Source organism: Streptomyces sp. YKOK-I1, assembly GCF_054660435.1.
Genome location: NZ_BAAGDR010000001.1, coordinates 1939895 through 1993300 on the forward strand (window position 1 = coordinate 1939895; position 53406 = coordinate 1993300).

Sequence of the window (53406 nt, forward strand, 5' to 3'; positions counted from 1 at the left end):
GCGGGCGCGCGAGCGCCGGGGCGACGCCTTCGACCTCAAGTCCTGGCACATGGCGGCCCTTTCGCAGGGGTCGCTGGGGCTCGACGACCTGGTGGACGAGCTGGCGCGGCTCTGAGCCGACGTGTGGGCGGGCCCCGGGAAATTCACTGTTCCCGGGGCCCGCTCGTACGGCAGCCTCGTCTCCCATGACCATCAGCCGGACCCTGTTCCTCTCTCCGCGCGTCACCGCGACCGGCCACGCCCTCGCGGACGCGGCACGGCGGCGCGGGGCGCACGTGGAGACGCTGTGCGACTGGCGGGTGCCCGAGGGGTACCGCCGGGAGCCGGGTGCCTCGCTGTACGCCGGTCCGCTGTTCGCGGACGCGGTCGCGGGCGGGCTGGGGATCGGGCTGCTGGAGGCGCCGGAGGACTGGCTGGCCCGGCTGCCGTACGAACTCACCCTGCGGGACGTGGAGTTCACCACGATCGCCGAGGCGTGGCGGCTGCGGCGCCCGGCGTTCGTGAAGCCGCCGAATGACAAGAGCTTCCCGGCCCGGGTCTACCCCGACGGAAGTGGGCTGCCGGGGCCGGACGCGGTCGACGGCACGGAACCGGTGCTGGTCAGCGACATCGTGGCGTTCACCGTGGAGTACCGGCTGTTCCTGCTGGACGGCGAGGTGCGCACGGGCAGCCGGTACGCGACCCGGGGCGCCCTGGACGTCGCCCCGCTGGCCGAGGACCCGCGCCGCGCCGAGGTGCTCGCGTTCGCCGGGCTGCTGGCCGGGACGGGGCTGCCGAGCGCGATCGTGGTGGACGTGGGCCTGATCGACGGGGCGGGCTGGGCGGTGGTGGAGGCCAACGCCGCCTGGGCCAGCGGGCATTACGCGTGCGACGCGGAGGCCGCGCTGGACGTGGTGCTGCGGGCGGCCCGCCCCGAGGGGGAGTTCGGGGCGGCGGACCGCCGTTTCCTGCGGCCCGTCCCGGACGTCGTACGCGACTGAGCGCCGGGTCGGCGGTCAGCAGCCGCAGTCCTCCGCGTCGACGGGGGCCGTGAGCGGGTCGGCGTCGCGGTGCTCGCGGCCCTCCCAGGTCTCGTAGGCGAAGCCCTCGCGCACCCAGTACTCGAAGCCGCCGAGCATCTCCTTGACCTGGTAGCCGAGTTCGGCGAGCGCGAGGGCGGCGCGGGTGGCGCCGTTGCAGCCGGGGCCCCAGCAGTACGTCACCACGGGCACGTCCCGGTCGAGGAGTCGCCCGGCCTGTTCGGCGATGAGGGCGGTGGGCAGGTGGACGGCGCCGGGGATGTGGCCCTGGTCCCAGGCCTCGGTGGAGCGGGAGTCGAGGACGACGAACCCGTGCTCGCCCCCGGCGGCGAGCACGGCGGCGACGTCGGAGACGTCGGCGTGGAAGACGAGGCTCGCGCGGAAGTAGGCGGCGGCCTCGGCCGGGGCGGCGGGGGCGACGCGCAGGACGGGGTTCGCGGTGCTGGTCGTGACGGTCATCGCAGGGCCTCTCTGTGGCGGGTTCCCGATGACCTGAAATCTACGGCCGGTGATCACCTTCCTGAAGGGGGATTCCCCGGCGTGCAGGCCGCGCCGCCGGGGAATCCCCCGTCCTGTGTGAGCGCGACCCGGCATTCCCCGGGCGGTGCGGTCAGTGCCCGGGGGAGGCGGCTCGGCCCCGCTGCCGCACCTGCGAACCGGACCTCCCCTTCACGACCTCCAGCTGGGCGTGGACGCGTCGGCGCAGGTCGGCGACATGGCTGACGATGCCGACGCTGCGGTCGCGTTCCCGCAGGGAGTCCAGGACGTCGAGGACCTCGTCGAGGGTCTGGTCGTCGAGGCTGCCGAAGCCCTCGTCGATGAAGAGGGTGTCCAGCCGGACCCCGCCCGCCTCGTCGGTCACCACGTCGGCGAGGCCGAGCGCGAGGGCGAGCGAGGCGAAGAAGGTCTCGCCGCCGGAGAGCGTGGCGGTGTCCCGCTCCCGTCCGGTCCAGGCGTCGACGACATGCAGTCCGAGCCCGCTGCGGCCCCGTCCGGCCCGGTCGTCGGAGTGGACGAGGGTGTAGCGCCCGGCGGACATCTGCCGCAGCCGCGCGGTCGCGGCGGCGGCCACCTGTTCCAGCCGGGCCGCGAGGACGTACGCCTCCAGGCGCATCTTGCGTTCATTGTCGGCCGAGGTGCCCGCGGTCAGTCCGGCCATGCGGGCCACCCGGTCGTACTCCTCGCGCAGCGGCGCGAGCCGCCGTACCCCCTCGGCCGAACGGGCCGAGAGGCGGTCCAGGTCCGTGCAGCGCCGGGCGGCGGCGTCGCGCGCGGAGGCGGCGTCGCGCAGGCGCCGGGCGGCGGTGGCCGCCGTGTCCTGCGCCGATGCGAGGTCGGCGGGCGGCTGCTGGGCGGCGGCCGCGGTGTCGGTCTCGGCGAGGACCGCGCGGACCGCGGCCTCCTCGGACTGCCAGGCGTCCAGCCGCCGTTGCAGCTCGCGGTGGGCGCCGGTGTCGAGCAGGGCGTCGGCGGCGGCCTGCGGGGTGTCGAATCCGGCCCGGAACGCGGCGTCGGCGAGCCGGGCGTCGGCGTCCTTGAGCCGCTGGGCGCTGTCCTCGGCGGCCCGCGCCGCGTCCGCGGCCTCGGTGAGCAGCGCGGCCCGCCGCTCCAGCTCGGCGGCACGGGCGGCCACGGTGCCGGCCGCGCCCCGCGCCTGCGTCAACTCCGCTTCCAGTGAGGCGCGTTCACTGTCCAGGGCGTCCCGGCGGGCGACCCGCGCGGCGGCGCGTACGGCGGCCTCCTGCTGGGCGGAGACCCTCCGGTCCCGTTCCCGCTCGGCCTGCCGCAGCCGCTCCTGCGTGGGGTGCAGCGCCGAGGCACCGCTCCGGGCCCGGGCGTACTCCTGCTCCACCTCGTCGGCGAGGGAGGCGAGTTGTGCGGTGGGCGCATCACCGGCCTCACCCTCGGCGGCGGCCAGCTCCCGCTGGAGCAGCCCGAGGCGCTGTTCGGCCTCGGCCCGCTCCTCGTCGGCCCGCTGGACCACGGCCAGCGCCCGGTCCTCGGTCTCCCGGCCGACGTGCCCGGCGTCCTTGCGGGCGGGTGCCGGATGGTCGACGGCGCCGCAGACCGCGCAGGGCTCGCCGGCACTGAGCCGTGCGGCGAGTTCGGCGGCGATGCCGTTCAGCCGCCGCTCCTTGACGTCCAGCCAGCCGGCGCGCGCCTGCTGGGCCGTCTCGGTCGCGGCCAGCATCTGGCGGTGCGCCTCGTCCGTCTCCCGCGCGAGCCGGTCCCGCATACGGGCGGCGGCGAGGCGCCTGCGGGCGGGTTCCCGCTGCACTGCGAGCCGTTCGGCCCGGGTGGCGGCCTCCTGGGCGGACTCCACGGCGCCCAGCAGGCCGGTACGGGTCTCGTCCCAGCCTGCCAGCCAGGCCTCCGCCTCCTGGAGGACGTCCGCGTCGGCCCGCTCCTGGCGGTCCAACCCGGCGCGCTCCGTGAGGAGTTCGGTCAGCCGCCGCTCGGCGCGGCGGGCCGCCTCCAGACCGCCCAGCTCCTCGGCCGCTCGCCGGGCGGCGGCGGCGAGTCCGGCGCCGCCCGCGTCGGCCAGCCCGCCGGGGTGTCCGCCGTCGACGGCGGTGCGCACCAGCTCACGCGCGCGGGCCTCCGCCCGGGCGGCCCTGTGGCGGTCCGACTCGGCGGACTCCCGCAGCCCCAGCGCGGGCGCGACCGCCTCGGCCTTGCGGCCCCGCTCCATCCGGGCCCGGTCCTCGTGGTGCGCCCCGGCACGCTCCTCCAGCCGCCCGGCCCGTTCCCGCGCCTCGGCGAACCGCCGCTGCAACCGGTGCCGTTCGCGTACGTCCGTCAGCGCGCGCTCGGCGCCCGCCTGGGCGGACTCGGCGGCGGCCAGACGGCAGTGGGCGATGGTCAGCTGCTCACGGGCGGTGCTGCGGGCCACCGCGGCGGCGGTGACGACGGCCTCGGCGAGACCCGGCTCGCCCGGCTGGAGCTCCGGCAGCTCCATCGCTCCCCCGGCGGCCTGCTGCATCCGGTGGGCGTCGGCGACCAGCCCGGCGTCGCCCTCCCGTACCCGTGCCTCCGCCTCCCGGCGCCGCTCGGCGAGCCGTTTCTCCACCTCGGCGAACCTGCGGGTGTCGAAGAGACGGCCCAGCAGCCGCCCGCGCGCCTCGGCGTCGGCGCGCAGGAAGCGCGCGAAGTCGCCCTGGGGCAGCAGCACGACCTGACAGAACTGTTCCCGGCTCATGCCGAGCAGCTGGGTGATCTCCTCGCCGATCTCCTGGTGGGAGCGGCTGAGGTCCTTCCAGACGGCGCCGACGGGGTCGTACTCGCGCAGCCAGGTCTGGGCCTTCTCGACGGTCGTGCCGGTGCCGCGCTTCTTGGCGCGCTCGTGGGGCGGCTGCCGGGTGATCTCCAACCGGCGTCCGGCGACGGTGAGTTCGAGGGCGACCTCGGTGCGGGTGCCGGGGGCGGCGTGGTCGCTGCGCAGGGTGAGGCCCTGGCCCTGGACGGACTGGCGGGCGCCCGGGACGGAGCCGTAGAGCGCGTAGCAGACGGCGTCGAGGACGGAGGTCTTGCCCGCGCCGGTCGGCCCGTGCAGCAGGAAGAGCCCGGCGGCGGACAGATCGTCGAAGTCCACGCTCTGCGCGTCGCCGAAGGGCCCGAAGGCCGTCAGGTCGAGCCGGTGCAGCCTCATCGGGCCACCTCCCGTACGACGTCGTCCGTGCGGACCGCGTCGAAGGCGTCCCGCAGCACACCCCGTTCCCGGGCGTCCGGCCCGGCGCGGCGCACATGGGCGACGAAGTCCTCGGCGATCTCCTGGTCGCTGCGGCCGGCGAGGCGGCGGGCGTAGGTCGCGTCCGGGTCGTCCGGGCCGCGTTCGGGGGCGAAGACCAGGCTGAGGGTGTGCGGGAACCGCTCGGTGAGCCGGGCCATGGGCTCGGCGGGGCGGACGGCGTCGGTGAGCGTGGCCTCCACCCATGCCTCCTCGTGCCGGGCGAGCGCGGGGTCGGCGAGCAGCTCCTCCAGGGTGCCGGAGATCCGGGCCAGCGCGCGCGGCACCGGGCAGTCGATCCGCTCGGCGGTGAGGGCGCCGTCCGCGCCGAGGTCGACCAGCCACATGGTCTTGCGGTGGTCGGTCTCGGAGAAGGAGTACGGCAGCGGGGAGCCGGAGTAGCGGACGCGCTCCGTGAGGGTCTGGGAGCCGTGCAGATGCCCGAGTGCCACGTAGTCGACGCCGTCGAAGACACCGGCGGGCACGGAGGCGACCCCGCCGACGGTGATGTCCCGTTCACTGTCGCTGGGTTCGCCGCCGGTGACGAAGGCATGGGCGAGGACGACGGAACGGGTGCCGGGCGCGCGGGTCGCGAGGTCGGCGCGGACCCGGTCCATGGCGGCGGCGAGCACGCTCTCGTGCCCGGCCTTCTCCACGCCGAACTCCTCCTTCACCAGGGCGGGTTCGAGATAGGGCAGGCCGTAGAAGGCGACGTCGCCCTGGGCGTCGGCGAGCACCACGGGGGTGCCGGCGGCCGCGGGGTCGGTGCGCAGGTGGATGCCCGCCCGGCCGATCAGCGCGGCCCCCACGCCGAGCCGGCGGGCCGAGTCGTGGTTGCCGGAGATCATCACGGTCGGCACCCCGAGGTCCGCGAGACGGTGCAGGGCCTCGTCGAACAGCTCGACCGCGGCGAGCGGCGGCACCGCGCGGTCGTACACGTCCCCCGACACGAGCACCGCGTCGACCTCGCGCTCGCGCACGGTCGCGACGAGCCGCGCGATGAACGCGGACTGGGCCTGGAGCATGTTCACGCGGTGGAACGACCGGCCGAGGTGCCAGTCGGACGTGTGCAGCAATCTCAAGAAACCGCTCCGACGTACAGAAACCGACCGTGAACACCGACCACGCTAACGCCTCCGGCACCTGATCTCTCACCGACCTCCACCTTTCACCCCAAAACCGTTGGACAACTCGTCCACGCCTCGGGATCGTTGACGGAATGGATCAGGAGCAGATCTGGGACGCGGACGCCGCCGGACGCTACGACACCCCCGGCACGGGGATGTTCGCGCCCGAGGTGCTCGGACCGACCGTGGAGCGGCTGGCCGCGCTGGCGGAGGGCGGGGCGGCGCTGGAGTTCGCGATCGGCACGGGTCGGGTGGCCGTACCGCTCGCCGCCCGCGGCGTACCCGTGACCGGCATCGAGCTGTCCCGTCCGATGATCGGGCAGCTGCGGACGAAGGCGGACGAAACGGCGATCCCCGTGATCGTCGGCGACATGGCGGCCACCCGGGCGCCGGGCCCGTACACGCTCGTCTATCTGGTCTTCAACACGATCTCCAATCTGCTCACCCAGGCCGAGCAGGTCGCCTGCTTCCGCAACGCCGCCCGGCATCTGGCGCCCGGCGGACGGTTCGTGATCGAGCTGTGGGTGCCCGAGCTGCGCAAGCTGCCCCCGGGGGCACCGGCGACGGTCTGGCACTCCGAGCCCGGGTACATCGGTCTGGACACCTACGACGTCCTGCGCCAGCACGTCGTCTCGCACCACTTCCGGTTCGACGAGGAGGGCCGCGAGGCCCGGCTGGACCGCAGCCCGCACCGCTACATCTGGCCGGCCGAGCTCGACCTCATGGCGCAACTGGCCGGGTTCGGGCTGGAGAGCCGGCACGCGGACTGGTCGGGAGCCGAGTTCACCGCCGCGTCGCGGTCCCATGTGTCGGTGTACCGGCTGCCCGAGTAGTCCGGCCCGTCAGGCGTCCCCGTACGCCTCGCCGCCCAGCTCCAGCAGTGCCGTCCCGGACGTCGCGTCCGCGAGCCAGGCGCGAAAGGCGTCCACGTCGGCGTCGGGGAGGCCGATCTCGAGGGTGACCGCCTCGCCGTAGCGGACGTCCCGGACCTCGCGGCCGGTGGCGCGCAGATCGTTCTGGACCTTGCCCGCGCGCTGGTGGTCGACGGTGACGGTGGCGAGGCGGAAGCGGCGGCGGGTGAGGGTGCCGAGGGTGTCGAGCGCCTCGCCGACCGCGCCGCCGTAGGCCCGGATCAGTCCGCCGGCGCCGAGCTTGACGCCACCGTAGTAGCGGGTGACGACGGCGACGACGTACCGCATGTCGCGGCGCAGCAGCATCTGGAGCATCGGGACGCCCGCGGTGCCGCCGGGTTCGCCGTCGTCACTGGCCTTCTGCACGGCGGCGTCGGCGCCGATCACGTAGGCCCAGCAGTTGTGGGTGGCGTCGGCGTGCTCCTTGCGCACGGACGCGATGAACGCCTGCGCCTCCTGCTCGGTCGCCGCCGGGGCGAGGGCGCACAGGAAGCGGGAGCGGTTGACCTCGGTCTCGTGCACGCCCTGCCGGGCCACCGTGCGGTACTCGTCCTGCATCCGGCCACCCTATGCGCCGGCCGGGCACGCGCTCAGCCGGCCTTCTTCCCCCGGGGCACGATCATCGAGGTCAGCAGCGCGGTGCCGGGGCTCAGCGCGCGCCAGTCGGGTCCGTGCCAGGCCAGCACGGCGATCGCCGAGGTGGGGAACTTCAGCCGCACCTCGTCCAGCGCATGGTCGAGGTCGTCCCCGGCGAGCTCCAGGACCAGCTCCTCCAGGCCCGGGTTGTGGGCGACGAGCAGCAGCGTCCCGATCCCGGCCGGGGTCTCCCGCACGACGTCCAGCAGCTCCGGCACCTCGGCCGCGTACAGGCGCGGGTCGTGGCGGACCGGGGGCGGGGCGTCCCACTCCGCGGCGGCGAGCTGCCAGGTCTGGCGGGCGCGCACGGCGGTGGAGACCAGCGCGAGGTCGGGCACACAGCCGGTCTCGGCGAGGGCGCGCCCGGCGGCGGGGGCGTCACGGCGGCCGCGGGCGGCCAGGGGCCGCTCATGGTCGGGGACGCCGTCCGGCCAGTCCGACTTGGCGTGCCGCAGCACCACCAGCCTGCGCGGTGGTCCGTCCTGTGCGCTCATAGCGGGGCTCCCAGATCGCGGGTGAGGTCGAGGCCGAGGAGGCGGTCGGCGTAGGCGTACGTCTCGAAGCGGGCGCCGTGCGGCAGCTCCGGCCCGGCGTCCTCCACCCACCGCAGCACCGTCAGCACCCCGGGTACGTCCAGGTCGTCCTCCCAGGCGGCTCGGAGCCGTCCGCGCACCGCGTCCGGGACCGGCCGCGAGGGCCGCCTCGCCCAGTCGGCGACGGCTCTCCGCCAGCGTACGAGGGTCTCGCCGGCCTCGCCCAGCGCCGCCGCGTCCAGAGCGACGGGCTCGGTGCGGGGCCGGGACAGCAGCGCGAGGCGCAGCACGGCCGGATCGTCCGGGACGGCGCCCTCGACCCCGGCCACGGCAATCCGCACCCCGTCCGGCTCCGGCCCGCCCTCCCCGACCACGTGCAGGATCTGCGCCTCACCCACCCCGGAGCCCAGGCCCTGGCCGTCCTCGAAGGGGTGCATGCCGAGCGCGGTGGCGCCGGACCGCAGCTCCGCCTGCTCGCGCTCGCCGGTGAGCAGCGCCCACACGGGCGTCCCGCCGAGCTCCAGCGCCCGCACCAGCACATCGGCGGTGAGCAGGACCCGCAGCGATCCCGCCCCGTACCCGGAGGCATGCGCCTGGACCCGGGTCAGACCACGGCGGACGGGGGCGGCGACGACGGCTTCGCCGGTTCGGGCGTCGGTGATGCGCAGCACGAGGCGAGCCTAGGGGGACGGCCCGGGGTTCGCTGGCAGGGGGGGTGGAATCAGGGGTACTCGTGGCGCGTTGGAGTGCCTGACAGGTATGGTGCGCGACCCCACGGGAGGCCGACGGTGTACGGCGACGAGGCGACGATCCGGAAGATTCTCACCGGGCTCGGTGACACCTGGGCGGTGGTGGGGCTGTCGACGAACCGGCGGCGCGCGGCGTACGGCGTCGCGGAGGTGCTGCAGCGTTACGGCAAGCGGGTCGTGCCGGTCCATCCGAAGGCGGAGACGGTGCACGGGGAGCAGGGCTACGCCTCCCTCGCGGACATCCCCTTCGAGGTGGACGTCGTGGACGTGTTCGTCAACAGCGACCTCGCCGGCGCCGTCGCGGACGAGGCGGTCGCGAAGGGCGCGAAGGCGGTGTGGTTCCAGCTGGACGTCGTCGACGAGGCGGCGTACGAGCGGACGCGCGCGGCGGGTCTGGAGATGGTGATGGACCGCTGCCCGGCGATCGAGATCCCGCGGCTGGGCTGACGCCGGACGGGCCGCTCCGGTCCCACAGGTTCCCCGGGCATGCTGGGCGCTCGTATGCCTGAGATCGAGAACGACGACGCCTTCGGTGCGCCCGCCCGCTGCTGCATGCCCTCCACGGGCGGCTCCGCCCGGCCCGAGCGGCCGCCGGCCCCGCCGTCGGCCCGGGCCGGCGCGGACGGCATGGTGGAGCTGCCCGGCGGTGCGTTCCTGATGGGCGCGGAGGACGCGGAGGGCTTTCCGGCGGACGGGGAGGGGCCGGTGCGGGCCGTTCGGGTGGCCCCCTTCCGGATCGACGCGTACGCCGTCAGCAACGACCGGTTCGCCGAGTTCGTCGCGGACACCGGGTACGTGACGGACGCCGAGCGGCTGGGCTGGTCGTACGTGTTCGCCGGGTTCCTGCCGGGCGTGCTGCGCCGCGAGTCGCCGCGCCCCGAGCGGACGCCCTGGTGGTGCGCGGTCTCCGGGGCGGCCTGGATGCGGCCGGAGGGGCCCGGCAGCTCGCTTCGGGAGCGCGGGGACCATCCCGTCGTGCATGTGTCGTGGTGCGACGCGGCCGCCTACGCCGCGTGGGCCGGACGGCGGCTGCCCACCGAGGCCGAGTGGGAGTACGCGGCCCGGGGCGGGCTGGAGCGCAGGCGCTACCCCTGGGGCGACGAGCTGGATCCCGGCGGCGAGTTCCGCTGCAACATCTGGCGGGGCACCTTCCCGACGAAGAACACCGCCGCCGACGGATACCGGGGGACCGCGCCCGTCGACGCGTTCGCGCCGAACGGCTTCGGGCTGTACAACGTGTCGGGGAACGTCTGGGAGTGGTGCGCGGACGCCTGGTCCGCGGGGAGTGCGGAGAAGGTGATCCGGGGCGGCTCGCACCTGTGCCACGCCTCCTACTGCAATCGCTACCGCGTGGCGGCCCGCAGCGCCAACACCCCCGACAGCACCAGCGGACATGCCGGTTTCCGCTGCGCCCAGGACGTCCCGGGAGCGGCGGACCGGTCGATAATGACGGGGTGACCACCAACTCCCCCTCGTTCCAGCGCACTCAGGTCGTCATCGTCGGCGCGGGCCCCGCCGGCCTCACGGTCGGGAACATCCTGCGGGCCGCGTCCGTCGACTGCGTCGTCCTGGAGACGGAGAGCCGTGCGTTCATCGAGCAGCGGCCGCGGGCCGGCGTCATCGAGGAGTGGGCCGTCAACGAGCTGCGCCGACGGGGCCTTGCCGACTATCTGCTGGCGCGCGCCCAGCGCCACACCGCCTGCGAGTTCCGCTTCGGCGGCGAGCGGTACCGCTTCTCCTACGGTGATCTGACGGGTCGTCATCACTGGGTGTACCCGCAGCCGTTGCTGGTGACCGACCTGGTCCGGGAGTACGTGGACGTACGGGGCGGGGATGTCCGGTTCTCGGTGCGCGACGTCGAGCTGCGCGACCTGGACAGCGGGCACCCGTCCGTGTCGTACACCTGCGGGGACAGCGGTGAACGGCGGATGCTCGCCTGTGAGTTCGTGGTCGGCGCCGACGGTGCGCGCGGGGTCAGCAGGGCCGCGATGCCGCCGGGGCACGCCCGCACCGCCCGGCACGACTACGGCGTCGCCTGGCTGGCGCTGCTCGCCGAGGCGCCGCCGTCCTCCGACTGCGTGCTGTTCGGCGTGCACGAGAACGGGTTCGCCGGGCACATGGCCCGCAGCCCCGAGGTGACCCGCTACTACCTCCAGTGCCCGCCCGGCGACGACCCGGAGAACTGGCCCGACGACCGGATCTGGTCCGAGCTGCACGTCCGGCTCGCGGGCGGTGCGGGCGCCCAGGCGCTCACCGAGGGCCCGCTGACCGAGAAACGGGTGCTCGCGATGCACGACTACGTGGTCGAGCCGATGACGTACGGGCGGCTCTTCCTGGCCGGTGACGCGGCCCATCTGGTGGCCCCGATCGCCGCGAAGGGCATGAACCTCGCCCTGCACGACGCGTTCCTGCTCGGCGACGCGCTGGTGGCGTATCTCGACGGCGGCGACGGCGAGGGCCTGGACGGCTACTCCCAGGCATGTCTGCGGCGGGTGTGGGACTACCAGGAGTTCTCGCAGTGGCTGTCGGAGGTGTACCACGGGACGGCCGCCAGGGATCCCTTCCGGGCGGGCACGACCTTCGCCCGGCTGCGCCGCCTCTTCACCTCGCCGGTGGCGGCCACGGCCTTCGCCGAGCAGTACCTCGGGACCGCCGAGCACTACTGACTAGGCCGGACACGGCCTAGTCGTGCACCGGGGTGTCCCCGAGCCGGTGGTCGGCCACGTTCAGGGCCTCGGCCACCAGGCGGCGCAGATGGCCGTCGGAGAGCGAGTAGATCACCCGGCGGCCCTCCTTGCGGGTGTGCACGAGCCCGGCCAGCCGCAGCCGGGCCAGATGCTGGCTGACCGCCGGCCGGGCCGCCCCGCACACCTCCGTCAGCGTGGTCACATCGGCCTCGCCCGAGGTCAGCGCGTGCAGCAGGGTGAGCCGGGTGCGGTCGCCGAGCAGGGCGAGCAGCTCGGCGGCGAGCGCGACCTGCTCCTCGCCGGGGGTGCGCGGATGCGCATGGTGCGCAGGTGATAGGTGCATGCGTGCGCTCATACGCACATAATGGCGGGGTGGGCGCACGCGCGTCCACCCCGGCGCAGCGGAAGGGACCGATGTGAGCGAGCAGCACGACCACGGGCACGAGCACCACCACGGACACGCGCACGAGCATCCTCATCCGCACCCCCACTCCCACTCCCACTCCCGCTCCCACTCCCCCGCGGCGCCCTCCCTCCGTCACCGGCTCTCCCACCTCCTCACCCCGCACTCCCACGAGAGCGCCGACAAGCTCGACCCGGCCCTGGAGTCCTCGGCCCGGGGCATGCGCGCGCTGTGGGTCTCGCTGGCGGTGCTGGGCGTCACGGCGGTCGTCCAGGCGGTCGTGGTGGTGCTCTCGGGGTCGGTGGCGCTGCTCGGCGACACGGTGCACAACGCGGCGGACGCGCTGACCGCCGTACCGCTGGGCATCGCGTTCGTGGTGGGCCGGCGGGCGGCCACCCGTCGCTTCACCTACGGCTACGGGCGCGCGGAGGACCTGGCGGGCCTCGCGATCGTGCTGACGATCGCCGCGTCGGCGGCCTTCGCCGGGTGGACGGCGGTCGAGCGGCTGCTGGACCCCCGGCCGGTCGAGCACGTCGGCGCGGTCGCGGTGGCGGCACTCGCCGGTTTCGCGGGCAACGAGTGGGTGGCCCGGTACCGCATCCGCGTCGGCCGCTCGATCGGCTCGGCGGCTCTGGTGGCGGACGGGCTGCACGCGCGCACGGACGGTTTCACCTCACTGGCCGTGCTGCTCGGGGCGGGCGGTTCGGCGCTGGGGTGGCGGCTCGCCGACCCGCTGGTGGGGCTGGCGATCACGGCGGCGATCGCGCTGGTGCTGCGGGACGCGGCGCGGGAGGTGTTCCGGAGGGTGCTGGACGCGGTCGACCCGGCGCTGGTCGACCGGGCCGAGCGGGCCCTGCTGGAGGTCGAAGGGGTGCGCGGGGTGGGCGAGTTGCGGCTGCGCTGGATCGGGCACCGGCTGCGCGCCGAGGTGGCGGTCGTCGTGGACGGCGAGGCGACCGTACGCCGGGCGCACACGATCGCCGTGCACGCCGAGCACGCGCTGCTGCACGCCGTCCCCCGGCTCACCGCGGCCCTGGTGCACGCGGATCCGGCACCGGTACCGGGCGAGGCCGATCCGCATCTGGCCCTCGCCCACCACACGGCGGCCTGAGGACCGTCAGGCTCCCAGGGGCCACCCGACGCTTCCCGCCTGCCCGCGACGCCGGGCACGCTCCCCCGGAGGGACGGGAAGGGTCAGGCAGCCCCCAGCCCGTCCAGCACCACCGTGCCGGGGAGTTCGGCGAACGCCTTGCCCGGGACGAGGAGCTTGCCGCGTCGGCGTCCGCTGCCCACCAGCACCCACGGCAGGTCGACGACGGCGGAGTCCACCAGGACCGGCCAGGCGGCGGGGAGCCCGATCGGGGTGATCCCGCCGTACTCCATGCCGGTCTCCCCCACCGCCGTGTCCATCGCCGCGAAGGACGCCTTGCGGGCGCCCAGCTGCCGGCGGACCACTCCGTTGACGTCGACGCGGGTGGTGGACAGCACGACACAGGCGGCGAGGGTGGTGTCCCCGCCGCGCTTGCCGGCGACGACGACGCAGTTCGCGGACGTCTCCAGCAGGTCCCGGCCGTAGTGCTCGACGAAGACGGCCGTGTCGGCCCACTGCGGGTCGGTGTCGACGTAGAGGACCTGGTCGGCGGGCACGCTGCCGCCCCAGTGGCGTACGGCGTCGGCGACCGGGCCGGTCAGCTCGCCGAGGCAGTCGGGGGCGGGGGTGGCGGTGTCGAAGTCTCCGATGGGTGCGCGCATGCCCGCACGCTAACAAGATCCGCGCGGCCCGGGCGCCGGCGTCTCAGCGCACGGGCGGGACCGAGACGGCCAGCACCCACTCCGCCGGGACGTCGCCGCGATTGCCGTAGGTGTGCGGGGCGTTGGCCTCGAAGGTGACGCTCGCGCCGGCCGGAACGCGGTAGTCCTCGCCCTCGACGGTGAGGGTGAGCACGCCCGCGACGACATGGATGATCTCGAACGTGCCCGCGGGGTGCGGATCCGAGGAGCTGCCCTCACCCGGCATCAGCTTCCACTCCCACATCTCCAGCGGGCCGGGAGCCTCGGTGCCGGCGAGCAGTCTGCTGTAGCTGCCCGCCTCGGTGTGCCACAGCCGTACGACCTGGTCGGCCGGGACGACCCGCACCTGCGGTCCCTGCGCGTAGTCGAGCAGGGTGGTGACGCTGATGCCGAGCGCGTCACCGATCTTGACGACCGTCCCGATGCTCGGGTTGGTGCGGGCCTGCTCGATCTGGATGAGCATGCCCCGGCTGACCCCCGCGCGGGCCGCGAGCACGTCCAGGGTGAAGCCGCGCACCGCACGCCAGTGCTTGACGTTGCGCGCCAGGGACTGGGTCAGCAGGTCGAGGTCCGCCACATTCCGTCCACTATGCCGAAGTCCAATATCCTGAATGACAGAGTTCACCCTGTTGCACTACGGTGGGTGCACCCGATGGTGCATCGAACTGTACTGCGAGGAACCGTGACCGCACTCTTCGCCCTGGCCACCAGCCTGCTCTGGGGTCTGGCCGACTTCGGCGGCGGGCTGCTGACCCGACGGGCCCCGGCGCTCACGGTCGTCATGGTGTCCCAGTCGATCGCGACCGTCGTCCTCGGCGTGATCGTCATCGCCACCGGCGGCTGGAGCGAGGCCGGCCCCCGGCTCTGGTTCGCGGTCGCCGCCGGGCTGGTGGGCCCGGTGGCCCTGCTCTCCTTCTACCAGGCCCTGGCCCTCGGCCCGATGGGCGTGGTCTCCCCGCTGGCCACCCTGAGTGTGGCCGTCCCCGTCTCGGTCGGCCTGTTCCTCGGCGAGCGCCCCGGCCTCCTGCAGATCGCGGGCATCGCGGTCGCCGTCCTGGGCGTGGTCCTGGCGGGCGGTCCGCAGCTGCGCGGCGCGCCGGTGCAGCGGCGCGCCGTCCTGCTGACGCTGGTCGCCGCGCTCGGCTTCGGCACCGTGTTCGTGCTGATCACCGAGGCGTCGACGACCCCCACCGGCCTGTTCCTCGCCCTGTTCGTGCAACGCCTGACCAATGTGGCGGCGGGCGGGGCCGCCCTGTACGCCACCGTCCGGCGCGGCGCCCCGGCGCTCCCCGAGGGCGGACTGCGGCTGTCCGCACTGCCCGTGTACGGCTTCGTCGGGCTCGCCGACGTCGCCGCCAACGGCACCTACGCGGTCGCCGCCCAGCACGGCCCGGTCACGGTGGCCGCCGTGCTCGCCTCGCTCTACCCCGTGGTGACGGCCCTCGCCGCCCGCGGCTTCCTGCGCGAGCGGCTGCGCGCGGTGCAGGCGGCCGGCGCGGGACTGGCCCTGCTCGGCACCCTGCTGCTGGCGACCGGCTGAGTCAGCTCCCGGGCTCCAGTTGCGCGAGCCGCTCCACCGTCTCCTCGTCCAGTTCCGACAGCGCGACCAGCTGGTCCGAGGTGACCCCGTCCGGGATCGGGACCGGCGCGGGCGTGCGCAACGGCGGCTGCCAGCCCTCGACGGGAGTCCAGCGTCGTACGACCTTGGCGGGCGCGCCCGCGACGACGGCGTGGTCGGGCACGGTCCCGCGCACCACGGCCCCCGCCGCGACGACGACGTTCCGCCCGATCTTCGCCCCCGGCAGGATCACCGCGCCGGTGCCGATCCAGCAGCCGGGCCCGATCCGCACCGGCTCCATACGCGGCCACTGCTTGCCGATGGGTTCGTGCGGGTCGTCGTACGAGTGATTGGTGGACGTCACGTAGACGTACGGGCCGAAGTAGCAGTCGCTGCCGATGGTGACCGTCGTGTCGGCGATGACATGGCTGCCGCGGCCGAGGACGACACCGTCGCCGATGCGCAGGATCGGGTCGGGCCCGAGGTCGAGGTCGGGCATCAGACCGGCCGTCAGGGTGACCTGCTCGCCGACGATGCAGTGCGAGCCGATGTGGATCCAGGGTTCACCGAAGACCGTGCCGAGCGGGAAGGCGAGCCGGGTCGCCGGGCCGATCGAGCCGAAGCGCAGCCGACCGGGACGCTCGGCGGTCACGGAGCCGGTCCGCTGCACCCACGCCCAGCCCGCGTGGACGGCGCGCTGCGTGAGGCGGCCCCGCCAGGATGAGAACGTGTTCTTGCTTTTCGGCACCCGCTCACCGTACTCAGCGCGCCCTGCCGGGATACGGCCCGAGGCCTGTGATCTTCGCCCCACCGGGGGTGGCGTACGGTGCGACGGTACGACGGACACGAGGAGACGGTGATGACGCACAAGGCGCTGATCGTGGGCATCGGCGGCAGGGAACCGAAGGTCGACGCGGAGGCGTTCGTGGCGCCCACGGCCTCGGTCGTCGGAGAGGTGACGCTGGAGGCGGGCGCGAGCGTCTGGTACGGGGCGGTCGTGCGCGGGGACGTCGAGCGGATCACCGTCCGCCGCGACGCCAACATCCAGGACAACGTGACCCTGCACGCGGACCCCGGCTTCCCCGTGACGGTCGGCGAGCGCGTCTCCGTCGGCCACAACGCGGTCGTCCACGGCGCGACCGTCGGCGACGACTGCCTGATCGGCATGGGCGCGACGGTCCTCAACGGCGCGGTGATCGGCGCGGGTTCCCTGGTCGCGGCCCAGGCCCTGGTCCCCCAGGGGATGGAGGTCCCGCCGGGCTCCCTGGTGGCGGGCGTCCCGGCGAAGGTCAAGCGGGAGCTGACGGAGGAGGAGCGGCAGGGCGTCACGCTGAACGGCACGCTGTACGCGGACCTGGCCAAGGCCCACAAGGAGGTTCATGAGTGAGGGGGCGGCCGAGGGGGGCGGCCGGAGGGCGCGGTGCGGCCGGGGTGCGGCTCAGTCCCCGGCGGGTACCGGTTCCGCCTCCCGCTCCGCCGCCGCCTGCGCCTTCCTGGCCTTGCGCTTGATGACCAGGAACGACGTCAGCCCGATCAGCACGGCCGCCACCAGCCCCAGATACGAGAACCTCTTCAGCCAGGACTCCGCGACCACGCCCACGTAGTAGATGACCGCCGTGGTCCCGCCCGCCCAGACGATCCCGCCCAGCACATTGGCGATGAGGAACTTCCAGTACGGCATGTGCAGCACACCGGCGAGCGGCCCGGCGAAGATCCGCAGCAGGGCGATGAAGCGGCCGAAGAACACGGCCCACATGCCCCACTTCTCGAAGGACCGCTCGGCCGTGGCGATATGGCCCTCGCCGAAGTGCTTCGGGAACTTCCTGCCCAGCCAGGCCAGCAGCGGGCGCCCGCCCTTGCGGCCGATGGCATAGCCGATGGAGTCACCGATCACCGCGCCGGCGGAGGCGACCGCCCCGAGGACGACCGGGTTGACACCCGCGTGCTGGGAGGACAGCAGCGCGGCCGAGACCAGGATGATCTCGCCGGGCAGCGGGATGCCGAGGCTCTCCAGCCCGATGACCAGGCCGACCACGGCGTAGACGGCCGCCGCGGGCACCGTGTCGAGCCACTCCTGGACGTGCACCGGCGGGCCTCCCCTTCGACATTCCCTTTGACATTCCTTGAACATCGCCTGCTGCCGGGAAGCCTACCGGTTCGGCCCGGCCCGGCCGGGCCCGTGGTGGAGCGGGCTACACCGTCGAACGGGGAGCAGGGCCCCTCGTGACGGCGCCCCGTGCACGTGATCGTGGTCGGTGAGGACACCACCGCGATCCGCGCCGTGAAGAAGGGACCCTCCCATGCCCGTTCCCCCGCCCGTTCCCCCGCCCGCGCCCCGTCGGCCCGGCCGGCCCCGCCGCCGTACCGCCGTCCTCGCCTCCGCCGTCGCGGCCCTCGCGCTGACCACCGGCCTGCTCACCGGCTGCGAGTTCGGTGACACCGTCGACTGTCTGTCGAACGCCGACGACATCACGGACAGCATCACGGCGATCAACAAGGCGGGCGCGGACGCGATCGAGGACCCCTCGAAGACGGAGGACTCCATCGCCACGATCGAGAAGAACCTCGACCGGATCGACGACAGGTCGGACGACGGCAAGGTCGACAAGGCGGTGGACAGGCTCAACCGGGCGATCGAGGACTACAACCGCGACATCCTCGACGGCCGCACCCCGGACTCCTCCGCGATCGACGAGGCGTCGGCAGAGCTGAAGGACGTCTGCACCTCCTAGACCGGGCGGACGCCGACCAGGCGGACACCCCGACCCCCACCAGCCGCCGACCTGTGCCGGGGGTCCGGTCGTGGCGCCCGGTGTCCCGGTAGGGCAGGGCGCGGGCGGCGACCCGTACGGCATCCGCCCCCGCACGGGCTGGTCGAGCCGGTCGTCCGTCCGGTTACCCGGCCGCGTTCCCCGGCAGCCCGGCGGGGTGCACCAGCCCGACCGAGCCCGGCAACCCGGAGACCCGCAGGCCCACCTCGAGCGAGCGGCCGTCGTGGTGAAGCGTCGCGGCAAGCCCCGGCAGACGGGATGTCCCAGGGCTCCCGCAGCACTCCACCTGGGCGGCCCTCTTCTCGAACTCCCCCGTGGATGGGGCAGGTTGGGGCGCGGGCGGCGCGGCATCACGTGGTGCGGGCGGCGGCGTCGGCCCGGTGTCGCGGGACAGGGGCGGGTCGGCACGCGGGGCCGGCGGTCTCGCCGACGCCCCCTCCCCCGGCGCCGCCGCCTCGAACTCCCACCGCTGCCCCGCCGAGCCGTCCCGCTCCGTGACGACGGCCTTCGTAGCGGCCTTCCCGGTGCCGGGGGCGACGAGCAGGCCGCCGTCGCGGCGCAGCAGGAGTTCGCCGCGCACGGTCAGGTCGAAGAAGACCTCGCCGGAGTGGACCACACAGCCGGCCAGCGCGACCGACGCGTGGCCGGGGTCGGCGGCCAGACAGAGCCCCGGGGCGGCGGCGCTGCGCAGCAGCCCGTCGTCCTGGTACGACCACTGCTGGGAGGCGGCCGAGGAGCACACCGCCAGGACGGCCGCCGCCCCGGACTCGGCCCTGCCGCCCGCGACGTCGAGACAGCGTCCGGTCACCTGGCTGAGCAGCCGGCCGTGGGAGGGCGCGGCGGAGCGGGCGGCGGAGGCGGCCGAGGGGGAGCCTGAGGACGAGGGATCCTCGTCGCCGGGCGGGCGGACGCCCGGAGAGCCGGGGGTGCCGGTGCCGCCGGCCGGGGCGCCCCAGGTGGCGCGAGGCCCGGGAACACCGTTGTCGTCGGACCAGCTCTTGGCCACGAGGACGGTCGCCAGCAGGGCGAGGGAGGTGAGGCCGACGCCGACCAGGACGGCCTTGGGGCGCCGGCCCGGCAGATCGAGCAGGCCGTTCGGTGCGATGCGGTGACGGCCCGTCGGACGGGCCGTCGGGCGGGTCGTCGGGCGGGTCGCGGCGGTGGGCCGGGCCGGACGGGCGCCGGACGCGAGACGCGCGGGGCGCGCATCGAGATAGCGGTGCGCGCCCCAGGAGAGCACGGTCTCGGCGAGCAGGGTGTCCAGTCCGCCGTCGAAGTGGCTGAGCTGTTCGGCGGCGTGCCGGCAGTGGCGGCACTGCGCGAGGTGCCGGCGGACATCGGGCAGCAGGGTTCCGCCGCGGCGCAGGGGAACGTCGAGGAGGCGGTGGTAGAAACGGCATTCGGCGGTGGGCGCGAGTTCCCGGTGGGCGCGGACACAGCCCGCCCGGAATTGCTCGCGCGCCTGTTCCAGTCCGGCCGTCGCGGTGAGCTCGTCGACGCCCAGCAGACCGGCCGGTACGGATAGCGGTTCCGCTTCCACCTCGACGTGCCACAACAGACATTGGGAGGCGGCGGGAAGCAAGGAGAAAGCGCGCTCGGCGAGTTGCCGCCTTTCAGGGGTGACCGGCCGGGCGACGCGCAGTCCGCGGCCGCCGACGGTTTTGCGCAACTCCGGCAGGACGGCGGCAAGTCCTTCGGCCCCGGCCCATTCCCGGACCGTGTTCCGTACGGCGACCAGGAGTTGGGGCCGCAGGGCGCCGCCGCTGTGCCCCTTGGCGAGCCGGCCGAACACCGTGTGGAACGCGGCGGCGGCCACGAGCCGCGCCGAGTCACCGGAGTCGGCCAGGCAGACGACCGCGTAGTCATGGGTGGCCGGCCAGTGCCGGGCGAGCAGCAGGGCGACCGCACGGCCGTCGTCGCCCCGGGCCAGCCGGGACGCGAGATGGGGGTCGGAATCGCCGGGAGGCCAGCCGGGGCGGGGCGGGTAGGGGGGTCGCGGGGGGTTCGGGGATTGCACGGAACCAATTCCTTCCAAGCCGACGGACCGCCCGCGAATAGCGCGGCCGCCGGAAAGCAGGTGCCTGATTGGTGCGTACCTTCGGACCGGCCAGGTGGGGGAACTGATCCGGTCCGCGTAAGGGGAGGCTCACCTTCGCACACACGTCTCACAGGAAACAAGGAGTTCGATCGACCACAGTTCAAAGCGAGCTAATTTCAGAAAAGTTACCGACGGTATCCGTACCCGCATTTACCATTCGGCCCGGACGCGCCGACTCAACTTGTGTACGCGCAAAGGTCATTGGCTCACAAAATCTTCAACTTCCCGACGACAGCCGATTCCCGGCCGGGACCGGGCGCCGCACAGGAATCTCCCAGGGGACTCCCGGGGTTCTCCCATCCCCTTCGTCCACCCTGATCCCCATGAGTACCCCCCACTCCGCACCCACGGTCCGCAAGGCGGTCGTCCCGGCGGCGGGCCTCGGCACCCGCTTCCTGCCCGCGACGAAGGCGACCCCGAAGGAGATGCTCCCGGTCGTCGACAAGCCGGCCATCCAGTACGTCGTCGAGGAGGCCGCCGCGGCCGGTCTGGACGACGTACTGATGGTCACCGGCCGCCACAAGCGGGCCATCGAGGACCACTTCGACCACGCCTTCGAGCTGGAGCAGGCCCTCGCGGCCAAGGGCGACACCGTACGGCTGGACGCCGTGCGCGACCCGGCCCGGCTGGCCGACATCCACCACATCCGGCAGGGCGACCCGCTCGGCCTCGGACACGCGGTGCTGTGCGCCCGCCACCATGTCGGCGACCAGCCCTTCGCCGTCCTCCTCGGCGACGACCTGATCGACCCGCGCGAGACCCTGCTCAGCCGGATGCTGGAGGTCCGCGACCGGTACGCGGGCAGTGTCGTCGCCCTCATGGAGGTCCCGCCGGAGCAGGTGCACCTCTACGGCTGCGCGGCGGTCGAACCGTCCGGCGAGGACGGCGTCGTACGGGTCACGGGACTGGTGGAGAAGCCCTCACGGGAGGCGGCGCCGAGCCGGTACGCGGTCATCGGGCGCTATGTCCTCGACCCGGCGGTCTTCGACGTCCTGGAGCGCACCGGGCCCGGACGCGGCGGCGAGATCCAGCTCACCGACGCGCTCCAGGAACTCGCCGCGGACGGCACGGTGCACGGCGTGGTCTTCTCCGGCCGCCGCTACGACACCGGCGACAAAGCCGACTACCTGCGCACGGTGGTCCGGCTGGCCTGCGACCGACCCGACCTGGGACCGGAGTTCGTGTCCTGGCTGAAGGGGTTCGTAGCGGCCCTGGACGACACGGGCACGGCGGCCACGCCCGGCCAGTACGGCGGGGAGACGGAGACCGGCGGGGAGAGGGAGAACCGCGGGGAGAGGGGAAGCGGCGGGGAAGGCACGCCGAGCGGGAACGGCGAGGGCGGCTCCGGCCGGGAGCGGCTGGCGGCCTGAGCCGACACCGCGACCGCCGCGACCTTCTCGGCCTCCGCGACCCCGCGACCTTCTCGGCCTCCGCGACTCCACGGCCTCCAGGCCCCCGCGGCCATCGCCGCCCGCAGCCACCGCCGCCCGCGATCGGCGAAGGCCCGGGATCGACGAGCGCCCGGAATCAACGAAGGCCCGGGGACGGCGCCGTACACCACGAGCCGTACGCCGCCGCACCCCGGGCCCGTCACCCGCACCCACCCCAACCCGCACCCTGCCCCCATCCGCGCCGCTCAGCCGTTGGGCCGCAGGGTCCAAACGACGATCATCTCACCGGTGACCGCGCCGTCGGCGCGGCGGATCTCGATCGTCACCGGGAACTCGGGGCGCTCCCCGGCGTCCAGCTCGGCGACGACCTCGGCGGCCGGGCGGCCCAGGGTGGCCGTCGCGGTGACCGCGCCCATCGCGAGCTTCCGGTAGGCGATCTCGGCGCGGACGGCGAGCGGCACGGCGCGCGCGAGCTGGTCCCCGAACGCGGCCAGCACGATCGCACCGCTGGCGGACTCGCCGAGCGTGAACATCGCACCGGCATGCGGGCCGCCCACGTGGTTGTGGAAGTCGCCCTGGTCCGGCAGGGCGACCACGGCCCGGTCCCGGCCGGTCTCCACGAACTCCAGGTTGAGGGTCCGGGCCATGGGCACGGTGGCGGCGAGCATCTCGCCGATGGACATCTGGTCTGCGCTCATACCGCGATGTTACCCACGAGTAGCCTCACTGACCAGGACCGGTGTGATGATCGCCGTATGCTTGCCGCCCATCTGGCCAGGAGAGCAACCGCCGGCCGGCGGACCCGGCGGACCCGCACAGCCGAACCCGTACACACAGCCCCGCCACCAACAGCCGAACCCCTGCGCGCAGCCCGGCCCGCCGGGGCGGCAGCCGGTCTGGAACACACCGGCCGGGTCCACGGCACCCCCGCCCTCCGGCGCCTCCTGGACGAAGGCGGTGGCGGCCGCCGCGACCGGCGCGGTGCTGGTGGCCCCCGTCGTGACGGGGGCCGTCCTGCTGGCCGGCGGGAGCGACGAGCCCGGCCCCGCCCCCTCCGCCTCGGCGGACCCGGGGGCCGACGCCACGCCGACGAGTTGGGTGTCGTACGTCGCGGAGGACGACGATCCGGAGGACACCCCGCTCGTCGGGATGAAGGCCCCGGCCGTGCTCCGGGAAGGTCACGACCGGCCCGGTGACGTCCTTCACCACCGCCCCGGGACTCCGACGGCAAGGCCACCACCTTCGCCTTCAAGACGTCGGACGGGGACCTGGGCTCGTGGTCGTTCGTCGGTGCGAGCGGAGTTGACGAGGAGGTTCCGGACGCCACCATCCGGAAGATCATGGGCACCGTGCGCGTCTTCGAACCGTCCGGCTCCTGATGCGGTACGGCCCCGTTGAGGCACTAGGGTTTCAGGCCATGTGGCCAGGAAACCAGCCGCCCGGGGGAGAGCAGAACCCGCAGGCGCAGAACAATCCGTACCAGCAGCCGGGATACCAGCAGCCGAATCCGTACCAGCAGCCCGGCTATCAGCAGACCGGGCAGCCGAACCCCTATGCGCAGCAACCCCCGTGGGGTGCCCCGACGGCCGTGGGCGGACCCCAGCCCCCGCCCGGCGGCGGGGGCGGCAACCGCACGAAGCTGGTCGCGATCATCGCCGCCACGGCCGTGGTCGTGGCCGCCGGTGTCACCGGCTATCTGGTGCTGGGCGCCAAGGACGACGGCAAGGGCGAGGTGGCCAAGGGCAGCGAGAGTCCCTCGGCGTCCGCGTCCACCTCCGCCTCCGCATCCACCGGCACCGACGACAACCCTCGTGACAACGAGGAGGAGAAGGCGACGATCTCGGGCTGGAAGGTCGTGGTGAACCCCAAGTGGGGCCTCGCCTTCGACGTACCGGCGGACTGGGAGGTCGAGAAGCCGGGCGTCGGCCGCGGCTTCGAGTGGGAGGACAAGAAGGAGCCCAGCGGCTACGGCTCGATCCTGATGTCGGGGGTGGCCGAGTACAAGTCCAAGTGGTGCGGCACGGACAGCGACAAGGACGGCAAGACCGACTACACGTCACTGGCGATGGTCGGCACCAAGGGCGCCGAGGGCGCCAAGAACACCGACGAGATCGCCGTCAACACCCCGGCGTGGTGGGTCTTCGGCGGCTACACCGAGCCGGACAAGAAGAGCCTCACCTTCGACGAGAAGGCGACGCCGTTCACCACCGCCTCCGGCATCGAGGGCAGCTACGCCTGGGCCCAGTCGACGAACACGCCCCAGAAGGGCAAGTGCGACAGCGACGGCAAGGCGATCACGTTCGGTTTCAAGAACTCCAAGGGCGACTACGTGTCGTGGAACTGGTTCGGCGCCAAGGGCGTCAAGGACGAGGTCCCGAAGGCGACGGTCATGCAGATCCTGAGCACCGTGCGCTGGCACGGGGAGCCGACGGCGAACTGAGCGGACGACCGGCGACCGGACCCTCCGGGGTGCGTCTGACGGACAATCCGTTTGGCGCACCGGGGGCCGGGCGGGGATAGTCGGCCGGTGACCCCATCCGCCGACACCCCCCGCCGCCTGCGCAAACCCGCCTGGGCTGGCCGCAACTACAGCTTGCTGACCGCCGCCGCGTTCGTGACGAACCTGGGCAGCCACGGCGCGCTCATCGCCGCCGCGTTCGCCGTCCTGGAGTCGGGCGGCGACGGCGGTGACGTGGGGCTGGTGGCCGCCGCCCGCACCCTGCCGCTGGTGCTGTTCCTGCTGATCGGCGGCGCGGTCGCCGACCGGCTGCCCCGGCACCGGGTGATGGTCGCCGCCAACGCCCTGAACGGTCTCTCGCAGGGCGCCTTCGCGGCCCTCGTGCTGCTCGGCGAGCCCCGGCTCTGGCAGATGATGCTGCTGACCGCGCTGGGCGGAACCGGCCAGGCGTTCTTCTCGCCCGCGGCCGAGGGCATGCTGCTCTCCTCCGTCCGGGGCGAGCAGGCCGGGCGGGCGTTCGCGGTGTTCCGCATGGCGATGCAGGGCGCGGGCCTCGGCGGCGCCGCCCTCGGTGGCGCGCTGGTCGCCGTGGTCGGCCCCGGCTGGGTCCTCGCGGCGGACGCGGCCGCCTTCGCGCTCGCGGGCTCGCTGCGCTCCCTCCTCGACGTACGGGACCTTCCCGCGCGCGAGGCGGGCGGCGGGATGCTCGCCGACCTTCGGGAGGGCTGGCAGGAGTTCCGGAGCCGGCCCTGGCTGTGGGGCATCGTCCTGCAGTTCTCCCTCGCGAACGCCGTCGTGGGCGCGGCGGACGCGGTCTACGGCCCCCTCGTCGCCCGGGACCACCTGGGCGGGGCGGGCCCCTGGGGGCTGGCCCTGGGCTGCTTCGGCGCCGGCACGGTGGTCGGAGCCTTCCTGATGACCCGCTGGAAACCCCACCGCCTCCTCCTCGTCGGCACCCTCTGCGTCTTCCCCCTGGCCCTCCCCTCCGCGGCCCTCGCCGTCCCGGTACCGATCGGCGCCCTGTGCGCGGTGATGTTCGCCACCGGGGTGACGCTGGAGGTGTTCGGGGTGTCCTGGATGACCGCGCTGCACCAGGAGATCCCCGAGGACAAGCTCTCCCGTGTCTGTGCCTACGACTGGTTCGGCTCGGTGGCGATGGTTCCGGTCGCTACGGCGCTCGCGGGACCGGCCGAGTCCGCCTTCGGCCGTACGGCCGCCCTGTGGGGGTGTGCCGCCCTGGTCGTCGTGGTCACGGCGGCGGTGCTGTGTGTGCCGGACGTGCGGAACCTGACCCGACGGGGAGCGAGGCCGGTGACGGGTGGGAGCGCGGCCGTGGACAGCGAACCGGGGGGCGACCGGAGTCCGGTGCGCTGAGGCCGGCCCGGCTCAGCCGATGCCGAACGCGCCGTCCGGCGGCTCGGGGGACGGTACGGCGTCCTCGTCCCGCACCGGGCGGGCGTCGCCGATGAACCGCCGTACTCCGGGCCCGTGCTCCACCCGGGCCGGGAACGCGTCCGAGGCGGTGCGGCGGGCCAGGGCGGTCACGTCGACGGGGTGGTGCGCGGCGACGAGGACCGCGTTGCCGAACCGGCGGCCCCGCAGCACGGCCGGCTCGGCGATGAGCACGAGTTCCTCGAACACGGCGGCGAAGTTCGCCAGTTGGGAGCGGAGGAAGCCGAAGGGCGCCGCATCGGCGAGGTTGGCGAGGTAGACGCCGTCCTCGCGCAGGACCCGGCCGGCCTCCCGGGCGTAGGCCAGGGAGGTCAGGTGCGCGGGGACCCGGGAGCCGCCGAAGACGTCCGCCACCAGCGCGTCGGCCGAGTCCCCGGGCGCCGCCTCCAGCCAGGCGCGGGCGTCGGCCGGGTGCAGCGCGACGCCGGAGCCGGCCGGGAGCGGCATCTGCTCGACGACCAGCTCCAGCAGCCCCCGGTCGGCCTCGACGACGTCCTGCCGGGAGCCCGGCCGGGTGGCGGCCACGTACCGGGGCAGGGTGAGCGCCCCGCCGCCGAGGTGCAGCACGTCCAGGGGCCGTCCGGGCTCCGCCATGACGTCGAGCACATGCCCGAGCCGCCGCGCGTACTCGAACTCGAGGTGCTCCGGCTCGTCGAGGTCGACGTACGACTGCGGCGCCCCGTCGACCGTCAGCAGCCAGGCCCGCTCCCGGTCGACGTCGGGCATGAGCTTGGCGGTGCCGTGGTCGACGGCGCGGCTGACGGGTAGGGACTCCACCCGTTCATTGTGCCTGGCGGGCAGAGCCCCCGAACGGGCCCGGGCGTCAGGCTCCGCTCACAGCACGGCCGTCACCGTGCCCGCCCCCACGGTCCGTCCGCCCTCCCGGATCGCGAAACCCAGCCCGGGCTCCAGGGGCACCTCGCGCCCCAGCTCGACGGTCATGTCGATCCGCTCCCCCGGCCGCGCGACCCCCGCCGCCCCCAGATCCACGTCCCCCACGACGTCCGCCGTGCGGATGTAGAACTGCGGCCGGTAGCCGGTGGCGATCGCCGTCGTACGGCCCCCCTCGCGGGCGGAGAGCACGTACACCTGCGCGGAGAACCGCCGTCGCGGCACGACGCTGCCCGGTGCCGCCACCACGTGCCCGCGCCGTACGGCGTCCCGTGGCACGCCCCGCAGCAGCAGCGCCACGTTGTCCCCGGCCTGGGCCTCCTCCATCGGCTTGCCGAAGGTCTCCAGGCCGGTGACGACGGACTCCAGCCCGGCGCCGAGCACATCGATCCGGTCGCCCACCCGGACCGTGCCCCGCTCGACGGCTCCGGTGACGACGGTCCCGCGCCCGGTGATGGTGAGCACGTTCTCCACGGACAGCAGGAACGGCGCGTCCAGATACCGCTCGGGCATCGGCACGTACGTGTCCACCGCGTCGAGCAGCGCGTCGACCGAGGCCGTCCAGCGCGGGTCGCCCTCCAGGGCCTTCAGCCCAGACAACCGTACGACGGGGGCGGCGTCGCCTCCGTAGCCGTGTGCGGTGAGCAGGTCGCGGACCTCCAGCTCGACGAGCTCGGCCAGTTCGTCGTCGGCCCGGTCGGCCATCGTCAGCGCGACGACGATGTGGTCGACGCCCACCTGGCGGGCGAGCAGCACGTGTTCGGCGGTCTGCGGCATGATCCCGTCGAGCGCGGAGACGACGAGGATCGCCCCGTCGAGCTGCGCGGCGCCGGTGACCATGTTCTTGACGTAGTCGGCGTGGCCCGGCATGTCGACGTGCGCGTAGTGCCGGGTGTCGGTCTCGTACTCGACGTGCGCGATGTTGATGGTGATGCCGCGGGCGGCCTCCTCGGGGGCGCGGTCGATGCGGTCGAAGGAAACGTATTCGGTGGCGCTGCCGGCGCCGCGGTCGGCGAGGACCTTGGTGATGGCGGCGGTCAGGGTGGTCTTACCGTGGTCGACGTGGCCCATGGTGCCGATGTTGAGATGCGGCTTGGTGCGTACGTACGCGGTCTTGGACATGGCGGTACCTCGAAGCGTCTGCGTGGAAGATCTCCGATGGGAGAGGGGACCCCGGGGGAACCGGCCGACCCTCCCCCTGCGGGGTCCGCCGGACGATCCGGGGAGGGTCAGCTTCGGGCGCCGTCGAAAGCGGCCGGGTACAGCGGAACGGCAGCCTTCGGAGCATCCGCGACGGCGAATGCTGCGACGACGAAGGCGTACCGGAACATGGTCCCGATCCTCGCCGATGGTTCGTTCGGCGTCGAATGGTTTTCGGGCGGGGGAACTCGGGTGGGAACGGCTGCCGGAGGAGGCACGGGCCAGGGCCGACGCCTTGATCCTGAGGGACTCTCGCCTCCAGGCGGTACGACCAGCGCGGCAACCAGGTCGTCAGGCCTCCCCCGTCGTCGCTCCCGACCCCGAGGCGCTCGCGGCTCGGGCCGCCGCGCTTCCCGGGCGGGTGGAAGCGTGCTTCTTCCACCCGTTCGAGGACGGCAACGCCCGGTCCGCCTTCCTGACCCTCGTCTTCGTCCTCGCCCGTGAGGGCATCGCGCTCGACCATGTCGCCCTGCTCCGCCGTGTCTCCTTCCACGCCGACGCCCCGCAGGACGGACTGATCCTCGCCCGCTACATCGACAGCCACCTCACCGAGACCCGTCAAGGCGCGGCGGGGCACACGGGCTAGGCCGGGTCCGTGGCGCCGATGTTCCTCAGTGCCTCACGGACCGTCAGCGGGGCGAAGCGGCCCCGCTCACGGGCGAGGAAGGCGCGGACGGCCTCCGGGTCGGTCTTGGCGTACTCGCGCAGGCACCAGCCGATCGCCTTGCGGATGAAGAAGTCCGGGTGGCCGGACTGGCGCAGGCAGTAGGCGAAGAGGCGCTCGGCGTCGGTGCGGTCCTTGGAGCGGAGCTGGTGGAGCAGGGCCGTGCGGGCGACCCAGAGGTCGTCGTCGGCGATCCAGTCGTCCATGGTGGCGGTGAGCCGGGGGTCGGCCTCGACGAGGGCGCCGACGACATGCGCGGCGAGCAGGTCGACCGTGTCCCACCACGAGGTCGTGGTGATCAGCCGGCGGGCGACGGGGAGGAACGCCGACGAGCAGCGTCCGGCGTGCCGGCGCAGATAGTCGACGGCGAAGTAGTGGTACTCGCGCTCCGGCAGGGCCCAGCAGCGCAGGGCGACGGCCGTGCAGTCGGCCTCGGTGGGCCGGGGCGTGCCCGCGAGGACGGTCCGGGACAGGGCGCGGCGCTCGGGGGTGGGCAGGCCCAGGAAGGGGGCCACGTCCTTCATGTACGCCCGCATGGCGGCGGCCCGGGCGGGGTCGGCCGCGCCCGCGTACACGGCGGTGAGGCGTTCCAGCACGGTGTCGGCGAGGGCGCTGTGCGGTACGCCGGTGGCGCCCGGGCCGGTGGCGGTCATGAGACGAACCATACGGCGATCACACATGTCCGTCGGTTACTGTCGCGGGATGCTCGATGCCACCACCCGCTCTGGGGGCACCGCCACGGCCACTCCCCGGGCCGCCGCCACGGAGCTCCTCGTTCCCGTGCCCCTCGTCACCGCCACCGCGCCCGTTCGTCCCCTGGCGCGCCTCGGCAGAGTGCTGCTGTCGCCCTGGTCCCGGTTCTCGCTGCTGGTCGCCCTGCTCGCGCTGGCCGGTTCGAGCGTGCTGCTGTTCGAGCCCCAGAGACTCCTCGCGGACGGCTGGCCGCCGCAGGTGGGCGGGGTGACGGCCGCCGTGGTGTTCGCGGTGGCGTACGGGCTGTGCACGGTGGCGTTCGTGCCGCGGCCGTTGCTGAACCTGGCGGCGGGGGCGGTGTTCGGCTCGGCCGTCGGGCTCGGCGCGGCGCTGGCGGGCACCGTGCTGGGCGCGGGGCTCGCGTTCGGCCTGGGCCGGGTGCTGGGGCAGGACGCGCTACGGCCCCTGCTGCGCGGCCGGTTGCTGAAGGCGGCGGACGGTCAGCTGAGCCGGCACGGGATGCGGTCGATGCTGGGGGCGCGGCTGTTCCCGGGGCTGCCGTTCTGGGGCGTGAACTACGCGGCGGCCGTCTCGAGGATGCGCTGGACGCCGTACCTGGTCGCGACCGCGCTGGGCTCGATCCCGAACACGGCCGCGTACGTCGTCGCCGGCGCCCGGGCCTCGACCCCGACGTCCCCGGTCTTCCTGATCGCGCTGGCCTCGATCGCCCTGCCGACGGTGGCGGGCGCGGTGATGGCCTGGCGCAAGCGCCACCACCTGCGCCGCCGGTAGGCCCGGCGGTCGCGCCCGCCGGTGGGCCGTTACACCGCTTCCAGGATCATGGCGTTGGCCAGTCCGCCGGCCTCGCACATCGTCTGGAGGCCGTAGCGGGCGCCCCGTTGGCGCAGGGCGTGGACGAGGGTCGTGGTCAGGCGGGTGCCGCTGGCGCCGAGCGGGTGGCCGAGGGCGATCGCGCCGCCGTGGACGTTGACCTTGGCGAGGTCGGCGCCGGTCTCCTGACGCCAGGCCAGGACCACGGCGGCGAAGGCCTCGTTGACCTCGAAGAGGTCGATGTCGTCGAGGCGCAGTCCGGCGCGGCGCAGCACCTTGTCGGTCGCCGGGATCACGCCGGTGAGCATCAGCAGCGGGTCGGAGCCGGTGACGGCGAAGCTGTGCAGCCGGGCGAGCGGGCGCAGGCCGAGGCGGGCGGCGGTCTCGGAGGACGTGATGAGCACGGCGGAGGCGCCGTCGTTGACGGGACTGGCGTTGCCCGCAGTGACGTTCCACTCGATCTGCGGGAAGCGGGCGGCGAACGCCGGGTCGTGGTAGGCCGACTTGAGTCCGGCGAGGATCTCGGGGGTGGTGCCGGGCCGTACGCTCTCGTCGCGCGCGACGCCGTCGAGGGGGGCGACCTCGGCGTCGAAGAGGCCCCGCTGCCAGGCGTCGGCGGCCCGGTGGTGGGAGGTCGCGGCGAAGGTGTCCATCTGGTCGCGGGTGATCGACCACTTGGCGGCGATGAGTTCGGCGCTGATGCCCTGCGGGACGAGGCCGTCGGGGTAGCGCTCGGCGATCCCGGGGCCGAAGGGGTCCTTGCCGGGCGGCACGTTGGACCACATCGGCACCCGGCTCATCGACTCGACCCCGCAGGCGACGACGAGGTCGTAGGCGCCGGCCAGCACGCCTTGCGCGGCGAAGTGCACGGCCTGCTGGGAGGAGCCGCACTGGCGGTCCACGGTGGTCGCGGGGACCGTCTCCGGGAAGCCCGCCGAGAGGGCGGCGTAGCGGGTGGTGTTCATGGCCTGCTCGCCGACCTGGTCGACGGTGCCGCCGATGACGTCGTCGATCAGCGCGGGGTCGACGCCGGAGCGCTCGACGAGGGTGCGCAGGGTGTGGGCGAGGAGTTCGACGGGGTGGACGTGCGCGAGGGAACCGTTCGGCTTTCCCTTGCCGATCGGGGTGCGTACGGCTTCGACGACGACTGCGTCACGCATGGGCGGGCCTCCGCGACTACTGGTGAGTAGGAAATCCGGACCCACCCTAGCTCGGTGAGTTTGGAAATCCAACTCACTTGGGTCTGCTTTTCCAACCCTCCCCTAGACTGATCGGCATGGCCGCCTCCCCCAGCTCCAGCAGCTCCAGAGACCCGCGCCCCTGCTCGATCGCGGACGCCCTCGCCCTCGTCGGCGAGAAGTACTCGCTGCTCGTGCTGCGGGAGGTCTGCCTGGGCAACGGCCGCTTCGACCAGCTGGTCCGCAACATCGGCGCCCCGCGCGACGTCCTGGCCACCCGGCTGCGCCGGCTCGTCGACGCCGGGATCCTCACCAAGCAGGCCTACAGCGAGCGTCCGCAGCGCTTCGAGTACCGGCCCACACAGGCGGGGCTGGAGCTGGAGCCGGTCCTGATGACCCTGATGGCCTGGGGCGACCGGCATCTCCGCGAGGACGCCGGCCGTCCGATGGTGATCGAGCACGTCTGCGGCCATGAACTGCTCCCCGTGGTCACCTGCCCGGCCTGCGGCGACGTGGTGCGCCACGAGGACCTCACCGCCCATCCGCAGGCACCGGGATGGACGGTGACGGGCCCGACGGCGGCATAGCGTCCGGCGGGCCGCGTCACGGGTGCGCGTGGCAGAACGCGCGCACGGCCCGGTTGAAGCGCTCCGGCGTCTCCAGGTTGGCGAGATGGCCCGCGCCCGGGAGCACCACCAGTTCGCTGTCGGGCAGGGCCTCCTGGAAGGCACGGGCGACTCCCAGGGGTGAGCGCGCGTCGCGTTCGCCCCACACGAGCAGCACCGGCACGCCGATCGCGGGCAGCAGGTCGCGCTGGTCGGCCTCCGCCATCAGGGGGAGCTGTGCGCGGAGCGTCGCCGGCCGGACGTCCCGCGCCATCGCGTCGAGCAGCGGTACGAAGGCGGCGGGCGGGTCACCGGCGAACAGCCCCGGCATCGTCGGATCGAACCGCTCCGGCGGCACCGCGAGCATCCGCCGGACGCCCTCGACGCGGGCCGCCACCTCCTCGGGCGGCAGCGACCCCTTCCAGCCCGCGTAGGTGTCGGCCAGGATCAGCGCGCCGACCAGGTCCGGATGGTGCCGGTACAGCTCCAGGACGACCGTGCCGCCCCAGGAGAGCCCCGCGACCGCGGCCGGGCCGAGCCCCAGATCCTGGATCAGCGCGGCGAGGCAGTGCGCGAAGTCCGCGAGCCCGAAACCGGCCGGCAGCTCCGAGGAGCGCCCCGCGCCCGGTTCGTCCCAGGCGACCACCGTGAACGCGTCGGCGAGGGCGTCGAGTTGCGGCCGCCACATCCGCCCGTCGAGCCCCGCCCCGTGGACGAACACGAGCGGCGGCCCATACCCCCGCCGCGCATAGGCCACCTCGACGCCATCGACCAGCACCGCCGCCATGGCACCAGGCTAGGACCCGGCCCCGGGCGATGCCTCCGGGAAACGGACCCCCCTCCGACACAGACCCGCCTCCGGAGAAGGCCCGCCTCCGGCGAGCCCCGCCTCCGGGGCAGCCTCACGCCCGCGTGGCGCTCTCCGCGAGGTCGAAGGCCGTGTCGCACTCGGTGCACGTCACCCGGCCGAACAGTCGGGACACCCACTCGGCCACCGCGTCCTGCCCGGCCCGGAGGGCCATCGCGTGCAGCCGGGCGCCGATGCCGGTCAGTGCGGCGGGGCCGGCCGGATGGAACACGGCCGTGCAGTCGTCCGGGTACTCCCCCACGATGACCTCGGTGAGGGCCTCGCACTCCGGGCACTCGGCCTCGAACTCCTCCAGCAGCCGCTCCAGTTCCGCTCCCCAGAAGGGCACCCCCTCGAAGGCCAGCAGGAACTGCAGGAAGTGAACGAACTCCTTCGGGTCGTCGGCCGGAACCCGCGCCGTGCACGCCCGGCACACCGTGATCAGCTCGGCGATCTCGTCCTCGAACCGGCGCCGGTCCTCCGGCTCGGCCTCGCCCACGATGAACCCGGCCGGCGACACCGCGTCGACGCGGTCCCCGGCCGACCGCCCCGTGGCCACGTCCGCGGGCCCGGAGGCGTGGCTGAGCGTCGACCAGTCGGTCGTGGGACGACACATGGCCGACATGGTGCACCGGCGAGATGACATCAGCCCTGCGGGTACACGTCCAACCGACCGCACATCCCGAACTTCCCGTGCCGGGAGGGCTGTTCGGCCCGTACGACGGCGTCGGCGAGGTGGGTGGCGTCACCCCGCGCCAGCCGCTCGAGCTGCTCCCCCGTGGCCTCGGCCGCCGCCCGCGCACCGCGCCGCCAGCGTTCGCGCCACTCCTCGATGCGGGGCCGTACGAGCGCGGCGGCGGCCCGGTGGAAGGCGGCCAGCCCCTCGGGGGCCTCCCGCAGCGCGCGGTACCCCTCCAGGGCGAGGTCGCGCCGGGCCAGGGCGATCCGGGCCTGCTCCTCCTCGGAGGCGTCGGCCGGGATCGTGGTCGCGGCGGCGTACACCCGCGGATCGGCCAGGTACTCCGGGGGCAGGGTGAGGACCGCGTCGCCCGCCTCCGGGAGGCCGCTGTTCTGCATCAGCACGGTGATGCGCAGATCGCCCTCGTTGACCAGCCGGTGGATCGTGCCCGGCGTGAACCAGGCGACGGTGCCGGGCGCGAGGGGCGTGACCTCGTACCCCGACACGGTCAGCGTCTGGACCGCGCCCCGGCCGCCCGTGACGACGTACCCCTCCGAACAGGCCAGGTGCAGATGGGGGGTGCCGCCGCGCAGACCGTCGGCGGCCGGCCAGTCGTACACGCACAGGTGCGAGAGCGCGACCCCGCCGGGCAGCCCGCCGTACGGGATCACCACGGGTGGGTGTCCAGGTACTTGGCGATCTCCTCCCGCTCCCAGGCGCCGTCGGCCACGACCACGCGATAGCGGCGGGTGAGGGTGTCGCCCGGGGCGAGTTCCAGCTCGTCGAAGAAGGACCAGGACGGGGCGATGCCCGCGAAGGGCTCGTTACGGACGAACCAGTGCGCGGGGTGGGCGCCGTGCGCGCCCGCGTGGTCGTTCTCGGGGGCGTGCGCGAAGACGACGGTGGCGTGGCCGTCGGTGCCGTCGTGCTCGCCGGAGAGGGCGAGCCAGGTGCTCTGCGAGGCCATGAGGCCGGGGCCCTCGCCGTCGGGGCCGATGATCCGGCCGTCGCGGAAGGCGCGCGGCCCGCGCCAGAACAGGCCGGTGTAGCCGGCCAGCTCGCGTCCGGCGGTGGTCGGGCTGCCGAAGCGCAGCGGCTCCTCGCGCCGGTTGCTGATCGCGCTGGTCCAGGTCAGCGCCCAGGATCCGGACTCGGCGTCCACGTCGTGGATCTCGATCCGCCGGCTCTCCTCGGCCCACAGCTCGCCGCTGTACGGGTGCCAGGTCAGCCGCTCGGCGATCACGGCCCGCCCCTCACCTGCGGAGACCTCGTCGAACCCGACGTGCGTCATCGAGCCCACGCGCTCGGGGATCGCGACGTACCCCTCCCCGTGGACGTACGAATTGCCGCCCCAGAGATTCGCGCCGGAGAGGTGCGAAGCGGTCAGCGACAGCCCCTTGTGCCAGCGGTGGTCGTTGGGCCGGTAGTCCGTGACGACGTCCCCGGCAAGGGTGCGCAGCGGGTGCAGATACGGCCGGGGCGCCTCCCAGGCCGCCTCCGGCCGGTAGACGTAGGCCAGCAGCTGGACGCCGGTGGCCGGGTCGGTCACCGTGATCCGGTCGCCGTGGGCGTGCACGAGACGCAGGGCGCCGCTCATACGGGTACCTCCACGTCCACCGCGGCCGTGCGGGGCGCCCAGCCTGGGGCACCGCCGTGCAGGGCCGTGTAGTACGGGTCGCCGGGGCCGATCTCGCCGCGCCTGACGGTGGTGTCCGTGAAGGCGGACTTGTACAGCGCGGTGATCAGCTCCAGGCTGGTCCGCCCGTCGGCGCCGCTGCTGCGCGGCCGCTCACCGGCGCGCATGCTGGCGACCAGCTCCCGCAGCTGCGCCAGGTGCGAGCTGGGCACGTCCGTGCCGAAGTCCTGCCAGGCGGCCACCTCGTCGCCGGTCGCGTCGGGGGCCGGGGTGATGCGCCAGTCGGCGTTGGAGTGGCCGTAGAGGTGGGTGAGCTCGACGGTGGCGCGCTCGCAGTCGATACGGATACGGCTGACCTCGTCGGGGCTCAGGACGCTGTTGACGACCGTCGCCATGGCACCGTTGTCGAACCGGAGCAGGGCCGTCGACACGTCCTCGGTCTCCACGTCGTGGACCAGCCGCCCGGCCATGGCGCGCACCTCGCTCCACGGCCCGAGGATGTCGAGCAGCAGATCCATCTGGTGGATGCCGTGGCCCATCGCGGGACCGCCGCCCTCGGTCTGCCAGCGGCCGCGCCAGGGCACGGCGTAGTAGGCGGTGTCGCGGTACCAGGTGGTCTGGCAGTGCGCGACGAGCGGCCGCCCGAGGGCGCCGTCGGCGAGAAGCCGCTTCACGTGCCGGGTGCCGGAGCCGAACCGGTGCTGGAAGACGATCGAGGAGTACGGCCCGTGCTCGGCGCCCTCCTCGGCCTGGACGGCGTCGTAGTCGGCGAGGGTCGGCACCGGCGGCTTCTCGCACCACACCCAGGCGCCGGCGCGCAGCGCGGCCACGCTCTGCTCGCGGTGCAGGGTCGGCGGGGTGCAGATGGTCACCAGATCGGGGCGCTGCTCGGCGAGCATCCTCTCCAGGTCGGTGTAGGCGTGCGGAACCCCGCCCTCCGCGCAGAACGCCTCGACCGCCGCGGCATCGATGTCAACGGCCGCGACCACCTCGGTCTCGCCCTCGGCGGCGAGCTGCTTGAGGGCCGAGAGATGGGAGCCGCGCCCGATGGCACCGGTCCCGACGACGGCGGCCCGGACCGGACGGCCGGAGAGCGGTGTGGTGGGGGACATGGGCGTGATCAGCACTCCTCCGAGGTACGGCCCGAAGGACCGGTGAGCGGCAACGGAGCAGCAAGCACGCTCAGCAAGCGCTTTCCGCTCGGCAGCAACGTATGCGGCGCCCCTGGGGCCGGTCAACCATCTGCGGCTTTGGACGCCTCCGGGGAGGGGATGGCTGGTACGGCGGGGAGGGGTGGGGCGGGTGCCGCGGGTGGGGCGGGGTGGGGCAGGCAGGGGTGCGGCGGGACGGGGCAGGGTGGGGGCGGGAGCCGTCGGGAGCCGGGGCCGGGGAGGCGCGGGCATCGGGGGTGGCGAAATGGACGGAGCCGCGTCGGAAAAACGGACAGAGCGGAGGCACCGGCAGGTGTCTGGACGCAACACCGGAAGCCGGACCGACCGACGGTGCCGGGAGCCGGACCGACCGACGGTGCCGGAAGCCGGACCGACCGACGGTGCCGGGAGCCGCTCGGGCCGAGCACCGGAAGGCCGGACAACGTCACTCTCACCCCGGTCCACTCCCGGCCGTCGCCGCCCTCGGGGACGATCGGCCTGCTGCGCGGGCCGACAACGCGTACGGGTCTCGCAACAACCGGGCCTGCCCGCGAAGACGCGGCATCAGGGCGACCACTCCGGTCGCCGCGGACCGGGTCCACAACCGTCAGAGGTCCGGCCCCCGAGGCGGTCGGCCGCCGGCGTTGGAGAGGCTCACCGTCGGCCGCGAGCGACCGCGCCGACCGCGGCCCTCAACGAATGGCCGTGACCAGCGCTTTCACATCACGCCCCAGTCCGAGCCCACGTCCGACGAGGTGGAGACGACGCGGACCCCTCGGGGGCCGCCGAAGGTTCCCCAGACCCTGCGCCACGACGGCCGGCCGGCGGAACCCGGCTCAGGTCGGCCCCGGAACACCACACACCACGGAAACCGGCCGCCTGCCGGCTCCTTCCCTGCCCGGCGCGACGGGCAGCGCCCACTCCCCCTGCGCCACCCGCCCCCGGCGTCTACGAAACCCCTGTGGCGGGCCTGTCCTCCGGGACCGCTACGCTTCCCCCTGGCACACCCTTGATCACCGCGCGCGGGCGGCCGTCGCCCCGTCGCCTCGCTCCGATCGGCGCTTGGACTCCTTAACCTCATGTCTTGGTTTGAATCGCTCATCCTCGGACTCGTCCAGGGGCTGACCGAGTTCCTCCCCGTCTCCTCCAGCGCACATCTGCGGCTCACCGCAGCCTTCTCGGGCTGGAAGGACCCCGGTGCCGCCTTCACGGCGATCACTCAGATCGGCACGGAGGCAGCGGTGCTGATCTACTTCCGCAAGGACATCGGCCGGATCATCGCCGCATGGTCGAAGTCCCTGTTCGACAAGACGATGCGCAAGGACCACGACGCCCAGATGGGCTGGCTGGTGATCGTCGGCTCGATCCCGATCGGTGTGCTGGGCCTCACGCTCAAGGACCAGATCGAGGGCCCGTTCCGCGATCTACGGATCACCGCGACCATGCTCGTGGTGATCGGCATCGTCATCGGCATAGCCGACCGGCTGGCCGCCCGTGACGAGACGGGCGGCAAGCACCGCGCGCCCAAGCAGCGCAAGCAGCTGGAGAACCTGGGTGTCCGCGACGGTCTGATCTTCGGCCTCTGCCAGGCCTGCGCGCTGATCCCGGGCGTCTCCCGCTCCGGTGCCACCATCAGCGGCGGCCTGTTCATGGGCTACAAGCGCGAGGCGGCGGCCCGTTACTCGTTCCTGCTCGCCATCCCGGCCGTCCTGGCCTCCGGAACCTTCGAGGTGAAGGACGCGCTGGAGACGGGCCATGTGGCCTGGGGCCCGACGCTGTTCGCGACGGTGATCGCCTTCGCGTCCGGTTACGCCGTGATCGCCTGGTTCATGAAGTTCATCTCCACCAAGTCCTTCATGCCGTTCGTGTACTACCGCGTCGTCCTCGGCGCCGTGATCATCGCCCTCGTCGCGACCGGTGCGCTCAGCCCGCACGCGGCGGAGTCGGCGGGCTGAGCCCGGCGCAGCGACGACACTCACCGCCCGCCCGGAAGATCTCCGAACTCCCGGGCGAAGGCGTCCGGTTGATCGATCAACCGTGACCAAGCCCATAACGGTTCACGGAGCGGGGGCATAGCGCGCTGTCAGTTGCTCCCCCTACGCTGACAGCCATGTCCCCCAACTCTGATGCCCCTGGTTCCGTGCGGTCCGCTTCCGAGGTGAACGAGCGGATCCGCTCCCTGTGGCTGCGCACGGGCGGCTCGCTGTCGGCCCAGGAGCGGGAGGAGTACAAGCTGTTGGTGGTGGAGTGGGCAACGGCGATCCGCGGCGAGGTGGTCACGGCGGCCTGAGAGCCGACCGCCCGCAGGGCGAGGCCGGCCGCCCAGCCTCACCCGGCAACCGCGGGGAGCACCGTCCCGCCTGACTCCCCACTCTCCCCGCCTGCCTCTGCCGCTGCCTCTGCCTCCTGCGACTCGCCGAGCTGCTCCCGTACGTAGTTCCACACCACCCCGATCAGTGCGGCGACCGGAACGGCGAGCAGACTGCCCACGATCCCGGCGAGACTGCCGCCCAGCGTCACCGCGAGCAGGATGACCGCCGCGTGCAGACCGAGCCCCCGGCTCTGGATCATCGGCTGGAAGACATTGCCCTCCAGCTGCTGCACCACGACGATGATCCCCAGCACGATGAGGGCGTCCGTCGGACCGTTCGACACCAGCGCGATGAGAACGGCCACGAAACCGGCGAACAGGGCCCCCACGATCGGCACGAACGCGGAGACGAACGTCAGCACCGCGAGCGGAAGCACCAGCGGTACGCCCAGGATCCACAGACCCAGCCCGATGAAGACGGCGTCGAGCACACCGACGAGCGCCTGGGAGCGGACGAAGGAGCCGAGGGTCTCCCAGCCGCGCAGGGCGACGATCGGGACGTCGGTGGCGAACCGGCCCGGCAACTGGCGGGTGAGCCAGGGCAGGAACCGCGGGCCGTCCTTGAGGAAGAAGAACATCAGGAAGACCGCCAGGACCGCGGTGACCACACCGTCGACCACCGTGCCCACTCCCGAGGCGACCGTGCCGACCAGACTGCCGACGCTGTTCTGAACGCGGTCGACCGCCGCGTCGAAGGCACCGGCGATCTGCTCGTCACCGATGTTCAGCGGCGGCCCCTCGGCCCACTCGCGCAGCCTCTGCATACCCGCGACCACACCGTCGGTCAGCTCGCCGGACTGCGAGGCGACCGGTACGGCGATCAGCGCCAGGATGCCGAGCACCACCAGGACGAACAGCAGGGTCACCAGCGACGCCGCGGCAGCCGGCCGCCAGCCGCGCCGACGCAGGAACCGGGTCAGCGGCCAGGTCAGGGTGGTGAGAAACAGGGCGACCGTGAGCGGCCACACCACCGACCACATCCGACCGAGCACCCACAGCGCCACCGTGAGCATCACGAGGACCAGCAGCAACTCACCGGAAACACGCGCCGATCCGCGCAGAGCGGCACGGCTTCTCGCGGAACTCAACGGGGCAGTCATGCGATCACCCTATGGCCGGCCACTGCCTCCCCTGTGCCCAGGCCCCGACGGCCACCTGTCCAACAGCCCGACTCGGTGCTGTACTGCACGGATGGGGGATGTCTGGACAGCCGTCGGCGCGGTGAGCACAGCGGTCGGCACCGTCGTCGTGATCGCAGCGTCGTTCTTCGCATACTCACAGATCAAGGAGGCCCGTCTTTCCCGACACGTGCAACTCGTCCTCTCCTTCCAGGAGAAATACCACGCTCCGGCAGCCCGGACCTTCCGACACCGGCTCCTGAGCGGCGAGTTCGGACCCCCCGAGCATTTCGATCCGACGCTCCTGTCCGACGACGACTTCCACTCCTTCTGGCAGCTGCACGATCAACTGGAGATGCTGGGCGTCCTCGTCGACCAGAAGCTGCTCGCCTTCGACCTCGTGCGGGCCTGTTTCCACCGTTCTCCCCCACGGGTCTGGAACGCCGTCGAGCCCTACATCCTGAATCGACGGGCCCAGGCCTCCCCTCTCGAAGGAGTGCATTTCGAGCGGCTGGTCCAGCGTTACCGCGACTCCCCCGCTCTTCCCGCCGACTACTGGGACCGCCAAAACGTGCTGTAGTACACCTACCGGCGCGGCATACAGGGCAACGGGGCGGGGGAATCGCGTTGATCATCTGGGTGAACGGTGCCTTCGGCAGCGGGAAGACCACGCTCGTGGACGAGCTGCGGCCACGCTGGCCCGAGGCACTGGTCTACGACCCGGAGATGGTCGGCTTCGTCCTACGGAAGATCGTGGAGGTGCCGACCGGCGACTTCCAGGATCTTCCACTGTGGCGACGCCAGGTCGCCGGCCTCGCGGTGGGGCTGGTCGAGGAGTACGGCCGCCCGCTCCTGATCCCCATGACCTTGGTCGATCCCGGCTATGTGAGCGAGATCTTCGGCGCCTTGCGGAACGCCGGCATCGAGGTGCACCACTTCTTCCTCAGGGTCTCCCGGCAGGAGCTGGAAAGGCGTATCGAGGGCAGGTCCCTCGCCCCTGACGATCCCGAACGGGACGAACGGATCCGGAGCTGGGCCAAGCACCGGATCACACCGTGCATCGCCGCGGCCGACACCCTGCCCGCCGACACCGTGTTCCTGAACGGCGAGCTGCCCCCGCGGATCCTGGCCGATCAGGTACTGGCCCACGTGGCCGTCCGGCCCAGCGCCGTCGGACGGGACTGAGCGGGCTTTCGATCCGTGACCCGCGTCCCTGGACCCGGCGGCCGCGCCCGCTCAGCTCTCGTGCCGGGCCGACGAGAGCAGCCACCGCCAGCGTCGGCGTTCCGTGACCAGGGTCGCGGCCACCAGGAGGGACACCAGGACTGCCGCGTAGGTGGGCCATACCGCCCATGCGGCGATCGTGGCGGCGGCGAGCTGGAGCAGCACGAGCAGGACGGTGACCACGCCGGGAACAGGAACGATCACCTGTGCCTTGTCCCCCGGAGTGGAGAAGACGGTCGGCAGACCGACCAGTACCACCACCGCCATGACGGCGAGCAGCCACGAGTGTGCCGACAGGGCCCACGGAGTCGCCACCCAGGCGACGAGTTCGGCGGCGAAGCGCAGGACGGAGGCGATGCGGTCGTCAGGCTTGTCCATGTACCCCCCCAGGCTGCGTCGGCCAGGGGCACCGTACGCCCCGGGAGACGGCAGGCGTCTACCGGTTTTCAGCCAGACGCCGTAGCATCGCGACGACATGCGGCATCGTCAACTCACCTTGTTGACAGTCCTGTTGGGGAACAGCAGTGCGCGGGGGGAATGACGGTGGGGGCTAGAAACCTGTGGGACGAGATCCCGGCGACCGTGCCGGGCGCGGCGGCTCAGCGGCAGCTCGGCGCCGCCCGGTACGCGTTTCGCACACGGACCAGTTCGGTGGCCTGGTGGGGCTCGTTCATGCTCCTCCTGGGCACGGGGTTCTGCGTGATGATGGTCTTCGTCATCAGTGACGAGAGCGAGTGGACGAACGCGATCCTCTTCATCATCCTCGGCGGTTGTTCCTTCCTCGGGGCGATCGCCGTCCCGCTGGCCGCACGGTTCAGACCGGTCGCCTGGTGTGCCGTGTTCGAGCACGGCGTCGTCTACCAGTACGGTTCGCAGGCACCGATCGCCGGTGCCTGGGACGAGATCACCGGATGTCAGCGGCACGCGACGGACCTCGTACGCAACGGGGTCAAGATGTCCACCACCTACTCCGTGTCCGTCCAGATGTCGGCTGGTGACTTCACGGTGTCGGGTGACACGCCCGGCGCGCAGGAGATCGGCTCCCTGATCGCGAACGGCTGGGTCGCGGTCCAGAACCGGCTCGCGGAAGAGGACGCCACGGCCCGGATGGGCGAACTCGCCGAGCTGTTGGAGGCCGGAGGGCGAGTGGCGTTCGGACCGTTCACGGTGGGTCTGGGCGGACTCGAACACGGGGGAACCGTCCTGGACTGGAAGAGGATCAGCGAGGTCGAGCTGATGGGATCGACCATCTGCGTGGTGGTCACCGGTGAGCGCAAGCCGGTGCGGGAGCCCGTCTCCGACGTACCGGACCCCGTTGTGTTCCTCACCCTGGCGGACGCCTTGCGACGGGCCTCGCGGCAGCCCGGGTGAGTGAGAGGCCGCTACGCTCCCGTGCCGTGCAGAAGACGCGTCTCGACACCGCTCGGATCCGGGCCGCGCGCCGGGTGATCGACCCGGTCTTCCTCGATACTCCGCTGTACCGCTGCGAGGCACTGGAACCGGTCCTCGGGTGCACGGTGAGCATCAAGCTCGAGACGGCGAACCCGGTCCGCAGCTTCAAGGGCCGCGGCACCGAGGTCGTCGCGAGCCTGCTCGCCGGCCGTGAGTCGCGGGCCGTGGTGTGTGCCAGCGCGGGCAACCTCGGCCAGGCCCTCGCCTGGTCCGGTCGCGGCCGGGGCATCGACGTCACCGTCGTGGCGTCCCGCTTCGCGACCGCGGCCAAGCTCGATCGCATCCGCGCACTGGACGCCGCGCTGGAACTGGTGGACGGCGACCACGAGACGGCTCGCGCACGCGCGGCCGCCATCGCACGGTACGACGGCATCCGGCTCGTCGAGGACAGCCTGGACATCGAGACCTGCGAGGGCGCGGCGACCATCGGGCTGGAACTGGTGGACACCGCGCCGTCGTTCGACACCGTCCTGATCGCCCTCGGAGGCGGGGCGCTGGCCACCGGCGTGGGTCATGTGGTCAAGGCGCTGGCACCGCAAGTCGAGGTGATCTGCGTCCAGCCGCTGGGCGCACCGGCGATGACACGCTCATGGCACCAACGGCGCGTCGTCACCACCGACTCGGCCGAGACCATCGCCGACGGCGTCGCCGGGCGCCGTCCCATCCCGGCCGTCCTGAACGACCTTCTCCAGGTCGCCGACGACGCCGTCCTGGTCCAGGAGGCGTCGATCATCGCCGGCCTGCGGACACTACTCGACCACGCCGGCCTCGTCGTCGAACCGTCGGCGGCACTCGGCATCGCGGCCGTCCTCGAGGACCGCGACCGTTTCGCCGGCCGACACGTCGTCATCGTCGTCTGCGGCAGCAACGTGGACATGGCCGCGTATCGCGGTTGGGTGGGCGCGGCTCCGCTCCACAGGTCCTGACGCCGCGGGTGGCCGCCCTGCACGAGCGTCGCGCCTTCCTTCGAGCCCGGATGCCAGCGCTCCGCCTTCTGCGGGATGCCGGATCGCGTGACACTGCATCATGGCCGCCCGGGGACAACCGTTGCGGCCTCCGCAGCGGGGACCGGCCGCCACCCTCACCGGACACAGCAGAGCGGTGACGCTGTCCGTGCGCCGCAGGCGTCACCACGGCCCGCGCGAGCCGTGCCGTCGGCAGCTCAGTGCCCCCGGGACGTGACGTCGGTGATCTCCACGGACACCTTCGTGCTCGCCGAAGCGGTGCTGATGTGCGACGGCGTGTAGTTCAGGCTCGTCCGGTCCGACAGCTTGGCCGTCTGGATGACCGGGCCCGACTCGTCACCGTGGATCCGGTAGGTGATCTCGTACACGGCGTCCGGGTCGATGTCCTCGGTGTCGCCCAGATAGGTCAGGTGGGGTTCGACCGTCACGTTGCAGCCGACGGATCCGAAGCACTGGCGCTGCGTGGTCTTCAGGTCGATCGTGAAGCTGTCGGCGGTGAGCTCCTCGTAGGACGCCGTGGGGGCCGGGGTCTGCGCCGCGGTCGTCACGGCGCCCTCGCCGGGTGGGCCGGCGGCCGCCGGCGCGCTGTCGTCGCGGGACTGCACGACCACGATCCCGGTGGCGACGACGGCTGCGATGACCGCGGCGGCGGAGCCGATGACGACCAGGTTCGTCCGGGACTTCCGCGGCGGGGCCGACTGCTCGGGCGTGAGCGGCGGCGGAAGGTCAGGCGCAGGCGGCGTGCTGTCGGACATGGGTCCCCCTGTGGTTCTGGTGCGTGAGGTGAATCATGCGCGGAGGCAAGTACCGGGCGAAGACGTGTCGTCGGGTTGTGAACACGATCGAGTGATGGTTCGGGACCGCCCCGTCGCCCTCGCGCGCCAGGTCGATTCCGCCGTTCGCCGCACGCCCCTTGGCTCCACAGCCCCTATGCCCAACACTCGGCCCATGACGCAGCGTGTAGAACTCGCCACGGTGATGGATCGACTGGCCGTCGACGGGCTGGTCACCGAGTACGCGGTGGCCGTGGACGACGGCGACTGGGCGGCGTACCGGGAACTGTTCACACCGGACGGACGGGCGGACTACCGTTCGGCGGGCGGGATCGAGGGAGACGTGGGCAGCGTCGCGGCATGGCTGGCGGAGAATCTGTCCCTGTTCTCGATGCGGCAGCACCTCATCGTCAACCGGCGTGTGGGGTTCGGGGTCCTGGAGCAGGACGCGGGCGACACCGCGCGGGTCGGCGCCGACTACGTCAATCCGATGCGGTTGGCCGGCTCCGGGAACGGCGGTGGCGGAGCACCGGATTTCGTCTGTGGAGGGCGCTACTCCTTCGGGCTGCTGCGTACCCACGACGGCTGGCGGCTGCGTGAGGTGGTCGTCGAGGAGAAGTGGCGGCGCCTGCCGTCGGGATGACGCCGGGCGCGCCCGAAAGCGCCCTGTCGGAGATCGTCCGTCGGGGCGCACACTGGAGGCACCACCGGGTAGGAGGTGCCGCATGAACGCGTCCGGCCACTGGCTCACCTCCCGTCCGGCCACGCCCCGCCGGCTCACCTCCCGTCCGGCCACGCCCCGCCAACTCGCCTCCCGCGGGACCGACTCCCGCCAACTCGTCTCCCCTCCGGCCACGTCCCGCCGGCTCACCCCCGATCCGGCCACGCCCCGCCGACTCGCCTCCCGCGGGACCGATTCCCGCCGGCTCCCCTCCTTCCCGGCCGCCCTCCACCGCCTCACCTCCTTCCCGGCCGCCCTCCACCGCCTCACCTCCCTCCCCGCATCCTTCCGCCGGATCGCCTCCCGGCCGGCCTCCCACCCCCGGCCCCCTTCCCCTCCGGCCGCCTCCCGTCTGCTCGTCTCCCCCTGGCGGCGCTCGGCCGTCGCGGCCGGGGCGGGGGCGTTGCCGGTGCTCGCCTTCCCGGCGCCCGCCCTGTGGTGGTGGGCGTATGTCGCCCTCGTCCCCTGGATGCTGCTCGCCCGTTCCGCGCCGACCGGGCGGTGTGCCGCCCGGGACGGCTGGTGCGGCGGGTTCGGCTTCATGCTGGCGATGCATCACTGGCTGTTGCCGAGCCTGAACGTGTTCACGCTGGTGATCGCCGCGCTGCTGGGCGCCCTGTGGGCGCCCTGGGGCTGGCTGGTGCGTCGTTTTCTCGCCCCGGGTACGTCCGGGGCGCCGGGCCGGGGGCGGGTCGGCGGTGCGCTCCTTGTGCTGCCGTCCGCCTGGCTGGTCGTCGAACTCGTGCGGTCCTGGCAGGGGTTGGGCGGGCCCTGGGGGATGATCGGCTCCAGTCAGTGGCAGGTGGAGCCCGCGCTGCGGCTCGCCTCGGTGGGCGGGGTGTGGCTGCTGAGCTTCCTGGTGGTGGCGGTGAACGTGGCGGTCGCCGTGATCGTCTCGGTGCCCGGCTCACGGACGCCGGCCCTCGCCGGACTCGTCGCGACGGCGGCCACCGCCTCGGCGGCCTGGGTCTGGGCGCCGCGCCCCGACGTCGAGGGACGGGCGCGGATCGCCGTCGTCCAGCCGGGCGTGGTGGACGGGGCCCAGCGCCGGTTCGACGTCGAGGAACAGCTGACCCGGCGGCTGATCGGGCAGGACGTCGATCTGATCGTCTGGGGGGAGAGCAGTGTCGGGTACGACCTCGGCGAGCATCCGGAGCTGGCGGCGCGGACAGCGGAGCTGTCACGGGCCGCGGGCGCCGACATTCTCGTCAATGTCGACGCCCGTCGCTCGGACCGGCCCGGCATCTACAAGAGCGCGATCCTGGTCGGTCCCGACGGCCCGACCGGCGACCGGTACGACAAGATGCGGCTGGTGCCGTTCGGGGAGTACATACCGGCGCGTTCGTTGTTGGGCTGGGCGACCTCGGTCGGCAAGGCGGCCGGTGAGGACCGGCGGCGCGGCGGCGAGCAGGTGGTGATGCACACCGGGCCGGGGCTGCGGATCGGGCCGATGATCTGCTTCGAGACCGCGTTCCCCGACATGAGCCGGCATCTCGCGGAGGACGGCGCGGACCTCCTCGTCGCGCAGTCCTCGACCTCCACGTTCCAGCACAGCTGGGCGCCCGCGCAGCACGCCTCCCTGGCCGCGCTGCGCGCCGCCGAGACCGGGCGGTCGTTCGTGCACGCCACGCTGACCGGCGACTCCGCGGTGTACGACGCGAGCGGGCGGCGCCTCGGACCCCGGCTGGGCACGGAGGCGAGCACCGTGGCCGTGTACGACGTCCCGCTCGCCGACGGCGTCACCCCGTACGTCCGCTACGGCGACTGGCCGGTCCACGGGGCTCTGCTGGTGCTGGTGGCGCTGGGGCTGACGGAGGGGGCGCGGGCGATCAGGCTGCGGCGGAGTGTTCCCGCACCGCTCGGACCACCCGCTCGCACAGTTCATGGGTCGCCAGCGCGTCCCGGGCGCTGAGCACCTTGCCCGCCCGCACCGCGTCCAGGAAGGCCAGCACCGCCTGCTCCATGCCGCGCTGACGGGCCACCGGCACCCAGTCGCCGCGCCGCCGCACGGTCGGCTGGCCCTTGTGGTCGATCACCTCGGCGAGGTTGACGACCTGCCGTTTGGTGTCCTGGCCGGAGACCTCGAGGATCTCCTCGTTGGAGCCGCTGAGCCGGTTCATCACGCCGAGCGCGGTGAAGCCGTACCCGGAGAGCTGGAGGACGACGTGGTGCAGCAGCCCGCCCTCGACCCGGGCCCGCACGGTGACGTCGTCGACCGGGGCCGGGGCCAGGAAGCGCAGGGTGTCGACGACATGGATGAAGTCGTCGAGGATCATCGTGCGGGGTTCCTCGGGCAGTCCGACCCGGTTCTTCTGCAGGAGGATCAGGTCGCGCGGATGGTCGGCGCACTGCGCGTAGCCGGGCGCGAAGCGGCGGTTGAAGCCGACGGCCAGGGACACGCCGCGCTGCTCGGCGAGGTGCACCAGCCGTTCGGAGTCGCCGAGCCGGTACGCCAGCGGCTTGTCGACGTACGTCGCGACGCCCGCCTCCAGCAGCCGGGCGACGATCTCGGGGTGGGCGCCGGTGGGTGCGTGCACGAAGGCCGCGTCGAGGCCCGTGGCGAGCAGTGCGTCGAGGTCGCGGTGGCGCCGGTCGGCGGGCAGCCGGTAGGCGTCGGCGATCCGGTCGAGCGTGGCCGGCGTGCGGGTCTGCAGATGCAGGTCGATGCCGGGCAGCGCGCCGAGGACCGGCAGGTACGCCTTCTGCGCGATGTCACCGAGTCCGATGCAGCCGACCTTCACGGGGCGCTCCCTCACCTCGAACCGCGTGCCTCCACCGCAGCATACGGGGGCTGCGGGGGCCGCCAGTCGGCGATCCCGTCGAAGCTGCGCAGGAACAGCGCGGGTGCCGCCGCGGACAGCGCGGTGATCAGGGTGTCGCGTACGGCGACGGCGGCCGGGTTGGCCGTCAGGACCAGGTGCGCCGTGCGCACCGCCTTGCGGGCGACGGCGGTCGTCCGGGGCAGCCGGGCCGCCGTGTAGGCGGGGAGGTCGGTGCGGTGGTGGGCCAGGACGATCGCGTCCTCGACGGCCTGGTTGCCGCCCTGGCCGAGGTTCGGGGGCATGGCGTGCGCGGCGTCGCCGACGAGGGCGACGCGGCCGTGGTGGAGGGCGGGCAGCGGGCGGGCGAGGTGGTGCACGTCGTGGCGCAGGACGTCCTCGGGGCGGATCGCGGCGAGGATCTCGGGGATCGGGCGGTGCCAGGCGCCGTAGCGGCGCAGGAGTTCGGCGCGTTCGTCGGGGGCGCGTTCCCCGGCGGGGGCGAGGGCGGCGGCGTACGCGTAGACGCGGCCGTCCTTGAGCGGGTGCGTGCCCCACAGGCGGCCCCTGCCCCAGGTCTCGTGCGAGGCGAACTCCACGCCGGGCAGCGGGATCACGGCCCGCCAGGTGGTGAAGCCGGAGTACACCGGGCCGGGGTGGCCGGGGAAGAGGGCGCGGCGTACGGCGGAGTGGATGCCGTCGGCGCCGATCACGAGGTCGGCCTCCAGCTCACCGCCGGGGACGCGCACGCGGGCCGGGCGGCGGGCGTCGCCCGGGTCGGCGAGGGCGGCGGGGATGCCGGTGCGGACGGCGTCGCGCGGGAGGCGTGCGGTCAGGGTGGCGACGAGGGTGGCGCGGTGCAGCAGGACCAGCGGTCCGCCGAAGCGGGCGGCGACCGCGGCCGCGTCGGTGCGGGAGAGCCAGCGGCCGCGCGGGGTGCGCAGACCGCCGTCGCCCTGCCAGGCGGCGAGGTCGCGGATCTCGTCGCCGGCGCCGATGACGTCCAGGGCGCGCAGGGCGTTGGGGGCCAGCGAGATGGCCGCGCCGACGGGGGCGAGCGTGGCGGCCCGCTCCAGGACCGTGACCTGCCAGCCGCACCGGTGCAGGGCCACGGCGGCGGTGAGCCCGCCGATCCCGCCGCCCACCACGACCGCCGTGCGTGACTCCGCCATGACGCACTCCTCACTACAGCTGTAGTCATCCGTCCGCGGCCGACGATACTACGGCTGTAGTGAAGGCGGTAGGTTGAGCCCATGTCCGTACGCACCACCGCGCCCGCCGGGCCCGGCCCCTCCCGCGCCGAACTGGTCGCCGACACCGCCCTCGCGCTCCTCGCCGCGCGCGGGATGCGCGGGCTGACCCACCGGGCGGTCGACGAGGCCGCGGGGCTGCCGCAGGGCTCCACCTCCAATCTGGCCCGCACCCGTGAGGCCCTGCTCGACCTGGCCGTACGGCGGCTCGCCGAGCGGGAGGCACGGGTGCTGGGCCTGGACCGGATGCCGGACCCGGCCGGCGGCCTCGACGGACTGGCGGCCGCACTGGCCCTGGCGGTGCACCGCTCGCTGACGGGCCACCGCGAGCTGCTCGTCGCCCGCTACGAACTCGCCCTGGAGGCGACCCGGCGCCCCGGTCTGCGCGCGTTCTACGACACGACCGGCGCCGTCTTCCGCGACCGGCTGGCGGCACTGGCGGCGGCCTTCGGCTCGCCCGCGCCGGCCCGGCACGCGCTGTCGCTGGCGGCCTGGGCGGACGGCCTGATGTTCTCGTGCGTGGCCGGGTCCTACGCCACCCGGCCGCCCGGCCTGGACGAGGTGCGCACGGGGGTGCGGGAGCTGCTCGACGGGATGCTGGGCGGCTGAGACGCGTCCGGAGCGGGGCCGCCGAAATCCCGTGGTGGCGGGTGGGCGCGGTGAGCGATCATGCGGGGATGACGACTCAGCGCACCGAGCCCGCCCAGAACGCCGACGAACGCGCCATGCTGGAAGGCTGGTTGGAGTACCACCGCCAGACGCTCGAGTGGAAGTGCGAGGGGCTCACCGACGCCCAGCTGCGCACCGCCGCGGTGCCGCCCTCCGAGCTGTCGCTGCTGGGGCTGGTCCGGCACATGGCGGACGTGGAGCGCGGCTGGTTCCGCAAGGTGCTCGTGGGCGAGGACCTCGGTCCGCTCCACTACAGCGAGGCCGACCCCGACGGCGAGTTCCATCTCACCGAGGAGGACACCTGGGAGACGGCGTACGCCACCTGGCAGACCGAGATCGCGGAGGCCCGGCGGTGCGCGGCCGGCTTCGCCCTGGACGACCTCTCGCGCGGCACCAGCAGGCACACGAAGGAGCCGTTCAACCTGCGCTGGATCTACACGCACATGATCGAGGAGTACGCCCGTCACAACGGCCACGCCGATCTGCTGCGCGAGCGCATCGACGGTGCGACCGGCGAGTGACGTCAGCGCCGGTGCGGCCGTGCCCTCCCTGAGGTGGAGGTGTTCACCCGTGCGGGGCAACCTGCGGCCGTCCGATGTCGCGCGCCCGGCCGGAACCAGCAGAGTTGCGCGGGTGCATCGAACGACGACGACCACCGCGGCGCTCCTCGTGATGGCCCTCTCGGCCCTCTCCGGCTGCGTCACCGTCCAGCACCCGCCCGTGCCCGGCGCCGCCGCGCCCTCCCCGCCGTCGGCGCCCCGTCCGAGGGCGGATGCCGAGCCCCAGGTCGTGCAGGCGCCGGCCCGTGAGGCGCTGGAGATGGTCCCGGACACCCGGGAACGGGCGGCCACGACACTCCGGCAACGGCACCGGGCGGCCCCGTCCGCCGTCCCGGACGGACACGCTCCGGCGTACCGCTCCCACCCCCAGCACCCGCGCCCCAGGCCGGCGCAGCCGGACCCGCACAGGCGCGTCCCGGACGCCGGGGCGGAGATCCGCCGGAACACCGATGTATGTGCCCTGGGCAGAAAGTACGGCGGCTGGCGCGACGACAGCCCGGAGGCGGTGGCCTGCCGACAGGTGTACGGCCACCGCTGAGGTCTCTAACCCTCCGCGCCGCCCTCACCCAGGCGGAGTTCCATCCTGCTGATCGCCGCCCGCACGCCGTCGCCGTAGCTGTCGTCGCGGAGGACACCGGCCGCCCCGCGTGCCCTGCGCACATGGGTGCGGGCGGCGCCGGCGCGGCCAAGCCGGACGTAGTCCGCCGCCAGGTTCAGATGGAGCGAGGGGTACAGGGCCCGTACGGCGGGCGATTGCTCGTGCTCCTCGGCGGCGGTCAGGGCCCGCAGGTCCCAGGCCAGTTCGTCGAACGGGTCGTCCTGGGTGTCGGCCAGATAGTGCGCGAGGGTGCAGCGGTGCAGCGGATCGCCGTCCTCGCCCAGCTCGGTCCACAGGTCGAGGAGCCTGCGGCGGGCCTCCTCCCGGTCTCCCCCGTGATGCAGCATGACGACCTGCCCGATCCGCGTCAGCACGGCGTCGGGCGCCGTCTGTTCCTGTCGCTCCGCCACCGCGTCCTCCTTCACGTCCTCGCGACGGCACCGCGTCCCCGGGACGGCACCGCGCCCATGGCACGACGCTAACGGCAGCGGGCGGCGATCCCGGTCAGGCGGCACCGGGCCGGTCCCCGGAGGAACCGGCCCGGCGGCACGGGCTCAGTCGGCCAGGTTCGGGATCGTCCAGTCGACCGGGGTGTGGCCCTGCGCCGCGATCGCCTCGTCGATCTGCGTGAACGGGCGGGAGCCGAAGAACTTCTTCGCCGACAGCGGGGAGGGGTGCGCGCCCTTGACCACGATGTGCCGGGACTCGTCGATCAGCGGGAGCTTCTTCTGCGCGTAGTTGCCCCACAGGACGAAGACCGCCGGGTCGGGCCGGTCGGCGACGGCGCGGATCACCGCGTCCGTGAACTTCTCCCAGCCCTTGCCCTTGTGCGAGTTCGCCTCGCCGGAGCGGACCGTGAGGACCGCGTTGAGCAGCAGGACGCCCTGCTGGGCCCACGGCATCAGATAGCCGTTGTCCGGCACGGGCGTGCCCAGCTCCTCGTGCATCTCCTTGTAGATGTTGCGCAGGGAGGGCGGGATCCTGACGCCCGGCCGCACCGAGAAGCACAGGCCGTGGCCCTGGCCCTCGCCGTGGTACGGGTCCTGGCCGAGGACGAGGACCTTCACCTGGTCGTACGGCGTCGCCTCGAGCGCGGCGAACACCTCCTCGCGCGGAGGGTAGACGGGACCCTTCGCTCGCTCCTCCTCGACGAACTCGGTCAGCTCCTTGAAGTAGGGCTGCTGCAGCTCGTCGCCCAGGACCCCGCGCCAGGACTCGGGCAGCATGGCGATGTCGGTCACGTCAACGTCCTCCGTTGTGCGGTCACTTACTCACCACAGAACCTACAGGCGACCACTGACAACGGCGCCGGGGACCGCTGTTCGGGCCCGTTACCAGCTCGTCTTCCGGTACAGCTCCCACATCGTCATCATGGTCGCCGGGTCGATGACCTTCTCGAGGCCGGAGATCTCCTCGTCCCCGGCCACGTACTGCTTGCCCTGCCACAGGGGCAGCAGGCGGGCGTCGTCCACGAAGATCTGCTGGGCTTCCTCGATCTCCTGCGTCACCGCCCCGCGGTCGCTCTGCGCGCGCGACTCCGGCAGCAGCTTGTCGGTGATCTCGGGGGCCTTGTACGGGGTGCCGAGCGCGTTCTGCTCGCCCACGAAGGGCGCGATGAAGTTGTCGGCGTCGTTGAAGTCGGGGAACCAACCGCGTCCGAACACCGGGTACTCGCCCTCCTGGTAGCCCTTGACGTAGGTCTTCCACGGGCGGCTCTTGAGGGTGATCTTGAAGAGGCCGGAGGCCTCCAGCTGCCGCTTCAGCTCCTCGAAGGCGGGCTTGGTCGTCGAGCCGTAGCGGTCGGTGGTGTACCAGAGGGTCAGCGGGACGGTCTCGGTGATCCCCGCGTCCGCGAGGAGCGCCTTGGCCTTGGTCACGCTGGGGTTTCCGAAGTCGTCGAAGAAGCCTGTGGTGTGGCCGGTGAGTCCGGCCGGGACCATGGAGTACAGCGGCTCGACGGTGTCCTTGTAGATGTTGTGCACGAGCGCCGAGCGGTCGACGATCTGGGCGATGGCCTTGCGGACCGCGGGCTTCGCGGCCCACGGGTCGCTGGGGTTGAACACCAGGTAACTGATCTCGGTGGTGGGGTTCTCCACGAGCTGGAGCCCCTCCGCGTTCTGGTTGGTCTCGATGTCCACGATGTCGGAGGCCGCGAGACCGCGGTAGACGACCGAGATCTCCTTGTTCTTGAGGGCCTTGACCAGCTCGCCCGACTGCTGGAAGTAGCGGATCGTGACGGCGTTGTTCTTCAGGTCCGCTATGCCCTTGTAGTTGTCGTTGCGGACGAGTTCCGCCTGCTTGCCCTCGTCGTAGGACTGGAGCCGGTACGGTCCGGAGCCGACGATCCCGTCGTCCTTGCGGAGCGCGTTCGCGGGGTACTCCTCGGGGTCCACGATCGACATGGCGGGCGTGGTGAGCACCAGGGGGAACGTGGCGTCGGACTGGCTGAGCCGGAAGACGACCTCGCGGTCGCCCTTCGTCTGCACCTGGGAGAGCGTTCCCAGCAGGCCCGCGGGTCCACCGTTGACGTTGATCTTCTTGATCCGGTCGATCGAGTACTTGACGGCCTTGGCGTCCAGCGTGTGCCCGTTGGAGAACTTCAGGCCCTCGCGCAGCGTGCAGCTGTACACGGTGCTCTTGCTGTCCGTGAACTCACAGCTCTCGGCGGCGTCGGGTTCGGGGTTGGTTCCACCGGGGTTGTAGTTCAGAAGCGTCTGGTAGACGTTGCGGAAGAGTTCCCAGGAGCTGTCCCAGGAGGCCGCGGGGTCCAGCGTGCTGGGAGCGCTGGTGGTGCCCACGACGATCGGTCCGGCGTCCTCGGAGCTCTCGTCTCCCAGAAGACCGCATCCACTCACCAGGGATATGGACGCGATCACCGCTACATGCTGCAACGATCGATTCCGGTAGAACACGCACACGCTCCTCGTAAAAGCCATGCCAAGAGTGGCCAGACCATACCGCAGGGCTGGAAAGGCTCAATGGGTGAGGGGAAAGCGTTATTGATCAGCGAGAAATCGTGACGACGTTGTCATGCCCCGGGGCGGGTCCGGGGATGGACACGGGCCCCGGTTCCGTCAAGGAACCGGGGCCCGCGGCGGTGTGCGATGAGACTCAGGCCACACCGGCGTTGAGCAGGATGCCGCCGTCGACGACGAGGGTCTGACCGGTGATCCAGTCGGACTGCTCGGAGGTGAGGAAGGCGGCGGTGCCGCCGATGTCGGACGGCACACCGAGCCGGCCCAGCGGGTAGCCGGCGGCCG

At 73.1% G+C, this 53406-nt stretch carries 58 protein-coding genes (2 of these 58 only partly in view); 27 read left to right on the forward strand and 31 right to left on the reverse strand.

Annotation, left to right across the window (positions count from 1 at the left end; all coding sequences use genetic code 11):
• On the forward strand, positions 1–115 hold the 3' portion of the coding sequence (locus ACYQ8Q_RS08050; RefSeq protein ID WP_460063095.1) for a DUF885 domain-containing protein. It extends 1589 nt beyond the left edge of the window; the window shows 115 of its 1704 coding nt (coding positions 1590–1704); its start codon lies beyond the left edge, outside the window; its stop codon occupies positions 113–115.
• 70 nt (positions 116–185) lie between these two features.
• Complete coding sequence (locus ACYQ8Q_RS08055; RefSeq protein WP_460063098.1) at positions 186–980, forward strand: ATP-grasp domain-containing protein; 795 nt, start codon at positions 186–188, stop codon at positions 978–980.
• Positions 981–995: 15 nt separating this feature from the next.
• Here ACYQ8Q_RS08055 and ACYQ8Q_RS08060 read toward each other — a convergent pair whose 3' ends face one another.
• The 3 genes from ACYQ8Q_RS08060 to ACYQ8Q_RS08070 form a co-directional block, all read right to left on the reverse strand.
• Positions 996–1478, reverse strand: a complete 483-nt coding sequence (locus ACYQ8Q_RS08060; protein WP_460063100.1) for a rhodanese-like domain-containing protein — start codon at positions 1476–1478, stop codon at positions 996–998.
• A gap of 151 nt (positions 1479–1629) precedes the next feature.
• Positions 1630–4668 carry an AAA family ATPase gene (locus ACYQ8Q_RS08065; protein WP_460063102.1) on the reverse strand — a complete coding sequence of 1013 codons (3039 nt, stop codon included), beginning with the start codon at positions 4666–4668 and terminating at the stop codon, positions 1630–1632.
• The gene (locus ACYQ8Q_RS08070; protein ID WP_460063103.1) at positions 4665–5828 is read right to left on the reverse strand and encodes an exonuclease SbcCD subunit D; all 1164 of its coding nucleotides are present in this window, start codon (positions 5826–5828) and stop codon (positions 4665–4667) included. The genes ACYQ8Q_RS08065 and ACYQ8Q_RS08070 overlap by 4 nt, the downstream gene beginning before the upstream one ends.
• A gap of 137 nt (positions 5829–5965) precedes the next feature.
• Here ACYQ8Q_RS08070 and ACYQ8Q_RS08075 point away from each other — a divergent pair, with 137 nt between their 5' ends.
• Positions 5966–6706, forward strand: a complete 741-nt coding sequence (locus ACYQ8Q_RS08075) for a class I SAM-dependent methyltransferase (RefSeq protein ID WP_460063105.1) — start codon at positions 5966–5968, stop codon at positions 6704–6706.
• 9 nt (positions 6707–6715) lie between these two features.
• On the opposite strand, the gene ACYQ8Q_RS08080 is transcribed toward ACYQ8Q_RS08075, so the two are convergent.
• Genes ACYQ8Q_RS08080 through ACYQ8Q_RS08090 form a run of 3 tightly spaced genes read right to left on the reverse strand, consistent with a single transcriptional unit; the run spans position 6716 to position 8624 of the window.
• Positions 6716–7342 carry a YigZ family protein gene (locus ACYQ8Q_RS08080; protein ID WP_460063107.1) on the reverse strand — a complete coding sequence of 209 codons (627 nt, stop codon included), beginning with the start codon at positions 7340–7342 and terminating at the stop codon, positions 6716–6718.
• A gap of 32 nt (positions 7343–7374) precedes the next feature.
• Positions 7375–7914: a SixA phosphatase family protein gene (locus ACYQ8Q_RS08085; protein WP_460063108.1), complete on the reverse strand. Its 540-nt coding sequence runs from the start codon at positions 7912–7914 to the stop codon at positions 7375–7377.
• On the reverse strand, positions 7911–8624 hold the full coding sequence (locus tag ACYQ8Q_RS08090) for a hypothetical protein (protein ID WP_460063110.1): 714 nt from the start codon (positions 8622–8624) through the stop codon (positions 7911–7913). Before ACYQ8Q_RS08090 ends, ACYQ8Q_RS08085 begins: the two co-directional genes overlap by 4 nt.
• Before the next feature lie 117 nt (positions 8625–8741).
• Here ACYQ8Q_RS08090 and ACYQ8Q_RS08095 point away from each other — a divergent pair, with 117 nt between their 5' ends.
• From ACYQ8Q_RS08095 to ACYQ8Q_RS08105, 3 genes are read left to right on the forward strand one after another with little or no spacing between them, the layout of a single operon-like run.
• Entirely contained in the window at positions 8742–9149 is a 408-nt protein-coding gene (locus tag ACYQ8Q_RS08095) for a CoA-binding protein (RefSeq protein ID WP_460063113.1), read from the forward strand.
• A gap of 54 nt (positions 9150–9203) precedes the next feature.
• Positions 9204–10160: a formylglycine-generating enzyme family protein gene (locus tag ACYQ8Q_RS08100; RefSeq protein ID WP_460063116.1), complete on the forward strand. Its 957-nt coding sequence runs from the start codon at positions 9204–9206 to the stop codon at positions 10158–10160.
• A complete protein-coding gene (locus ACYQ8Q_RS08105) occupies positions 10157–11368 on the forward strand; it encodes a 4-hydroxybenzoate 3-monooxygenase (protein WP_460063118.1) in 1212 nt (403 codons plus the stop codon). Before ACYQ8Q_RS08100 ends, ACYQ8Q_RS08105 begins: the two co-directional genes overlap by 4 nt.
• 16 nt (positions 11369–11384) lie before the next feature.
• Here the strand turns inward: ACYQ8Q_RS08105 and ACYQ8Q_RS08110 are convergent, their stop codons facing one another.
• Complete coding sequence (locus ACYQ8Q_RS08110; protein WP_460063120.1) at positions 11385–11744, reverse strand: ArsR/SmtB family transcription factor; 360 nt, start codon at positions 11742–11744, stop codon at positions 11385–11387.
• A 61-nt stretch (positions 11745–11805) separates the two neighbouring features.
• Here ACYQ8Q_RS08110 and ACYQ8Q_RS08115 point away from each other — a divergent pair, with 61 nt between their 5' ends.
• Positions 11806–12903, forward strand: a complete 1098-nt coding sequence (locus ACYQ8Q_RS08115) for a cation diffusion facilitator family transporter (protein ID WP_460063124.1) — start codon at positions 11806–11808, stop codon at positions 12901–12903.
• A gap of 83 nt (positions 12904–12986) precedes the next feature.
• Here the strand turns inward: ACYQ8Q_RS08115 and ACYQ8Q_RS08120 are convergent, their stop codons facing one another.
• Both ACYQ8Q_RS08120 and ACYQ8Q_RS08125 read right to left on the reverse strand, forming a co-directional pair.
• Positions 12987–13544 carry a YbaK/EbsC family protein gene (locus tag ACYQ8Q_RS08120; protein ID WP_460063127.1) on the reverse strand — a complete coding sequence of 186 codons (558 nt, stop codon included), beginning with the start codon at positions 13542–13544 and terminating at the stop codon, positions 12987–12989.
• Positions 13545–13587: 43 nt separating this feature from the next.
• Complete coding sequence (locus ACYQ8Q_RS08125; RefSeq protein ID WP_460063129.1) at positions 13588–14160, reverse strand: helix-turn-helix domain-containing protein; 573 nt, start codon at positions 14158–14160, stop codon at positions 13588–13590.
• A 105-nt stretch (positions 14161–14265) separates the two neighbouring features.
• Here ACYQ8Q_RS08125 and ACYQ8Q_RS08130 point away from each other — a divergent pair, with 105 nt between their 5' ends.
• On the forward strand, positions 14266–15123 hold the full coding sequence (locus ACYQ8Q_RS08130; protein WP_460063131.1) for an EamA family transporter: 858 nt from the start codon (positions 14266–14268) through the stop codon (positions 15121–15123).
• A 1-nt stretch (position 15124) separates the two neighbouring features.
• Here the strand turns inward: ACYQ8Q_RS08130 and ACYQ8Q_RS08135 are convergent, their stop codons facing one another.
• The gene (locus ACYQ8Q_RS08135; RefSeq protein ID WP_460063133.1) at positions 15125–15889 is read right to left on the reverse strand and encodes an acyltransferase; all 765 of its coding nucleotides are present in this window, start codon (positions 15887–15889) and stop codon (positions 15125–15127) included.
• Between the two features lie 111 nt (positions 15890–16000).
• Between ACYQ8Q_RS08135 and ACYQ8Q_RS08140 the strand changes: the two genes are divergently transcribed.
• Positions 16001–16528 carry a gamma carbonic anhydrase family protein gene (locus ACYQ8Q_RS08140; RefSeq protein WP_460063135.1) on the forward strand — a complete coding sequence of 176 codons (528 nt, stop codon included), beginning with the start codon at positions 16001–16003 and terminating at the stop codon, positions 16526–16528.
• 51 nt (positions 16529–16579) lie between these two features.
• Here ACYQ8Q_RS08140 and ACYQ8Q_RS08145 read toward each other — a convergent pair whose 3' ends face one another.
• Positions 16580–17227 carry a DedA family protein gene (locus ACYQ8Q_RS08145; RefSeq protein WP_460063137.1) on the reverse strand — a complete coding sequence of 216 codons (648 nt, stop codon included), beginning with the start codon at positions 17225–17227 and terminating at the stop codon, positions 16580–16582.
• Positions 17228–17441: 214 nt separating this feature from the next.
• Between ACYQ8Q_RS08145 and ACYQ8Q_RS08150 the strand changes: the two genes are divergently transcribed.
• The gene (locus tag ACYQ8Q_RS08150) at positions 17442–17873 is read left to right on the forward strand and encodes a hypothetical protein (RefSeq protein WP_460063138.1); all 432 of its coding nucleotides are present in this window, start codon (positions 17442–17444) and stop codon (positions 17871–17873) included.
• Positions 17874–18036: 163 nt separating this feature from the next.
• Here the strand turns inward: ACYQ8Q_RS08150 and ACYQ8Q_RS08155 are convergent, their stop codons facing one another.
• Complete coding sequence (locus ACYQ8Q_RS08155) at positions 18037–19929, reverse strand: ricin-type beta-trefoil lectin domain protein (RefSeq protein ID WP_460063139.1); 1893 nt, start codon at positions 19927–19929, stop codon at positions 18037–18039.
• 404 nt (positions 19930–20333) lie between these two features.
• Between ACYQ8Q_RS08155 and galU the strand changes: the two genes are divergently transcribed.
• Positions 20334–21380, forward strand: a complete 1047-nt coding sequence (galU, locus tag ACYQ8Q_RS08160) for a UTP--glucose-1-phosphate uridylyltransferase GalU (RefSeq protein WP_460063140.1) — start codon at positions 20334–20336, stop codon at positions 21378–21380.
• A gap of 266 nt (positions 21381–21646) precedes the next feature.
• Here galU and ACYQ8Q_RS08165 read toward each other — a convergent pair whose 3' ends face one another.
• The gene (locus ACYQ8Q_RS08165; protein ID WP_460073215.1) at positions 21647–22084 is read right to left on the reverse strand and encodes a DUF4442 domain-containing protein; all 438 of its coding nucleotides are present in this window, start codon (positions 22082–22084) and stop codon (positions 21647–21649) included.
• A gap of 734 nt (positions 22085–22818) precedes the next feature.
• On the opposite strand from ACYQ8Q_RS08165, the gene ACYQ8Q_RS08170 reads away from it, so the two are divergent.
• Both ACYQ8Q_RS08170 and ACYQ8Q_RS08175 read left to right on the forward strand, forming a co-directional pair.
• Entirely contained in the window at positions 22819–23841 is a 1023-nt protein-coding gene (locus ACYQ8Q_RS08170) for a hypothetical protein (protein WP_460063142.1), read from the forward strand.
• 87 nt (positions 23842–23928) lie between these two features.
• Positions 23929–25233: an MFS transporter gene (locus ACYQ8Q_RS08175; protein WP_460063144.1), complete on the forward strand. Its 1305-nt coding sequence runs from the start codon at positions 23929–23931 to the stop codon at positions 25231–25233.
• Positions 25234–25245: 12 nt separating this feature from the next.
• Here ACYQ8Q_RS08175 and ACYQ8Q_RS08180 read toward each other — a convergent pair whose 3' ends face one another.
• Entirely contained in the window at positions 25246–26037 is a 792-nt protein-coding gene (locus ACYQ8Q_RS08180; protein WP_460073216.1) for a spermidine synthase, read from the reverse strand.
• A 108-nt stretch (positions 26038–26145) separates the two neighbouring features.
• Complete coding sequence (gene tuf / locus ACYQ8Q_RS08185) at positions 26146–27324, reverse strand: elongation factor Tu (RefSeq protein WP_460063145.1); 1179 nt, start codon at positions 27322–27324, stop codon at positions 26146–26148.
• 439 nt (positions 27325–27763) lie between these two features.
• On the opposite strand from tuf, the gene ACYQ8Q_RS08190 reads away from it, so the two are divergent.
• Positions 27764–27988: a hypothetical protein gene (locus ACYQ8Q_RS08190; RefSeq protein WP_460063147.1), complete on the forward strand. Its 225-nt coding sequence runs from the start codon at positions 27764–27766 to the stop codon at positions 27986–27988.
• Here the strand turns inward: ACYQ8Q_RS08190 and ACYQ8Q_RS08195 are convergent.
• Entirely contained in the window at positions 27985–28719 is a 735-nt protein-coding gene (locus ACYQ8Q_RS08195; RefSeq protein WP_460063149.1) for a DNA alkylation repair protein, read from the reverse strand. The two genes, ACYQ8Q_RS08190 and ACYQ8Q_RS08195, sit on opposite strands and share 4 nt — an antisense overlap.
• 49 nt (positions 28720–28768) lie before the next feature.
• Here ACYQ8Q_RS08195 and ACYQ8Q_RS08200 point away from each other — a divergent pair, with 49 nt between their 5' ends.
• Positions 28769–29551 carry a TVP38/TMEM64 family protein gene (locus tag ACYQ8Q_RS08200; protein WP_460063152.1) on the forward strand — a complete coding sequence of 261 codons (783 nt, stop codon included), beginning with the start codon at positions 28769–28771 and terminating at the stop codon, positions 29549–29551.
• Positions 29552–29580: 29 nt separating this feature from the next.
• Here the strand turns inward: ACYQ8Q_RS08200 and ACYQ8Q_RS08205 are convergent, their stop codons facing one another.
• Positions 29581–30750 carry a thiolase family protein gene (locus ACYQ8Q_RS08205; protein WP_460063154.1) on the reverse strand — a complete coding sequence of 390 codons (1170 nt, stop codon included), beginning with the start codon at positions 30748–30750 and terminating at the stop codon, positions 29581–29583.
• A gap of 116 nt (positions 30751–30866) precedes the next feature.
• On the opposite strand from ACYQ8Q_RS08205, the gene ACYQ8Q_RS08210 reads away from it, so the two are divergent.
• Positions 30867–31355, forward strand: a complete 489-nt coding sequence (locus tag ACYQ8Q_RS08210; RefSeq protein WP_460063156.1) for a winged helix-turn-helix transcriptional regulator — start codon at positions 30867–30869, stop codon at positions 31353–31355.
• Positions 31356–31371: 16 nt separating this feature from the next.
• Here ACYQ8Q_RS08210 and ACYQ8Q_RS08215 read toward each other — a convergent pair whose 3' ends face one another.
• The 5 genes from ACYQ8Q_RS08215 to ACYQ8Q_RS08235 all read right to left on the reverse strand — a co-directional run bounded on the left by ACYQ8Q_RS08215 (position 31372) and on the right by ACYQ8Q_RS08235 (position 35647).
• Positions 31372–32160, reverse strand: a complete 789-nt coding sequence (locus ACYQ8Q_RS08215; RefSeq protein ID WP_460063159.1) for an alpha/beta fold hydrolase — start codon at positions 32158–32160, stop codon at positions 31372–31374.
• A 115-nt stretch (positions 32161–32275) separates the two neighbouring features.
• Positions 32276–32836, reverse strand: a complete 561-nt coding sequence (locus ACYQ8Q_RS08220) for a hypothetical protein (protein ID WP_460063160.1) — start codon at positions 32834–32836, stop codon at positions 32276–32278.
• 29 nt (positions 32837–32865) lie between these two features.
• Positions 32866–33573 (reverse strand): cupin domain-containing protein, encoded by a 708-nt coding sequence (locus ACYQ8Q_RS08225; RefSeq protein WP_460063161.1) that lies wholly within the window; start codon positions 33571–33573, stop codon positions 32866–32868.
• On the reverse strand, positions 33567–34496 hold the full coding sequence (locus ACYQ8Q_RS08230; protein ID WP_460063163.1) for a DUF6807 domain-containing protein: 930 nt from the start codon (positions 34494–34496) through the stop codon (positions 33567–33569). The genes ACYQ8Q_RS08225 and ACYQ8Q_RS08230 overlap by 7 nt, the downstream gene beginning before the upstream one ends.
• A complete protein-coding gene (locus ACYQ8Q_RS08235; protein WP_460063165.1) occupies positions 34493–35647 on the reverse strand; it encodes a Gfo/Idh/MocA family protein in 1155 nt (384 codons plus the stop codon). The genes ACYQ8Q_RS08230 and ACYQ8Q_RS08235 overlap by 4 nt, the downstream gene beginning before the upstream one ends.
• Before the next feature lie 1118 nt (positions 35648–36765).
• On the opposite strand from ACYQ8Q_RS08235, the gene ACYQ8Q_RS08240 reads away from it, so the two are divergent.
• Together ACYQ8Q_RS08240 and ACYQ8Q_RS08245 are read left to right on the forward strand one after the other, a co-directional pair.
• Positions 36766–37641, forward strand: coding sequence for an undecaprenyl-diphosphate phosphatase (locus ACYQ8Q_RS08240; protein WP_460063167.1), 876 nt, complete (start codon positions 36766–36768; stop codon positions 37639–37641).
• Between the two features lie 155 nt (positions 37642–37796).
• Positions 37797–37976, forward strand: a complete 180-nt coding sequence (locus tag ACYQ8Q_RS08245) for a hypothetical protein (RefSeq protein WP_460063170.1) — start codon at positions 37797–37799, stop codon at positions 37974–37976.
• A 38-nt stretch (positions 37977–38014) separates the two neighbouring features.
• Here the strand turns inward: ACYQ8Q_RS08245 and ACYQ8Q_RS08250 are convergent, their stop codons facing one another.
• The gene (locus ACYQ8Q_RS08250) at positions 38015–39157 is read right to left on the reverse strand and encodes an AI-2E family transporter (RefSeq protein ID WP_460063173.1); all 1143 of its coding nucleotides are present in this window, start codon (positions 39155–39157) and stop codon (positions 38015–38017) included.
• 91 nt (positions 39158–39248) lie between these two features.
• On the opposite strand from ACYQ8Q_RS08250, the gene ACYQ8Q_RS08255 reads away from it, so the two are divergent.
• Positions 39249–39755 carry a DUF4760 domain-containing protein gene (locus tag ACYQ8Q_RS08255; protein WP_460063175.1) on the forward strand — a complete coding sequence of 169 codons (507 nt, stop codon included), beginning with the start codon at positions 39249–39251 and terminating at the stop codon, positions 39753–39755.
• 47 nt (positions 39756–39802) lie between these two features.
• Positions 39803–40360 carry an AAA family ATPase gene (locus ACYQ8Q_RS08260; RefSeq protein ID WP_460063176.1) on the forward strand — a complete coding sequence of 186 codons (558 nt, stop codon included), beginning with the start codon at positions 39803–39805 and terminating at the stop codon, positions 40358–40360.
• 51 nt (positions 40361–40411) lie between these two features.
• Here the strand turns inward: ACYQ8Q_RS08260 and ACYQ8Q_RS08265 are convergent, their stop codons facing one another.
• On the reverse strand, positions 40412–40777 hold the full coding sequence (locus ACYQ8Q_RS08265; protein WP_460063179.1) for a hypothetical protein: 366 nt from the start codon (positions 40775–40777) through the stop codon (positions 40412–40414).
• 159 nt (positions 40778–40936) lie between these two features.
• On the opposite strand from ACYQ8Q_RS08265, the gene ACYQ8Q_RS08270 reads away from it, so the two are divergent.
• A complete protein-coding gene (locus ACYQ8Q_RS08270; protein WP_460063182.1) occupies positions 40937–41770 on the forward strand; it encodes a DUF6585 family protein in 834 nt (277 codons plus the stop codon).
• Positions 41771–41796: 26 nt separating this feature from the next.
• On the forward strand, positions 41797–42777 hold the full coding sequence (locus ACYQ8Q_RS08275; RefSeq protein WP_460063184.1) for a threonine ammonia-lyase: 981 nt from the start codon (positions 41797–41799) through the stop codon (positions 42775–42777).
• Positions 42778–43013: 236 nt separating this feature from the next.
• On the opposite strand, the gene ACYQ8Q_RS08280 is transcribed toward ACYQ8Q_RS08275, so the two are convergent.
• Positions 43014–43571 (reverse strand): hypothetical protein, encoded by a 558-nt coding sequence (locus ACYQ8Q_RS08280; RefSeq protein ID WP_460063186.1) that lies wholly within the window; start codon positions 43569–43571, stop codon positions 43014–43016.
• A gap of 193 nt (positions 43572–43764) precedes the next feature.
• Between ACYQ8Q_RS08280 and ACYQ8Q_RS08285 the strand changes: the two genes are divergently transcribed.
• Positions 43765–44232, forward strand: a complete 468-nt coding sequence (locus ACYQ8Q_RS08285; RefSeq protein ID WP_460063187.1) for a nuclear transport factor 2 family protein — start codon at positions 43765–43767, stop codon at positions 44230–44232.
• An 82-nt stretch (positions 44233–44314) separates the two neighbouring features.
• Positions 44315–46222 (forward strand): apolipoprotein N-acyltransferase, encoded by a 1908-nt coding sequence (lnt, locus tag ACYQ8Q_RS08290; RefSeq protein ID WP_460063189.1) that lies wholly within the window; start codon positions 44315–44317, stop codon positions 46220–46222.
• On the opposite strand, the gene ACYQ8Q_RS08295 is transcribed toward lnt, so the two are convergent.
• On the reverse strand, positions 46140–47051 hold the full coding sequence (locus ACYQ8Q_RS08295; RefSeq protein WP_460063190.1) for a Gfo/Idh/MocA family protein: 912 nt from the start codon (positions 47049–47051) through the stop codon (positions 46140–46142). The genes lnt and ACYQ8Q_RS08295 overlap by 83 nt on opposite strands.
• An 11-nt stretch (positions 47052–47062) precedes the next feature.
• Positions 47063–48241: an FAD-dependent monooxygenase gene (locus tag ACYQ8Q_RS08300; RefSeq protein ID WP_460063191.1), complete on the reverse strand. Its 1179-nt coding sequence runs from the start codon at positions 48239–48241 to the stop codon at positions 47063–47065.
• Positions 48242–48322: 81 nt separating this feature from the next.
• Between ACYQ8Q_RS08300 and ACYQ8Q_RS08305 the strand changes: the two genes are divergently transcribed.
• From ACYQ8Q_RS08305 to ACYQ8Q_RS08315, 3 genes are all read left to right on the forward strand, one after another.
• Positions 48323–48928: a TetR/AcrR family transcriptional regulator gene (locus ACYQ8Q_RS08305; protein WP_460063192.1), complete on the forward strand. Its 606-nt coding sequence runs from the start codon at positions 48323–48325 to the stop codon at positions 48926–48928.
• Between the two features lie 68 nt (positions 48929–48996).
• Positions 48997–49509, forward strand: a complete 513-nt coding sequence (locus ACYQ8Q_RS08310) for a DinB family protein (protein WP_460063194.1) — start codon at positions 48997–48999, stop codon at positions 49507–49509.
• 112 nt (positions 49510–49621) lie between these two features.
• Entirely contained in the window at positions 49622–50086 is a 465-nt protein-coding gene (locus tag ACYQ8Q_RS08315) for a hypothetical protein (protein ID WP_460063196.1), read from the forward strand.
• 5 nt (positions 50087–50091) lie between these two features.
• On the opposite strand, the gene ACYQ8Q_RS08320 is transcribed toward ACYQ8Q_RS08315, so the two are convergent.
• From ACYQ8Q_RS08320 to ACYQ8Q_RS08335, 4 genes are all read right to left on the reverse strand, one after another.
• Complete coding sequence (locus ACYQ8Q_RS08320; protein WP_460063198.1) at positions 50092–50556, reverse strand: hypothetical protein; 465 nt, start codon at positions 50554–50556, stop codon at positions 50092–50094.
• 144 nt (positions 50557–50700) lie between these two features.
• Positions 50701–51387 (reverse strand): uracil-DNA glycosylase, encoded by a 687-nt coding sequence (ung, locus tag ACYQ8Q_RS08325; protein ID WP_460063199.1) that lies wholly within the window; start codon positions 51385–51387, stop codon positions 50701–50703.
• Positions 51388–51477: 90 nt separating this feature from the next.
• Positions 51478–53058, reverse strand: coding sequence for an ABC transporter substrate-binding protein (locus tag ACYQ8Q_RS08330; protein ID WP_460063202.1), 1581 nt, complete (start codon positions 53056–53058; stop codon positions 51478–51480).
• A 199-nt stretch (positions 53059–53257) separates the two neighbouring features.
• Positions 53258–53406: the 3' end of an SDR family oxidoreductase gene (locus tag ACYQ8Q_RS08335; RefSeq protein WP_460063204.1), read on the reverse strand. The gene runs 607 nt beyond the window's last position; only the last 149 of its 756 coding nucleotides appear in the window; its start codon lies beyond the right edge, outside the window — the gene reads right to left on this strand; it ends in the stop codon at positions 53258–53260.

What these genes read in the sequence shown, in the direction of transcription:
- ACYQ8Q_RS08200 (WP_460063152.1), top strand. Translation starts at nt 28,769, where the DNA reads ATGCTCGATGCCACCACCCGCTCTGGGGGCACCGCCACGGCCACTCCC.
- ACYQ8Q_RS08265 (WP_460063179.1), bottom strand. Translation starts at nt 40,777, where the DNA reads ATGGACAAGCCTGACGACCGCATCGCCTCCGTCCTGCGCTTCGCCGCC.
- ACYQ8Q_RS08300 (WP_460063191.1), bottom strand. Translation starts at nt 48,241, where the DNA reads ATGGCGGAGTCACGCACGGCGGTCGTGGTGGGCGGCGGGATCGGCGGG.
- ACYQ8Q_RS08240 (WP_460063167.1), top strand. Translation starts at nt 36,766, where the DNA reads ATGTCTTGGTTTGAATCGCTCATCCTCGGACTCGTCCAGGGGCTGACC.
- ACYQ8Q_RS08255 (WP_460063175.1), top strand. Translation starts at nt 39,249, where the DNA reads ATGGGGGATGTCTGGACAGCCGTCGGCGCGGTGAGCACAGCGGTCGGC.
- ACYQ8Q_RS08210 (WP_460063156.1), top strand. Translation starts at nt 30,867, where the DNA reads ATGGCCGCCTCCCCCAGCTCCAGCAGCTCCAGAGACCCGCGCCCCTGC.
- ACYQ8Q_RS08305 (WP_460063192.1), top strand. Translation starts at nt 48,323, where the DNA reads ATGTCCGTACGCACCACCGCGCCCGCCGGGCCCGGCCCCTCCCGCGCC.
- ACYQ8Q_RS08080 (WP_460063107.1), bottom strand. Translation starts at nt 7,342, where the DNA reads ATGCAGGACGAGTACCGCACGGTGGCCCGGCAGGGCGTGCACGAGACC.
- ACYQ8Q_RS08250 (WP_460063173.1), bottom strand. Translation starts at nt 39,157, where the DNA reads ATGACTGCCCCGTTGAGTTCCGCGAGAAGCCGTGCCGCTCTGCGCGGA.
- ACYQ8Q_RS08270 (WP_460063182.1), top strand. Translation starts at nt 40,937, where the DNA reads ATGACGGTGGGGGCTAGAAACCTGTGGGACGAGATCCCGGCGACCGTG.
- ACYQ8Q_RS08075 (WP_460063105.1), top strand. Translation starts at nt 5,966, where the DNA reads ATGGATCAGGAGCAGATCTGGGACGCGGACGCCGCCGGACGCTACGAC.
- ACYQ8Q_RS08230 (WP_460063163.1), bottom strand. Translation starts at nt 34,496, where the DNA reads ATGAGCGGCGCCCTGCGTCTCGTGCACGCCCACGGCGACCGGATCACG.
- ACYQ8Q_RS08285 (WP_460063187.1), top strand. Translation starts at nt 43,765, where the DNA reads ATGACGCAGCGTGTAGAACTCGCCACGGTGATGGATCGACTGGCCGTC.
- ACYQ8Q_RS08055 (WP_460063098.1), top strand. Translation starts at nt 186, where the DNA reads ATGACCATCAGCCGGACCCTGTTCCTCTCTCCGCGCGTCACCGCGACC.
- tuf (WP_460063145.1), bottom strand. Translation starts at nt 27,324, where the DNA reads ATGTCCAAGACCGCGTACGTACGCACCAAGCCGCATCTCAACATCGGC.
- ACYQ8Q_RS08180 (WP_460073216.1), bottom strand. Translation starts at nt 26,037, where the DNA reads ATGCCCGACGTCGACCGGGAGCGGGCCTGGCTGCTGACGGTCGACGGG.
- ACYQ8Q_RS08065 (WP_460063102.1), bottom strand. Translation starts at nt 4,668, where the DNA reads ATGAGGCTGCACCGGCTCGACCTGACGGCCTTCGGGCCCTTCGGCGAC.
- ACYQ8Q_RS08100 (WP_460063116.1), top strand. Translation starts at nt 9,204, where the DNA reads ATGCCTGAGATCGAGAACGACGACGCCTTCGGTGCGCCCGCCCGCTGC.
- ACYQ8Q_RS08150 (WP_460063138.1), top strand. Translation starts at nt 17,442, where the DNA reads ATGCCCGTTCCCCCGCCCGTTCCCCCGCCCGCGCCCCGTCGGCCCGGC.
- ACYQ8Q_RS08195 (WP_460063149.1), bottom strand. Translation starts at nt 28,719, where the DNA reads ATGACCGCCACCGGCCCGGGCGCCACCGGCGTACCGCACAGCGCCCTC.
- lnt (WP_460063189.1), top strand. Translation starts at nt 44,315, where the DNA reads ATGAACGCGTCCGGCCACTGGCTCACCTCCCGTCCGGCCACGCCCCGC.
- ACYQ8Q_RS08060 (WP_460063100.1), bottom strand. Translation starts at nt 1,478, where the DNA reads ATGACCGTCACGACCAGCACCGCGAACCCCGTCCTGCGCGTCGCCCCC.
- ACYQ8Q_RS08215 (WP_460063159.1), bottom strand. Translation starts at nt 32,160, where the DNA reads ATGGCGGCGGTGCTGGTCGATGGCGTCGAGGTGGCCTATGCGCGGCGG.
- ACYQ8Q_RS08170 (WP_460063142.1), top strand. Translation starts at nt 22,819, where the DNA reads ATGTGGCCAGGAAACCAGCCGCCCGGGGGAGAGCAGAACCCGCAGGCG.
- ACYQ8Q_RS08280 (WP_460063186.1), bottom strand. Translation starts at nt 43,571, where the DNA reads ATGTCCGACAGCACGCCGCCTGCGCCTGACCTTCCGCCGCCGCTCACG.
- ACYQ8Q_RS08165 (WP_460073215.1), bottom strand. Translation starts at nt 22,084, where the DNA reads ATGTCCATCGGCGAGATGCTCGCCGCCACCGTGCCCATGGCCCGGACC.
- ACYQ8Q_RS08220 (WP_460063160.1), bottom strand. Translation starts at nt 32,836, where the DNA reads ATGTGTCGTCCCACGACCGACTGGTCGACGCTCAGCCACGCCTCCGGG.
- ACYQ8Q_RS08235 (WP_460063165.1), bottom strand. Translation starts at nt 35,647, where the DNA reads ATGTCCCCCACCACACCGCTCTCCGGCCGTCCGGTCCGGGCCGCCGTC.
- galU (WP_460063140.1), top strand. Translation starts at nt 20,334, where the DNA reads ATGAGTACCCCCCACTCCGCACCCACGGTCCGCAAGGCGGTCGTCCCG.
- ACYQ8Q_RS08110 (WP_460063120.1), bottom strand. Translation starts at nt 11,744, where the DNA reads ATGAGCGCACGCATGCACCTATCACCTGCGCACCATGCGCATCCGCGC.
- ACYQ8Q_RS08245 (WP_460063170.1), top strand. Translation starts at nt 37,797, where the DNA reads ATGTCCCCCAACTCTGATGCCCCTGGTTCCGTGCGGTCCGCTTCCGAG.
- ACYQ8Q_RS08205 (WP_460063154.1), bottom strand. Translation starts at nt 30,750, where the DNA reads ATGCGTGACGCAGTCGTCGTCGAAGCCGTACGCACCCCGATCGGCAAG.
- ACYQ8Q_RS08310 (WP_460063194.1), top strand. Translation starts at nt 48,997, where the DNA reads ATGACGACTCAGCGCACCGAGCCCGCCCAGAACGCCGACGAACGCGCC.
- ACYQ8Q_RS08085 (WP_460063108.1), bottom strand. Translation starts at nt 7,914, where the DNA reads ATGAGCGCACAGGACGGACCACCGCGCAGGCTGGTGGTGCTGCGGCAC.
- ACYQ8Q_RS08140 (WP_460063135.1), top strand. Translation starts at nt 16,001, where the DNA reads ATGACGCACAAGGCGCTGATCGTGGGCATCGGCGGCAGGGAACCGAAG.
- ACYQ8Q_RS08120 (WP_460063127.1), bottom strand. Translation starts at nt 13,544, where the DNA reads ATGCGCGCACCCATCGGAGACTTCGACACCGCCACCCCCGCCCCCGAC.